The following is a 54,839-nucleotide window of genomic DNA, read 5'->3' as shown; positions in this document are numbered from 1 at the left end:
CAGCGACAAGAAGGAATTCGCACTAACTTGAACGCCGGAAGGTTATCAAAAAAACTGGTGCCGCTGGCAATTGAAGAGCGCCCTAAGCCGTTTTACCGAAAAACGGCACCTTCTAAGGAGTTGGATGCGGTTTTTTGCCTATTGATTGATGGATCCGCTTCAATGCTTGATAAACTGGATGAAACGAAGCAAGCCGTCCTGTTGTTTCATGATGTGCTGCGTGGTTTGAACGTGCCGCATGAAATCGTCCTGTTTTACGAGGATGCTTACGAGGCGAGTGATGCCGAGCAGCCAAACTATTTTGAGTGGATGCATAAGTTTGAGGATCGTGGCAAAGATCATGCACAAGAAATTGCTTCTTTGGATGCACACGAAGACAACCGGGATGGCTTTGCCATTCGCTGGATGAACAGTCGCTTGAAAAGAAGGACTGAAAAACATCGCTTTTTGCTGGTATTTTCCGACGGAGAGCCATCTGCCTATAATTACGCTGAAAACGGTGTAGTGGACACGGCAAACGCTGTTGCTGAAGCAAAAAAACAAGGCATCGAAGTACTGCATCTGTTTTTGAGCAGCGATTCGATTACAGAAGAGCAGGCCGCATTTTACCGAATGATGTACGGCAATAAATCCGTTAGTGCCGATTCTTTGGAGCAGTTTGTCGAACAAACGCTGCGCCTGCTGAAAAGAAGTTTGCATTTGGTGATTCAGGCGGGTTAATTTTTAAGTTTTTTTTTGGTAAATATTTTCTTTGGGCAATTGATTATTTCCAGTAATAGAGCTTACTTTCCAAAAGGCAAAGAATACTTTCCAATAAGGACAAAATACTTTCCAGAACTTCTAAAATACTTTCCAGCCGAGCTGAAATACTTTCCATAGAAATAAAACAGCCAAAAACCCCGGGAGCTCACGAGCTTCCGGGGTTTAAAATTTACATATTGTTCTTTTCATTGTTGTCATGAATAGTAAGAAGGCGCTGTTTCAGGTCTTCTTCCATGCGGCCGATTTCAAGCTCGGCAGCTTTGCGGTTTCTGCGGCCTTCTGCTTGGATTTTCAGTGTTTCTTCGATGGTTTCAAGCAGGTTTTCCTGCGTTTTCTTCAAGGTATCGATCTCCACAATCCCGCGTTCGTTTTCGCGGGCAGTTTCAATCGAATTCATTTTCAGCATTTCCGAGTTTTTCAAAAGCAGGTCATTGGTCGTTGCTGTAACTTGTTTTTGTGCTTCAACGGCTTTTAACTGCTTATTCAGCGTCAGTGCGATGGCAATCTGATTTTTCCATAGTGGAATCGACGTCATGATGGACGACTGAATCTTTTCCGCCAACGTTTGGTTGGTTTGTTGGATCATGCGGATCTGCGGTGCGCTTTGTATGGTGATTTGGCGCGATAATTGCAAATCGTACAGCCGTTTTTCCAAACGATCTACGTATTGAACCATATCGTTGACTTCCTGATACACCATTTGATCTTGTGAGCTTTCCGCTTTTCTTCGAAGTGCGGGAATCGTTTCGTTCATGATTTCATCGCGTTTGATTTCTGCTGCGGCGATGTAGACATTCAATGCCTGAAAATAAGTTTTATTTTGGTCATAAAGCTGTTCGAGCATTTGCACATCATCTAACAATCCACGTTTGGAATGGTCAAGCTGGATGCTGATGCGGTCTACTTGGCTGCTGAGTTTCTGGTATTTGCTCATCATTTCCTGAACCGAATATTTAGCTTTAGAAAAAATTTTACGGATTCCCGATTTTTTTCCTTGTGTCAGCTCTTCTGGATTCAATTCTTCCAGCTTTTTCATCAAGTCATGGAGTACATCTCCAACAGGGCCGATGTCTTTTCGCTGGACATGGTCCAGCATTTTGTGCGAAAACTGGCTCAGCTGGTTTTGGGCGTTAGCCCCATAGGTCAAAATCGCTTCATTATTGCCAATCGGAATTTGTTTGGCCAATTCGCGTGCTTTGGCTTGTTCTTCTTCTGACAAGCGATCCATTAAGGAGACAGGACGGCCTTCTGCCTGCTCGGAAACTGCGTGGTTCTGCTTTTCCAATTGTACGCCAAAAGGCGATTCCAATAAATCATCCAATTCACTTCGAGTCGATGGTTTCTCTGTCATCTTTTACGTCTCCCTCATGTTCAGGTTCTGGCTGAACGAGTAATTTCTGATTATTGTGTTGGTCAACAGCCAACTGTGCATAATCCAGTTCCATACGCAATTTTTCAACGTCGCTGGAAAGAACACGCTTTAAATCCTGCTCCATCACTTTGTTTAGCGCAAGCAGCATTTCTCTTGTGTCTTGCAATGCTACGCGCATTTCTTGATCTTTAATCGGCTGTCCGACCAGTAAGGTGTATTTCTCTGTCAACTCAATGGCTGAATCCAAATGTGAATAGAAGAAAGGTTCAGCTAAATAGAATTTTCGTGGGTTTTGCTGAACGACAATAATAATTTTATTGGCGATTTTTGTCATGTCCATTAATTGTTTAAAAGAAGAAATAGAACGGACTTTGTAATAATTGCCTTGCAGCTGCTTTATTTTTTCTTTGCCTTCTTTTATCTGGGTACGCACATTTTTAAATTCACTTCGAGTCATTCCAAGGTTTTTGGAATCAGACGAGATTTGAACTTGTTTAATGGTACTATTGCTGGCAATATATGTTCCGGCAGCGACGGCTCCAGAAGCAATCAGGCCAATTTCTGCACCTAAATACAGGACAGGGAACATCACTGTCATAAGGGGCAGACTGACAGATTGTCGTTTAATGAAATTTTCAATCGGCTTTAGGGGCTTCATGCAAAGAACCTCCTTCACTGCTACTATATCTATACGTTTCGAACATTGAAAAGTTTCGTTTCAATGCTTTCTCTATCTTGTATTTTACGTGAAACAAGAAGTCAATACAAACTTTCGAATCCTAATAAAGAATTTTGCAAAATACTTTACAAGCTGAGCGAGATTTGGCAAAATGCTAACTAGGAAGAAATGAGGCAGATTAGGATGCATGACATCATCTATATTCGAGCAAATTATGAACCTTGGTGGATGTTTGATGGCTGGGAAGAAAACATCGTATCACGTGGAAGGTTTGAGTCAGCGGATAAAGCACAAAGCTATCTGAATGAGCAAGAACAAGAGTTCAGCCGCCGATTTTCACAATCTGAAAAAAGGGATCATGCTTTTACAGCGTTTTGGAATGATGAAGAAGTAGAATATTGCGAAATTTGCGAGGAAGATTTACAAATCTTTCATGGTCTTATTTGGCTCCATAATGGGAAACCAAAGATAAGTTTTTAGATTTATTTGACTTTTGTAGTCAATTTGATATAATAACTGTAACAATATGAAATCTCAACCAATTACAGCTATTCACATATTCCCAAAAGTGATCAGCACGTGATGGTACTTTAGGGAATATGTGATTTTTTTTATTTGAGAAGATTCCATATTGAAAATTTTTCTTACCACAGGAGGTAATTTACATGCAAGAAGGAACAGTAAAATGGTTTAACTCAGAAAAAGGCTTCGGATTTATCGAAGTTGAAGGCGGAGACGATGTGTTTGTACATTTCTCAGCAATCCAAGGTGAAGGCTTTAAAACGCTTGACGAAGGCCAACGTGTTGAGTTTGAAGTAGAAGAAGGCAACCGTGGACCACAAGCAACTAACGTAACTAAAGTCTAATAACCAAGAGCCACTCTTTCGGGAGTGGTTCTTTTTTGAGGTTTCTGCCAGCTTGTCTTGAATGCCAGGACAGCCGGTTATGAACTACAAAAAGTAAATTTAAAATAGATGAGTCTTTTCCGTGACGCCTGTAAAGGTTTTTATTATGAGCCCTGAGGGTATAAATAAAGGATTAGTGAAAGCAACTATAGGAGGTTTTAAAATGGAAGGCAAAGTGAAATCGTTTGATGAGGTTAAAGGCATAGGCATGATCGTAGGCGACAATGGCGAAGATTTCTTTTTCGAGGAAATCAATATCAACGTCGATGGCTTCCGTAAGCTGATGCCAGGACAACCGGTAAAATTTACAGTATATGAAGGCGTAGCCGATAAAGAACGCGTAGCAACAAATGTAACGTTGGTATTTTAATTAGGATTGAACACAGTGGTTGAGCAATTGAAAGATCAAGGGGGAAGTTAAAATGACTAACGAATATTTAAAGAAAGATATGCCAAGCAAAGAAAAGCAGGAAGATTTTTATCATAAGCTCCGAGATAAAGTACAGAATTGGGCAGATTCAAAACCAAAAGTAGTTGGAACTGTCAGCGGGTATGTGTTGTTCGCGCCAGATCTTTTCCATTTGCTGACCCGATTGATGCTGGACAGCCGCATTGATAAGAAAAGCAAGGCAGCAGTTGGAGCAGGGATTATGTATTTCATCGCACCAATCGACTTTCTGCCAGAAATATTAATGGGTCCCGGAGGATTTTTGGATGACGTGGTAGTTGCTGTCTTTGTCATTAATACACTGCTTAACAAATTCCCTAGAGAAGTCATTGCAGAGCACTGGGCTGGCGATGAAGACTTATTGGCCCTTGTGAAAAAGGTATCCAACTCTGGAAATAAATACGTTTCCAAATTGCCAGCTGGTCGTTTGGTTAAGCGTTTTACAAAATAAATCTAAAAAAGCCGCAGATCAAATTCAGATCTGCGGTTTCTTTATGTAAAAAAACAGCAGGCACGTTCCTCGAACGTGACTGCTGCAAGAATTTGATTTATTTCGCGATCCCTTGCGTATCTTTCCACTCCAAAAATTCATCGTAAGTCAACTGCTTATCAAGGATTGAACCGTCTTCACGGATTTCAATCACGCGGTTTGCAACTGTCTGGATAAACTGATGGTCATGAGAAGTGAAGACCATAGCGCCTTTAAAAGCGATCATGCCGTTGTTCAATGCTTGGATCGATTCAAGGTCCAAGTGGTTAGTAGGCTCGTCCAATAGAAGAACGTTTGCGTGCGACAGCATCATTTTTGAAAGCATGCAGCGTACTTTTTCGCCACCGGATAGTACTGAAGGTTTCTTTTTCACTTCTTCACCGGAGAATAGCATTCTGCCGAGGAAACCGCGAAGGAAGGTTTCGCTCTCGTCTTCTGGAGAATACTGGCGAAGCCAATCTACCAATGACAATTCACTGCCTTCAAAGTAAATCGTGTTGTCAATCGGCAAGTACGCGCGTGAAGTGGTTACACCCCAGCGGGCAGAACCGGATGCCGGTTGGTCTTCTTCAGCCAAGATGCGGAGAAGAGCCGATTTTGCCAATGGATCGCCAATTAAAACGATCTTGTCATCTTTGTTCAAGTTAAAGCTGACGTTGTTGAGCAATTGCTTGCCATCCACTGTCTGGCTGACGTCTTTTACTGTTAATACATCGTTGCCGATTTCGCGTCCGATGGTAAAGTTGACGAACGGGTATTTACGGGAAGAAGGACGGATATCATCGAGCTCAATTTTATCGAGCATTTTCTTCCGTGATGTGGCTTGCTTCGATTTTGAAGCATTGGCAGAAAAGCGGGCAATAAAGGCCTGTAGCTCTTTGATTTTCTCTTCTTTTTTCGAGTTCTGATCTGATGCCAAACGGGTTGCCAATTGGCTTGATTCATACCAGAAATCGTAGTTCCCAACATAAAGTTGGATTTTACCAAAGTCCAAGTCAGCAATGTGCGTGCATACTTTGTTGAGGAAGTGGCGGTCATGCGATACAACGATGACGGTGTTGTCAAAATTGATCAGGAATTCTTCCAGCCACTGGATAGCTTTCAAGTCCAGATGGTTAGTAGGCTCATCCAGTAAAAGAACATCAGGTTTGCCGAATAAAGCTTGTGCCAACAGCACTTTCACCTTATCAGATCCTGATAGTTCAGCCATTTTCTTGTCATGAAGCTCTTCAGAAATGCCAAGGCCTTGCAGCAAAATAGCCGCTTCAGACTCAGCTTCCCACCCGTTCAGTTCTGCGAATTCGCCTTCAAGTTCAGCAGCGCGCATGCCATCTTCATCAGAAAAATCTTCTTTCATGTAAATGGCATTTTTCTCAGACATGACTTCATAAAGCTTTTTATGGCCCATAATAACCGTTTCTAGAACGGGGTGCTCTTCGTATTCAAAGTGATTTTGCTTGAGTACAGCCAATCGTTCGCCAGATCCCATATAGACATTTCCAGATTGCGCATCAAGGTCACCCGAAAGGATTTTGATGAATGTCGATTTGCCAGCACCATTGGCACCAATCAATCCGTAGCAATTGCCAGGGTTAAATTGAATATTTACATCTTCGAAAAGTTTACGGTCGCCAAAGCGAAGACTTACATCATTTACAGCTATCATTTATACGTACCTCCTAAATTTCACAATAAGAAGAGTATACCACGAAATCCACGGAAATCGATAGCAATCGCCCGTGGTCTCGGATAAACTAAAAATATCCTGTTGGTTTATCTGGTTTTGCGTTTTATATAGGCATCAAGCATTCCGAGTTCCTTGTTCAGCAAATACTCCATCTGTACATAATCACGCCGTCCGGGAACATGTTCCGGTGTCAGGCCTTTCATTGAATAGATAAAATAATAACCGCCGATTTGGCGAAACAGGACCACTACGTGTGGAAACTCATCAAAAATCGCTTTTATATTATAGCGTTTCGCGTAACTCCAATTTACGAGCTTCATCGACAACCCGCCTTTCACCCTTTTAGTTTAAATGATTGGCAGGGGAGAACACAAGTTTGTACCATATGTCCAGCTGAAATATTGCTTTACGGATTCACCTTAATGAGTGGGAGGGAAAATCGTGTCTGAACAACAAAAAATATCTGCTATGGGTTTAATGGTTTTAGCTATATTATTTGTCGCCTTAAATTTGCGGCCGGCGATTTCGTCCATTGGGCCGATGCTTGAGCCGATTCGGGGCGATTTAAATTTGAGCAATAGCGAAGTTAGCTTGCTGACGGCAATACCTGTATTTTGTATGGGAATTTTTGCGCCTCTGGCTATTTTGTTTGGCCGTAAATTTGGTTTGAAGCAGTCCATTGCCCTATTGCTGATGGCTATAGGATTGTTTACTTTGGTCAGAGGGTTTATGCCGACGTATCCGGTGTTGCTCGCCAGTGCCTTTTTCATTGGTTTAGCGATTGCCATCATCAGCCCGCTATTGTCAGCAATGATCAAGCGAGATTTTCCGTTGCGGACTGCCGCATTGATTGGAGTTTTTTCGTTTGGAATGGGGTTAGGAGCCACTTTATCTGCAGGGTTGACGGGCGTCATTTATAGCATAGCCGATTGGCCGCTGGCGATCGCAAGTTGGGGTTTGCTGTCTATTTTCGCAGTGGTGATTTGGCTGCGAGTGGAACAACCAGCTGAAGTTGGGGCGGTGAGAGACGGACTTGAACAAATTGTCGCGGTATCGCCTTGGAAGAACAAACGGGCTTGGTATATGCTGCTGTTTTTTGGATGCCAATCGGCTTTGTTTTTTTCCATGCTGACTTGGCTTGCGCCGATTGCCATCGAAAAAGGGATGTCTGTTTTGGCTGCTGGAGGGGTATTAACCTTAATGTCGGCTGTGCAAATTGCAGGGAATATTACGATTCCGCTATTTTTCAATAAGTTTCCGAATCGGTTAGTATGGATCTTGGCAGTATTGTCTTTTGGAGCAGTAGGCATTTTGCTGCTGATGTTCGGCGCTGTCGGTACAATCTGGACAGCAGCTGCGTTTATTGGGGTTGCACTTGGCGGCTTGTTCCCAATTGCTTTGCTGATGCCGCTCGATGAAACTACTTCTGCAGACGAAGCCAATAGTTGGACGGCGATGACGCAATCAGGCGGGTACATCATCTCAGCATTTATGCCATTAACCATGGGAATTGTCTACGACCAAACAGGCAATCATAGCATTACGCTGACCATGTTTTTGGTTTTTATTGTCCTGATGGCAATTTTTGCGGTATTGCTAAATGAAAAAAACTGATATTATTCTTTGGGTTCTGGTAAAAAAAACTCTTTGATAGCATGAGGCTGCAAAACGAATAACCAAGACAGATACAGAGAAATTAGCGGGAAAATAATGCACCAGGAAGATACCATCGTGAAAGAAAGCTCAGAATTGGGAAAGAATGAAGTGAAATACCAATAATTATAGTTCAAGGTCAAAAACATCGTCGTTATTGGTCCGGCATAGACTCGTTTTGTAAGAATGGCGATCAGCACGCCGATTCCAATGACAATAGCTGGAACAATCCCCAATTGCATCACGATAGGATCTATGGATTCTATAAGCTTCAATCGAGTTCCTCCCTAAATCGAATATAAAATGAAGTATGGACTGAATCATGCCTAAATGATAAAAGAGTAAAAAAAGTCGACGCCTTAAGCGTCAACTTTATCCCAAGCTTCGGAAAGAAAGATATCACGACCGGATTCTGCCCGATCTTTTTGATAATGCTCTGCATTTTTCTTATAAAAATCTTGGTGATATTCTTCGGCGCGGTAAAAAGGAGCAGCATCCCGTATTTCGGTAACAACGGGTTTGTTGAATCGTCCACTGTTGTCGAGTTCTTGCTTAGATTTTTCGGCAATCGTGCGCTGGTTGTCGTTGTGCACAAATATAGATGCTCGGTAAGAAGGACCACGGTCCTGAAACTGACCTTCATCATCAGTGGGGTCAATCTGCTGCCAAAAAATATCCAGCAATTTTTCGTATGAAAAAATCTCTGGCTGGAAGGTAATTTCAACGACTTCCAAATGGCCCGTTGTCCCGGATTTTACTTGTTCGTATGTAGGGTTTTCTACATGTCCACCACTATAGCCAGAAACGACTTGTTCAATGCCATCAAACTGATCGAACGGTTTGACCATGCACCAAAAGCAGCCGCCTGCAAATGTTGCTTTTTCTGTCATGTTAATTTCTCCTCTCGGATAAGTTTACTTACTTGATCTGTCAAAAGTTGGTTTTTGACGATATCTTGCAGTAGATAAGAAAAATCTTACCACTCCAAGGTATGCTAGACAATCAAAAAGTTCTGAATAAACTTAGCAATACTGCGAGTGTAGTTGAATGGCCATCGAAACCGGGACATATAGCCTGTTTATTTAGACGAACATTACCGATCTAATGAATTTTTGAAACTTAATATATGGAAATGCGTCTTATTGACGTAAAAGTTTAGAAAGGAGTGCATTTACTATGGAAGAAGAACTACAACCCATCAAAAGAGTAAGACGCAGAAAAAAAAGATTTCGGCTGCGCGGCATCATCTTCCTGCTCCTCATCGTTTTGATCGCTATTGGCGCTTATGCATTCATACAATTCCGGAGTGGTATTAGTTTAGCAGACAATTCAGTGCAAGAACCTATTATATTTAATGGAGATACAGCAAACGGAAATTATGAAAACATTCTGGTTCTTGGCGTGGATTCACGCGGAGAAGAGCAGTCTCGTACAGACACAATGATGCTTGCAACACATGACAAAGTGAATGGCGAAATCAAGCTAACGTCTTTTATGCGAGACATTTATGCCGATATTCCGGGGTATCAGTCGTATAAACTAAATACAGCCTATTATTTGGGAGGAGCGGACCTGCTAGCTGAAACTCTTCGAAATATGTTTGGCGTAGAAATTCATCACTATGCAGTAATTGATTTTTCGAGTTTTGAAAGCTTAGTGGATGTAGCCGCACCAAACGGCGTCGAAATTGATGTTGAAAAAGCCATGTCTGAAAAAATCGGAGTTTCTTTAACTCCGGGCGTACAAAACCTGAACGGCAAAGAGCTTCTCGGCTATGCCCGTTTCCGAGCGGATAGTGAAGGCGATTTTGGACGGGTCCGCCGTCAGCAGCAAGTCATCGCAGCCATGAAAGACGAATTGATTAGCGTAACGGCGATTCCCAAATACCCGAAATTAGCAGGTGCTCTGCAAGGGTATGTCCAAACCGATATGCCATTGACTGATCAAGTGAAATTAGCTACACAATTGGCCACCGGTGGAGGTGGAGAAGTACAGCGTTTGACTTTGCCTGTGGAAAACAGTTATAGCTATGGGAATTATTCTCATGCTGGCTCAGTTCTTGATATTAACCTTGAACTCAACAGACAAGCTTTAAGTGAATATTTGTCTCAACCCCTAGACTAAATCATCAGAGATTATGATAATATAAAGGTATAAAGTCTATTCAGAAAAGGGGAAGTTTATGCAGCCAGAGGACAAGCTTGTTCAACCTGATGATAAACCATCATTTTTTGCAACCAGCTATATTCGATTTTTAGGCGGAAGAAATACATTATTTACGTTGATTTCTTTAGTCCTGCTTGGATTGGTGGTTTTCATTTTTAGAGAAGTTTCATTTCTTTTTCATCCGCTAAGTGTTTTTATGAAAACGGTTGTTTTGCCAATTGTCCTGGCATTGATTCTCTTTTACTTGCTTCGGCCAATATTGCGTATGCTGGAGAATTTTAAAATACCACGCATTTGGGGGATCATTATTATCTTTCTTGGTGTGGTCGGTCTAATAACGTTGTTGATCGTGCTAGTATTTCCTTTTTTGCGGTCCCAATTTCAAACATTGATTGAAGAGTTTCCTGAGTATTTTATGCAGTTGCTGACAGATGTGGATGCATTTTTAAGAACATCTTTTATTGGTGACTATTATAGCGAGTCCAACTTTACCGTGGATACCTTGCTGTCAACATTGCCAGGCGACATTGCTGACACATTGCAAAATACAGTGACTACAATCATTACGGGGGTTACAGGTTTGATTTCGACGATTACTGGTGTTATTTTGTCAGTGGTCATCGTGCCCTTTATTTTGTTTTATCTATTAAAAGATGGAGATAAGCTGCCAGAGTATTTCTTGAAGCTGCTGCCTCCCAGATTCCGTGAAGATACACGCGAAGTGTTTACGGAAGCAGACCGGCAATTGGGTGCCTACATACAAGGCCAATTGATTGTTGCGTTTTGTATTGGAGTTATGGTTTACATCGGTTTCCTTATTATCGGCATGGACTACGCGCTTCTTTTGGGTGTTTTGGCGATGGTGACAAGCGTGGTTCCTTATATCGGCCCTGCCATTGCTATTGCGCCAGCAGCGATTATTGCGTTGGTCACTTCACCTTTTATGCTCGTTAAACTTGCAATCGTCTGGACGGTTGTGCAGTTGGTAGAAGGCAACTTGATTTCTCCGCAAGTTATGGGGAAAACATTGTTTATTCATCCAGTAACGATTATATTTGTGCTGTTGACAGCAGGTTCCTTGTTTGGAATCGTGGGGGTTATATTAGGGATACCTATGTATGCCTTGCTGCGTGTTCTGGTTTCTCATTTCTATAAACTCTTTAAACGCCGCTACAATAAACATGAGATCAATTTGGAAAATCAATATGACTACACCGAATTGTAGTATTGTTTTAAAAAAGTATTATTGTGGTATATAAGTACTAACAAAAGTTGGAGGGTTCTGCGTTATGAAGTTCAAAGATTTTTTATCATCTATCGGCATAGGCTCGTTAAAAGTGAACACCGTTGTGGAAAGGCCGCATTTAGAAGAAGGCGAAACGTTAAATGGTACCATTTATCTTGATGGCGGCGATGGCGAACAGACCATTGATTTTATCGAGTTAAATGTAGTTAAGCTTGTAGAAGATACAAGAGACGACAGCGATTTTGATTTTTATGAAACTGTTGTCGCGAAACAATCGATGGAATTTGCAGGTTCAGTCAAGTCAAAGGATACAGTCATGCAGCAATTTGAAATTGTACCAGATGAACGTTGGATTTTGGAAAGTACAAACGCAAAGTTAATTTTGCGGACAATTGTTCATGTGAAAAACGGAGTCAATGCAAATGATGAAGATGATATCACATACGGAACTTTAGAGAGCTGAAATTTCAGCTCTTTTTTTTATGTGTTTTAACAGGACGACGGCTGTCGAGTGGATGCTTTTCGACCCCACTTGTAACTTTCTTTTTTACTTTAACGTTGCGGGAAAGCTTTGTACACATGTACTGAGTTTACGTATATATCGAAAGATGATATTGATAATCATTCTCATTTATGTTAAAGTAAATGATAACAGCAATTAGCAATCACAAAGAACAAGGTGGACTTTTGTTTGATTGCTGGATTTCCCTAAAATAGCCAGCCATCAGCAGAGACAGGCCGTGACCCTGAATTTGTTGGAGGACAGGTTGCTGTTATCGAGTGTTAGTGTCATTTCGTTTTGCATTTGGAATGTCTCAAGAAAATACTAGAGACATTAGAAAATCCCATATGCAAATAAAGACGATCGGGGCTGCTGTTTGAAGATGCGCTGCTCAGTATCTTCAAACAGAAAGAAAACCCGAAATAGTTGGTTTATTTAGAGAAGAATACGTCGTACATCATCCAAATGGGAGCGGAAGCAGATGAATAAAACGATGATGATACTGGTATGTACTTTATTTTTATCAATTGGAGTTGAATTCCATCCGAACAATCTAAAAGTGGAGGGTCCTGACCTTTCGACCGGTCAAGTGCCTGTTGTCATCTGGTCAACGATTAAAATACCAGATTTGTTGCTGCAAGATTCTATTTATCCGATATTTCAACTTAGGGACATTGATGCAAAAGTAGCTGGAGTGTCCACTGTGGGAGCAAAAAATGAAGTCGTCAAAGCCGGCCTGGATGCAGAAGCAGGACGTGTGAATTGGAGAACAGCTATGATTGTATTTCTTGTGGCTATTTTTGTTTATTTGATCAATAAAAGCAAAAAACAAGATATTGAGTAAGGTCATACGGACATGTTGGAGCCGTGTAAGCATACATAGTTTAGGATTCATTCAGTTCAATTCAAAAACCAATGTCGAAGCAAGCCCTCAAAGGCGCAAGTTTCAACATTGGTTTATTTGTATGCCATAACTTACGTGAAAGGTTTTTGCTTTTTCAAAAGCTTTACTTTAAAGGAATGTTGTAAATCATTTTGGCACCCAATGCCTTTATTTCGATATGGGGAGACAACGATTTTAAGGAAGTTATTTTTTCCAATGCTTCTTTCTGTGCATCTTCGAAATTGGTATGGCCTTCAATCGTTGGAATTGGCTGGATTTCAAATGGAGAAGCAGGAGAGTGTCTAATAAATAATAATATTATGTAATCCAAATGAATGGATGTCTCCATAAAAACGTCAGGTTCGATCAATAATTCATTGTCAGGAAAATAGCTGATTTTATCTTCACCAATTATGGCAATTCTTTTTAAAATCCATAAATACGGTTCTCCATTAGAAGCGATAGATGAGACTCTGGATAAAATAGTTTCCAGATGCTGTTCGAACAAGGAGAGTGACTGAGGGTGATTTGGTGCGAAGACAAAGTAAATACGATTGTCTTGTTCGTCAAGCAGCTGAAATTGATTCACAGCAATTCCTCCCATCCAATAGGATCATGTAACTGCTTTCATTATAAGCGATTAAAAGATTCTAAACAAATCTTGTATTTTACTTACTATGTAAATTACTACATAAGGAATATTTTCAAATTTCAATACAAGTAATAAACAAAAAAAGAGAAAAACCCTCAAATTAGGATTTTTCCCTTAAGTTTACCGCCAAACCCTTAATTCAACCAAATTCCTATAAGGCAACTGGAGGAGAGAATGAGTAGAAAAACACCGGTCATGAGAAAATCAATGCGACCGATTTGAACCTGGTGGTAGAAAGCGATTCTTGGTTCGCCTGTAAAGCCGCGCGCTTCCATAGCAAATGCAGACCGCTCGGCTTTGCGTACAGCTCCCGCAAGCATCGGTAATAAGATATGGCGCATGGCTATTAATCGCTGCCAGCTGTATTTTTCAATTTTAGCTCCGCGAAGTCTCTGAGCCTGCTGGATTTGAAAAAATTCCTCTTTCATAATGGGCAGGAACTGATAGCCGACCATAACCCCGTATGCAAGCTTAGGTGACAGTTTGAGCTGTTGCATCAGGCTTAAAATAAACTTAACGGGATCAGTGGTGAAGGCAAAGAGGAGAGACAAGGTAGAAAATGCCATAACGCGAAATGCTAACGACAAAGCCTGTGACCATCGCTCTTCGGTTATATCAATTCCGGCAAATGACCAAATGACGATCCCATCGTTTGACTCACCAAAGACGAGCGTTGTCCATAGGTAACCGATTGCTCCTATGGTAAATGGCAGCATGAACAATAGCCAAAGCTTCCATTTTGTACGGCTCATCGTTAGTTGGAGCAAAATGAGGCCTATCCAAAACAAAAATGGAGTCCATGGATTGAAGAAAAACGCGATAACCAGCATGGATAAAGTGACTACAATAAATTTGATGGATGGATTCATGTTATGCAAAAGATCTCGCAGCAGGTCCCACTCCTTTCGGAGGCAACAAATGGTGCATCAGCAACAGCTCGTCGTTGCACCAAACTTCATTTGCCGGAAATTTCCCAGTCATTTGGCCGTCTTTAACCAGCAGCACCGAGTCAGCTAAACTTGCTGCAAATTCCATATCATGCGTGACGATTAAAAAACTTGTGCCTTCTTTCGAACCTTGATCAATCAACTCAAAAAGCTCAAGCAAAGCAGCCGTATCCTGGCCGGAAGTCGGTTCGTCCATCAGCAGCATTGGCCGTTTGTCGGCAAGCATAGCGGCAATTGCCACACGCCGTTTTTGCCCGTGGCTGACAGCGAATGGATTCGCGTCTTTAATTTCTTCAAGGCCGAGGCGCAACATTAAGAGGTCTAAGTCAGTCTGACTAGTGGCCCCTGAAAAAGCGACTTCTTGCTGAATACTTGGCGTCATGAACAAGTATTCTGGGGATTGTGGCACATAACCAATTCCATCTGATTCGACCGTTCCTGCCGATTTTTTGTAGATTCCGCACAAGGCTTTTATAAGCGTTGATTTGCCGCTGCCGTTTGGACCAGCAACTACAACCACTTCACCTCTGCTGACAGAAAACGTGAGCGGTTCGAGCAATTGCCTGTCTTTCATGGTGACTGACAGCCCGTCGGCGCGCAAAGCAATCGCTGGTTGTTTAACAGAATGACGTATTGGAAATGACACTGGCTGGCTGGAGCTGAACTTTTGATCGCTCACTATGCGGCCATCACAGCTTAATTGAATTTCACGCTCAAAAAAAGAACCCCAACTGTCCAAACGGTGTTCGACTGCGATAATGGTCAGGTTGGATGCTTGCTGCAATTTCGCCAGCCACTGGACAAATTGCTTTGCGGTATACGGATCCAGATGAGACAAAGGCTCATCCAGCAATAAGACTTCCGGTTCCATGATCAGTGCACATGCAGTCGCTACACGCTGTTTCATTCCACCGGACAAGGATTGAATAACGGCATTCCGCATATGTGCCAGTCCCGTAGTTTCCAAAACTGCTGTGATGCGCGGCTCCATTTGGGCAAATGACGTCTGCAAGTTTTCAAGGGTAAAGGCAAGTTCGTCCTCAACCGTTGGCATACAAAATTGTGAGTCAGGATCCTGAAAAACAGTGGCAACGCGATGATTGATTTCACCAGCAGTGTAACTGGCAGCCGATTTTCCGAACAACTCCATTTCGCCATCAACTAAGCCATCGCAATTGTCCGGATACAATCGATTCAGCAAATAAAGCAATGTACTTTTGCCGCAGCCGCTTGGACCGGTTAGAACGAGCCGTTCACCAGGGGAAACTGAAAATGAGAGAGCATTCAAAGTCTTTCTCTCGTTTTCAGGAAAGCGAAAAGACAGCTTTTCCAAAGTGAAAACTTTTTCAGGCATTCACATCACCTTTTTTCGCACGTGCAATGGCGTACCCGCGAAGCGAACCAGTAGCAAGCAGTGCATCACCAATATACTTTCCGCCAATGCCTGCGATAATTGCACCGCTTAAAACACGAATCGTGAACATTAATGCAACAAACGATGGATCGAGCGCTGCGTAGCCTGAGACAAAATAGCCGTAAATAAAGCTGAAAACAGCTGATCCAATGCCGGCAAGCATCAGTATGAGAATATTGAAATGCTTGTAGCCGCTCAATGCGAACACTGCTTCAGCGCCAAGCCCTTGGATAACCCCTGACAAGATCAAACGGGGACCGACCGCATTGCCAATCAATACTTCAATTGTCGCCGCCATGGTTTCGGACAGGAAGGCAGCTCCGGGCTTACGAATGATGTACATGCAGATGATCGATACAATAAACCAAATGCCAAAAATCCATTCATAGGCGAGCGGACCAATCAATGCTGCCCAAATATTTGCAACGTGCAAAAACAGCAAGTACACGATGCCAAAAACCACTGCAAATAGCGACATCAACACGACTTCTTTTAATTTCCACGATTTCAACAAATCAAGCACCTCCATGAGAGGGGCTGTTGATGCTCATCGTTACGGTCATGACCAAATGGCGATGTTCTTCGGAGCGGGCATGTGTAAAAGATTCTTCGTAAAAGGCGAACACATCATGAATGTCTCCGTGAATGCCACTGGCATAATGCATGGAGTCATTGAAAACACCCTTTTGCTTGGCACGCTCAACTTCCCGATAAATAACGGTCATGTAATCCGGGTTGTTCATTGGGTATAAAGCAAACTGGGAAGACACGTATTGCTGAGTACTATCAGTGTTTAACAGCACATCGTCTTTTTCGAGATAGACGTCGCCTGATGAATCGCCTGGACAGCCGATTGAGAACGTACCAGACAGCGCCACATGTGCTCCAGTTTTCGCAGTATGCAGCGCCAGTGCCTTGGCAACATTGAAGACGTGGTTCTGCTTTCCGCGGATGACTGTCGACACATCATCGGTATGCATCCAGACATTTGAAGTGTCGGTCTCGTTTAACGCTCCTTTAATTACTTGAATAAAATCGCCGGTCATCGGATGTAGCGAAAAACGAAATCCGACAATTGGGCTAGTTCCGCATTGCAATGGTTCCATAACAATATTCCTCCTAAAAATTTGCACAAAAAAGACCGCATCCGTGAAGATGCAGCCATAATCTACAAATAATTACAAAAGGAATTATTTCAGAAATGCGCCGCACTTCCTCACGCAGGTATTATCCTGATCGAGTTATGAGGGATCGAAGCTTGCGCTTGCATCTCAGCCATAATGGGCACCCCTAGTGCAGAAAACGGTATGCGGTTTTTGTGTTCGGGTTGTTCCCGATGGGTTTAGTGTAGAGGAAGAGGTTGAAGATGTAAAGAAGAGATTGGAAAAAGTAAAGGTGGCAGTTTGAAAGGATGTTTGAAATCACTCCGGACGCTCTGGGTATGGCTTCTGCATAAGGAGGGAAGAACTAGTGTTTACAAATTTAAATATTTCCAATATTTCCTTTTTAAGTTTGGGGATCTTCGCTATACTAAAAACAAGATGATAAGAGGAGGCTATTCAATGAGTACGATTTCCCTTAAGAAAGAAACGGCAAGTATTGTATTGGAAAAAAAGAAGTTAACAGGGGTTGTGGCAAAGGTTGGCATTGTGCTAGATATTACAGGGTCGATGCGGAAGCTTTATCGTGATGGTGTGGTGCAAGAAGTGGTTGAACGTGTGCTTGCGGTAGCGAGCCAGTTTGATGATGACGGTGCACTTGATGTTTGGGTTTATGACCATGAGTTTTCCCGTTTGCCGGCGGCTACCGAAGCCACTTTTATGGGCTATGTGGAAAAGAATATTTTGTCCAACGACAGTGTCCACAAATTCGGTCGGAACGATGAACCGAAAGTGATGGAAGACGTTATTCAGAAGTATATTAAAGAAGAACCGAGTGAAGACCCAGTCTTTTTGGTTTTTATCAATGATGGCGGATGCAAGTCAGGCATCAAGAAATTCATCGTAGAATCCTCTGATAAGCCGATTTTCTGGCAGTTTATCGGTATCGGCGATTCCAACTTTGATGTGCTCAAAAAGCTTGATAAGATGAGCGGGCGCGTCGTCGACAACGCTAACTTTTTCCATGTTCCCGATATTAACGCAGTGACCGATGAAAAACTGTACAATCAAATGCTGAATGAGTTTCCCCAATGGCTGAAAGAGGCGAAAGAAAAAGGGATCTTCCAAAAAAAACGAAAATCGCCATTGGATTTTCTATTTAAAAACAGATAAAAGCTCTGATAGAATCAATCGATTCTATCAGAGCTTTATTTAGTAATGTAATTATTGTTCATAGCCGGTATTGAATGTCTGACTGTTTGTCTGTCCAGTAACGGGCTTTTTTGTCGGACGAGTCAAAGAAAATACAGCACAGCCAAGAGCAATCAGTACAATCGCAGCACCTACCCATGCCGTACTAGATACCGAGCCGGTTTGTGTCAAGGTGATGCCGCCGATGGCCGAACCAAGTGCGATGCCAACCTGTAGAGCGGAATTGTTAAAGCTTTGCTGGATGTCCGATGTGTCTGGGTCAGTTTCAATCAAGTAGCTTTGTTGAGGAGGAGCGAGGCTCCAGCTCAGTGCTGCCCAAATGACCATTACCGGCAGGAAGGCAACGAGAGAGAATGTCGTGAGCGGAAGCAGAAACAAAGCAACAGCAAACGTTGAAATGACAATGATGATGCTTTTTTTCGAGCCGATTGAATCGGACATGATTCCGCCGATGGCACCTCCACTAACTGCCGCAATCCCAAATACCAAGTAACAAACACTGATCCAGAATGAACTTAGCTGCAGGTTGCTTTCCAAAAACGGGGTGAAATAAGCATAGACCGTGTAATGGCCGGCAAGCATGAACATGGTGGCGAGGTGGGCTGTACCGATTTTTGCACTAGCTACCGCTTTCAGCTGCTGTTTTAACGGTACCGCTGTACCTCCAGCTATCGGCTGGATAAAGCGTGCTATCAGCGCCATGGAAACGAGGGACAAAGCAGCAATTCCAAGGAAAATGACGCGCCATCCGAAGGCATCGGAAATGAGAATGCCGAGCGGCACCCCGAGAACGAGTGAGGAACTGATCCCCATGAAAATAAGGCCGATCGCTTTCGCACGGTAAGGCGGTTCAACCATTTTGGCCGCAATGGTCAGAGACAAAACGACAATAAGTGCGGTGCTCGCTGCGGTAATGACGCGCGCTATCATCATCCAGGTAAAGTCCGGACTGAAGAACGTCATAATATTCCCAATGAAAAAGACCGCAAGCGAAATTAAATAGACTTTTTTCCGTTCAAACCTACTGGTTGCGACCAGCAAAAGGGGGCCTGCAATGGCATAAATTAAAGCAAATAAGGTAATCAGTTGGCCGGCTGAGCTCAGCGAAACGCCAAACTCTTCAGCAATTGTTGGCAGTATGCCGCCAACAATCAGTTCCACAAGTCCTACTGCGACGGTGGATAAGGCTAAAATGTAAACTTTCAAGTTCATGAGATTCTACGCTTCCTTTCAAAATGGAGATAATAAAAAATGGCCCAAAGATCCCCGTCAGAAAACACAAAAAAATCCTGATTACAAAAAACGAACGGATCGTTTTCTGTAATCAGGATTTTGCGGTTCCTGGTAGAGACCCTTAAGCCATATTCTTAAGGTTATACAGATGCTTATAGCGGGATAATTACTTTAGAAATCTTACTACAAATAAAAAAAATCTGCAAGTCGATAATCAAATGAATTCAGCACAATCAACAGTTTTGATTTTTAAAAAGTCCAATACTTGATTATTTTTTTCATTTAAAACTGAGTATAAGTTCAAAAATAAAAAGTATCAAATAATTTGAAATACTTGTTTTTATAATAGGTACTATGTGCTATTATATGTAAGATATTCCAAATTGAGAGGAAGTATATTGTGGACAAGACGTCGATTCAATCAAACAGAGAAACCGTTTATTTTTTCATTAGCCTATTTTTCAGCATTTTTATTTACGCCGCGGTCATTGTCTCCGTCATCGGCGCTGCGATTGCCCTAACGGTTGTCGTGTTTACGTTATTTGCTCATATTATCATGCTGGGTTCGATCCGTGGAAACGGCGTGCGGATCCATGAACGGCAATTTCCAGACGTCTATGAACGTGTGCAAGTTTTGGCCAAGCAAATGGAACTTAAAAAAGTACCGGATGTTTTTGTGATCCAGTCTGAAGGGGCGCTTAATGCCTTCGCCACTCGATTTTTTGGACGCGACATGGTCGTGCTCTATTCCGAAGTGTTTGAGCTGGCACGTGAACAAGGACAAGACGAGCTGGACTTTGTGATTGCCCACGAACTGGCCCATGTAAAACGGCGCCATGTGTGGAAAAACCTTTTGATTCTGCCAGCTGGGTTTATTCCATTTCTAAGTCAAGCGTATAGCCGGTCATGTGAGTATACATGCGACCGCCACGCTGCGTTTACGATTCAAAATGCGGCAGCTTCGAAACGGGCTTTAACGCTTCTTGGAATCGGCAAGAAAACCTATTTGGAAGTCAATGAGGATGCATATTGCGAACAGATTGCCACCGAATCCAATGCGGTTGTCTGGCTGAGCGAAGTGTTATCGACGCATCCGCGCTTGCCAAAACGCGTTCAGGCCATTCAGCAGTTCGATAACAGTGAAGCGAAATTCTACGAGCCGGATCATGGGAAAATTGTTCTTGGGGCTACCTTGATGGTAGGCGTAGTAGGAGCTGTTTACTTTTCAACCATCGCTCTTTTTGCAGGAGGCGCATTTGCTTTTTCTCAGTTTCTGCCGGATATGAATGAACCGGTTTTCGAAGAGGATTACGGCTATGGTATCGAAGGAGAAACGGCATTGATGTCCGCTGCTTCCATGGGCGATTTGGCAGGAGTTGAAGAAGCCCTTGCAAACGGAGAAGATGTGAATGAAAAGGATTCTGAAGGTGCAGATGCTTTGATGTATGCGGTTTATTCTGATAACGCCGACGTTATTCAAGTTTTGATTGATGCGGGAGCCGATCCCAATACAACCGATGATTATTCAACTGTTTTGGGATCGGCTGTAATGTTCGCGGAGTCTGAAATGGCTTTGGTATTGGTCGAAAATGGAGCCGATCCGGAATTGCAGGGACCCGATGGCTTGAATGCAATGGACCATGCAGGAGCAGAAAGCGAAGCTGAGTTTTTGGAGATGTTGGAAGAGGGACTGTAATAGTCAACGATTGGGAAATGCAGTTCTATAGCAATAAACGCCACCAACGAAATCATTTGATTTCATTGGTGGCGTTTTCGCTTTTATTTCACGATAATGTGGCCATTGTTGGTAACGAGGCGGATCAGCACATCCCCGTTGCCAAAACTGACTTCTTCGGAATTGCGCCCAAACACATCAATGACCCCATTATCGGTGCGTGATTCGATCCGCGCATTAGTGGGCTCGCTGTCAGAATGAATTTCAATGCGGCCATTGTCAGTTTCAAAGTCTATTGGGAAGTTAAGCAAATCGGTAGTTAATTCGATGCGGCCGTTATTGGCGTTTGCTTTCAAGTTGCCTGCTGCATCGGTAAACACAATGCGGCCATTTGACGAGTGGATGGTCATGTTGGCATCCGTATTGGCCACTTCAATTGCGCCATTGTCTGTTTCAGCTTCAACTATCTCGCTTTTTAATGCATCCAGTGCAATGCGCCCATTATCTGATTCGATTGAAACTTCATTGGCATCGATGTCTTTAGCCAGGATAGTACCATTATCGCTTTCAACAGTGAGCAATTCCAACCCATCAGAAGGGACATAGACTTGCAACGAGTGAGAGCGACTAAAGCCAAATATAAAAAACCGAAATCGATCCTCTACCTCAATGGTCAACTGATTGCCTGAAACGTCTGTCTGCAACCTCACATCATCCTCACTGCCCGTCAGCACGACACGTACAGTATTGTCAGTGCTTGGCACAATATCCACGCGAGAGTTTTCTACTTGGATGTCCATAGATTCGATTTCTTCGTTGAACGTTTTTTCTTCCAGCACGTCTTGTTGTGCCGGATCAGAACTGTAGATGGCATACAAAACCGCAATGACGACGATAAGGAATAGCACGATGACAGTAATCAAAATCCTTACTAATGTTTTCATAGCCGGATTTTCCTTTCTTTGATAAAACATGCACAGCATTGGATAGGGCAACAGGCTTTTACAACATTTTGTGGAATACTTACATCTAGAGCAACTGAAGACGCAACTGGCCAAAGGAGGGGTAGTTATGGAAACCGTGCAAAACAGGCGAGCGATTGCGGTTGAACGGCTTGTCTGGTGGTTGGTGCAAATATCTTTGTTGGTAGGCATCTATTATATGTATGCAGAAAATAATGGAACGAAAGTGTTTATGGGCTTTCTTACGATTGCAGTCATGGTGGCGATCTCTCTTGTCCAACGGCATTATCATTATCCGCTGCCTTCAATTTTTACAACCATCATCTATATCTTTATTTTCTTTTCAGTAGTCATTGGTATATTCGTCGGAGGTTACCAAATAAATCACTTTGATGATTTTCTCCACGTATTTTCAGGTATCTGGATCGGCTATGCCAGCTGGATCATCCTCCGGCATTTGCTTCGCAACGGAGGGGGGTCTGACCTTCCCAATTCGTTTATCGCACTGTATATGATTTGCTTTTCCTTGGCCGCTGCGGCGTCATGGGAGTTGTTGGAGTTTGCAGGTGACAAATTATTCAGTTTCACCGCACAAGGCCGCGATCCAGACGACACGATGATCGACATGATTATGGGATTGATCGGCGGTTCGATCACCGCATTTACCATATTGAAATTGCGGAGCCGAAACAAGAAGGAAAAGAAGGAAAGAAAGAGTAGGAAAAGATAGACGTATCTTCGTGTATTCTATAATGCTAATTTTATCATAAGTTTATCCAATTATCAGATAAATAAGTTTTTTTAGCGTGGTAGTTAATAACTTTGCTTTTCATAGGAATGTCTTACGCAGCTAAAACGCCCCCTTCGAAATCGATTGATTTCAAAGGGGGCGTTAACGTTATAAAAGGCAAAGAACTTTATCCAATGCGTTACTTAATCACTTGAATCTCAGTTTTAAGTAGCTCTGAACAGCTCCAATCGAATCCTGGAAATGTGCTTGTCCATCAACTGCCTGGCCAAATCACTATTGCCATCAGCGATTGCCAAGTAAATTTCTTCGTGTTCTTTAAGTGTGTCTGCATGACGGCTGCTATCGGTAAAGCGATGTCTGCGGGTAGCCCGAATATTTTCTTCCATCCGGCTTGCCAGTGTTTCCATTAAATCGATCAATAACTGATTTTTTGTTGCGTACGCGACCTGCAGGTGAAAATCCAAGTCTGCCTGTACGCCCAATTCCGGGTCATCTATGGCTTTGGCCATTTGCGACAGCACATGCCTGATAGCTTCAAGATTTTCAGCAGTGGCTCTTTGTGCGGCTAGAGAGGCTGCTTCTACCTCAAATGCTCTCCGCAATTCCAACATTTCATCGATCAACAGTGCTTTTGTTTCATCCATGTGCGTGCGGAGTTCATTGCCGAGCGAAGCCCTTTTGGAGGCAGCAAGAAAACTTCCTCCGCCTTGACGGATTTCTAACTTGCCTTTGCTTTCCAGACCTTTTAAGGCTTCTCGCACCGAGTTGCGGCTGACCCCAAACAAACTGGCCAGATCGCGTTCAGAAGGAAGCCTGTCGCCAGGCATCAATCCTTTTTCCAAGCACAGCATATTTATTTGTTCCACTATTAATTCATAGGTTCGTTTTTTTGGATTCAACAATGGTAATCGCTCTCCCTGTCCAGCTATTTTAGATCTTTCCTTCATCATACCGAAAGGATTGGAAAATGTCTGAAAATACACATTGTATTTTTCAGATTATTATGTATAATTGGGTTAATTGGTAGGACCAATTCTGAATAAGTTGTGAAAAATTAAGAGGGAGCGATCAAGCATGGCAGTTGGCAAACAAAAAACCATTTTGGAAAGCTTGAGAAAACACTTGAGAGAAGAACAAATTAGCATCAACGAAACCGTAAAAGAGTTGCATGGCCAGGACGAATCTTATCATCAAATGGAATTGCCGGACATTGTCGTTTTTCCCGAGACGACCGAGCAAGTATCGGCCATCATGAAATCGGCTACCACATACCAGATTCCGGTTGTGCCATTTGGACTCGGTTCCAGTTTAGAGGGGCATGTCATTCCCCAAAGAGGCGGCATTACAGTCGATTTTTCATTGATGAACAAAGTATTGGCAGTTTTTGAAGAAGATTTTCTCGTCACGGTGCAGCCGGGTGTAACTCGGACGCAGCTCAATAAAGAACTAAAAAAATACGGATTGTTTTTCACCGTAGACCCTGGAGCGGATGCGACACTTGGCGGAATGGCTGCGACTAATGCGAGTGGGACCACTTCTGTAAAATACGGCGTCATGCGGGACCAGGTGCGCGACTTGGAAGTAGTAATGGCTGATGGAACCGTCATCCATACTGGAAACAAAGCCGCTAAATCTTCATCAGGTCTGCATTTGAATGGACTGTTTGTCGGATCAGAAGGAACGCTCGGCTGTTTCACCGAAATGACGTTGCGTGTTTACGGAATCCCGGAGTTTATTACAGCTGCACGCGCTTCGTTTGCGACGGTCAAAGATGCGGTCGAAGCGGTTGTTTCCATTTTGCAGGCAGGTATCCCAATCGCTCGCGTTGAACTGGTGGATGAGCAATCGATGAAACAAGTCAACAAATACAATGATACCGCTTACAAAGAAATGCCCACCTTATTTCTGGAGTTCCATGGCAATGAAGCGGGATTGCAGCAGGACGTAGAATTTATGCAGGAAATTGTCCGGGGGCATGCGTGCGAAGAAGTCGCATTCGAAACCGATACCGCAGCGCGCAACCGATTGTGGGAAGCACGCCATACATTAGCTTACGCATACATTCACGGACATCCCGGCAAAAAAATGATGGTCACCGATGTGTGTCTGCCCATTTCTGAACTGGCGAGAGCTGTCGGACATGCACGGGAAAATTTGCGGGCACTCGATTTGCCCGGAGGCATTGTTGGACATGTTGGGGATGGCAACTTCCACGCACTCATTATGATGGACATGGAAAACCCTAAAGAAATTTCAAGAGCGCAGGAATTCAATGAACGCATTGTGATGTACGCGCTTGAGCGGGGCGGCACGTGTACGGGAGAACATGGTGTCGGCATCGGCAAGCAAAAATATCAGCAGCAGGAACACGGTGCAGCTTTAGCTGTGATGGAAAAAATCAAAGCTGCATTGGATCCAGATAATCTATTGAACCCTGGCAAAAACATCAAAGTAGAAAAAAAGGAGACGATCCAATGAAAATACTGCAGTCCGTAAGTGCCGTAGCTGGAAAATATTTTGCCGTATGGGTGATTCTCGCAGCATTACTTGCGTTTTTCTTGCCTGAAGCATTCATCGGGTTTGGTGCATATATTACGATTCTTCTCGGTGTCGTCATGTTCGGAATGGGGCTGACGCTAAAGCCGGTCGATTTCAAAATCATCTTTAAAAATCCACTGCCTGTTGTCATCGGCGTTGCGGCGCAATTTTTGATCATGCCGCTTGCCGCATTCGGCATCGCCTATTTACTGAACTTACCGCCTGAACTTGCCGCGGGACTCGTGCTCCTTGGCTGTGTTCCTGGTGGAACAGCGTCAAATGTTATGGTCTATCTCGCAAAAGGAAATCTGGCGCTGTCTGTTGCGATGACATCGCTATCGACGTTGATGGCACCTATCATGACGCCGCTGTTGTTATTGCTGCTCGCAGGCCAATGGCTTCCGGTAAACCCGCTGTCAATGTTCCTGTCGATTGTTCAAGTGATCATCATTCCGATTACACTCGGCATTCTGGTGCAGCAGTTCTTTCCGAAAGCGGTCGCCAAAAGCATTTCGATCGTACCGCTCATTTCCGTTGCAGCCATTTTGATCATTGTTTCAGCAGTGACCGCTGCCAATGCGCAAAATGTCATCAGTTCAGGATTCATCGTGTTCTTTGCCGTATTTTTGCATAACGGTTTTGGCCTGGTACTTGGCTATTTAACCGCCATGCTAATGGGACTCAATGAAACCGACCGCCGTGCCATTTCGCTTGAAGTGGGCATGCAGAATTCTGGATTGGGCGTCGCACTCGCCACCGCCCATTTCAGTCCGCTTGCGGCGTTGCCGAGCGTATGGGGCGCGATCTGGCACAATATTTCCGGACCGATTCTTGCGACGATCTGGTCGAAAAAGCCAGCGGTTCCGAATAGAGAGACTGAGTTGGAACGGGCTTCTGAAGTGAAACCATGGAAAGCTTAATCTCAATTAAATGATCCATTTTTAATTATTTGAGGCGAATCATCACTTCATACATCGCTTCGGTCGTTTTGGACATGGCTCTCGCCCGTGGACGCGCCGGCTCTGATAGATCACCTTAATAATATAATCAGCCGTCCCTCTAATGGGCGGTTTTTTTTCGGTCGATCCTGGCTAAAGACTATAAAAGATTAATGTAAGCCAAAGCTGGTCATAATTAAACTCACTTCAGTTTTAAGTAAAGTAAGCATTGAGGATAATATAGTTATGAGCGGAGCCATATTGTGATGAAAAGGAGGGGGTCAAATGGATAAAAAAAGCAAGTATGACTACTCAACAATACCTTTTACCGGTTTAGGACTAGTATTTGGCACTGCAATTGGTGCAGCTTTAAGTCTGATCATTACTGGAGATGTCATTTGGGCAGGGGTAGGGACTGGAGTTGGATTGGTTTTAGGTGCAGCGATCGACAGCATGAAGAAACGGAAATAGTCTCTATGTATAAGACCAATAGGCACTGGCTTTTCGCACGCCATGTAGAAAAGCAGAATTGAACTTGTTGGGAGGGGAAAGAGTTTTGAAAAACTTGTATCAATTGATACAGGATTACACCAAGCTGCTGCAACACGAAGAAATACAGGCTGCGTACAAAGGGATAATGGAGTTTATCGGCAAATTGAGAGCAGATTTGATCAAAAGATACCCGCATGACACTGCAAGCAGTATTTATCAAGGCTATCTGGATATGACGTATTTTTCATTAATGACCGAACCACTCAAAAACAATGGGCTAAAATTTTCATTGTCTATTTGTGTGAAAAAGGAGTATTTGAAGTGTTGCCTTCCACTCTAAAAAGAGAAATAGTACAAGAATATGAATCGCTCATAAGCAGTAATATTTCAAATGAAAGGTGTTATTACTTTTACTAGCCAAAAATGAAAGTTTGGTAGACTGAGAAGGTACAATTAGTGATTTCCCTTCTGCTGCGGGATTTGCTTTAGAATCCATGAATTCTTTTGTAGGAGCCTCGGGATACCGGTGTCATCAACGTCGGGATCTAAAAAAGTGCAGAAGCCCTGCAGACATATATCCATTAGTCTATAGGGCTTTGATGGTTAGCAGAATGGAACAAGTTGGTAAAGAATATATCACTAGGTGGTAAATAAGATAGCAGAGGTAGTGAAATTTTTGTCCGTAATCGGTTTCCGGATTTTTATGATGCAGGTAAGCGATCTGTTCTGTTAAAATTCATATGCTATCATTTAGTAGGTTATGATAATAGAGGATTATCCCTATTTGAAAAATTTAAAAGAAATAGAAGTGACTAATGGGGGAGTTGTGAACACCAAACGGATAAATCGACTGAGCCGGATTATAATCTTGAAAGAAACTCTTGAAATCTTCCATTTGAAAGAAGAAGATTCCGTCGACATTATGCATAATGAGCGACAGATTATCATCGAGTCCTAGACACATCGTTATGGTTGAGCCATTACTAGTAAGGTGAATAGCGAAGCGATCCGATTCATATTGGGGGAGGCTTAATCAGCAAAGAAGCTATGACCGAAATCATCAAATATATTAGAAGTGTATGAAAGAAAGACTGTCTGGTTTAGATGACCCGACAGTCTTTTTCTAATGAAATGATGAGCCAGCTTGATAGCTGGATGGAACAGGGGCATGGCCAATTCACTTACTTTTACGAATGTAAGGTTATTGAACTTAATTTTGTAACTAATGAAGTCTCTTGATTTTTTTCATTTATACGTATCTTATAAACAAAGTTAGTACTCATGCAAAAAAGGATTAACAAACTTCTACCAAACACGTGTGAAAGTTTGTGAAGATGAAATGATAGACAGCAAAATCCAAATAATCAAAAATATATAAAATGCAGTATCGAATGAATAAATGAAGAAATAAAACAGCTCACCATGATTCGCATTGTTAAGAGGCGTGGTGGGTTTTGTAAGCTTCACTATATAATGTTGACAGGAAGTGGCTATTTTTAGGGCTTGTTCTGTAATTCCTTCAACAGAATCTCAGCCCCCCTTAGGCTCAAATACAAGCTCTTTTGTAAGTGGATTCAACATCTTCATCTTAGGCCTTTCCGATGACGGCACAAGTAGAATCAGAATCCTTTGGCTAGATAATCAGGGTACTCTAATCCATTCTAACCAATCGTTAAGCGTAGCGTCCAATTTGTAAAAAATGGAAATTTTATCCTGCTAATAAAAAAGATGCAATCTCTTGGAAAAGAGCGCATCTTTTTTAACTATTTGTAAATATCTTTTCGATGCCCTACATCAATAATGGTAATAATGATTTTTTCGTCTTCGATTAAAGCGAGAATCCTGTAATCTCCGACGCGGTAACGCCATTTGCCCTTGTGGTTTGTAACCAATGCCTTCCCTTGTGTCCGGGGATCGCTTGAACCCTGTAGATTTTTTTCAATCCAACCAACTAAAAGTGAGGCCTGGTAAGGATCCATCTTTTTTAACTTTTTCAATGCGGAATCTGAGAAATGAACAGCATACATCGTTGGTTATAAACCCAATTCTTTTTTGACTTCATCCAAGGAATGAGTTTTTTCCATGGTGGCAAGGACACGATCAAAACTCTCCAGATCCAGTTCATCTTCAATCTTTTCAATGACGGCATTTCGCATCAAGTTAGAAACGGATGTGTTTTTCAGTTTGGCATAATCGCGGATGAGTTTACTATCGCGCTCATCCACACGCAAAGAAATTGTAGACATGAACAAAACCTCCTCTAACTCTTCGTAATACATTGTATTACATTTTTAGGTGTTTGTAAAATAATAAACTGAAATTTTCTAAATCTGTTTAGTTATCAGGATTTTTGTGCACTATACCATTCGGAATACTTGGCTACACTGAATAAGAGTAAGAAAAACAAGCAGCGCATATATGAAGGACATTATCAGCAAAGATTTTTATATCTTCATTAGAATAAGCATCGTAGTCTCAACGTACATTGTTAGTAAAAATTTAACTCTTAGTCTCAAACTACAACCTATATTTATAGAGCTCCATTTTTTAGAAAGAAAATTAAAAAAACTTTAAATATGCAAAGTTGCATATTTAGGTGTAAGAATTTTTGGTAAAGTCTAAATATACCAAATTTACATTAAAAAGGAGGGAATATATGAGAGTAAAACTGCTTAAAGGCTTATTCCAAACAGTTTTAACTATGGTTATGGTAATTTCTGTTACTACACTCGATAACAACATTACAGCTGATAGCAATTCCCATGCTCCCGAAACAGATTTACCTTTTGAATATTAAGCAAAACTTTAAGAAAGAAATCTACCTTTCTTTTCTGTCAATATTTCTCTATAGAGATGCAAGCCAAGTTCTTCAAAGAAAAAGGCAGCCTTTCTGTAATGTAGAGCAATCGATTTAAAGGGATAATCCAATTCTTCCATGATAGCTGCTTTTTGGAAGTGAAGTTGACCGATTAGAGACATGTCTTTATTGGATAAAGAAAGTTCGATTCCTGACGTAGTCACTTCATAGGCAGTTAAATATTCTTTCTTTAGAAATAGGAGCTTTCCATAATTATAATGTGTCTTAATTAACACTTTATTCGCTTGTGGTGTTTCTATTTTTTCTTTCAAAATATCCTTATATAGCGAAAGACTTTTATTATATTCTTTTGTTTCCGCTAATATATTTGCAACAGATATTTTTATATGAAAATCCAGTTCGCGGTCCATTCCAATAGTATTTTTTCTTAATAATGAAGAAAGTTCTGCTAAACAATAAGAGCCATTTATACGTTTAAGTGTGTATAGAGAAATGAATTGTTGCCACAGTAAAAACTTCTCCATCTCGGGAGAGAATAAAATTTTTTTTGAATGAATATGATCCAAGTATGTCAATAATTCTTCATATTTTTTAGTCTGAGAAAAATTCCATACGGTTTTTTGAATGAGTTTTATCTCTTCCATCTCGTCAAAGCTTAATGAGTTAAAAAACATAGTGATGGGAACATTTAATCGATTAGAAATTAAATAGAGGACATCGAGACTTGGAAAACAACCACCGGCTTCTATTCGGCTAATTTCAGACTGATTGCAAATATCTGTGGCTAGTTGAATTTGTGTCATTTTTCTAAGTTTGCGTAGCCTTTTAATTTCAAATCCTAATTTATGTTTATCCATCATTTATACGAACCACCATTCCATATTAACTTTATTCCTAATTATTGAGTTGTTCACTAATGCCGAACGACTCTTGAACAGTTAGCACTTTCTTCATGTTATATGAGTTGATTCAAAAGTAAATATAATACTTATTATCAATTATATAACAAAGTTTGGTGGTTTTGTATGGCAGTGGGGTAAATGGAAGACAATATAAAAAGAAAAAGGGGATTTATTAATGAAAAAATTGATGCTTGCAGTTCTGATTTTCAGTTTAGTACTTAGCTTTGCTAATCCAAGCTTTGCAGCCAAAAAAGAGTATGAAGTTAAGACTTTGGATCATTTTTTAGAAATAGTTAAATCTAAACAGGATTCTGAAAAGTTCAAAGAGAAGAAGGATAAACTTAAAGGCAAAAATGCTATAACTGATGAAGAAAAAACACTTTTGAAATCAACCGATCCAGCTGTCATTGAAGAGTACAATGCTCTAATGGAAGAAGAGTTGAGCAACTTCACAATTTCTGAGGAAAGCTTTGAAACAGAATACGAATTAGAGAAAAGTGGCGTTCAGATAGCTGTAGAAACAGAAACAGAAGCTACTGAAGTACAGCCTCTATTAGCTACAGATACTAAATTAATGGATAAAGAAGTAATGTCACTATCACCGATTACTACTGCTGCCTATAGAGCAAACGGTTCGTACTCTTATTCAATTAAGTACCATATTAGAGCAATCGGATGGCCAGATGCGGTTGCTGGATTAGTTACTAATTATTCTGTGCGGTCCGATGGTCTTCGGGTAAATTGGGCCTCTACTTCCGGTACAAGTGGCTTTTTCCCAACTGCAATTTCAGGAAGCTCTTCAGTTACAGATTCCAGAGCTGAACGGATCGGGTATGATATAAATGCTCAAGGCAATTACACCGTAACAATTGGAGGATATAATGGGATTGGTATCATTACGTTTGACATGACTTTGATTAGTCGTGTTCTATGGACAGGCACTAATACTGTTAGTCAATCTTATAGTGAGTCTGGTGATCGAAGCCAGTAATCAAGGTAATTAAAAATTCATTTGCCCAGTATAAATTTTAATATTTGATATTTCAATCCTAAAGTTAATATTGAAGTCCTCTAGCTAATCAGTTAGGGGACTTTAAAATCTAATCACTAGTTAGTTGTAAAGAACTTTTAAGCAGCTGAATTACAAATTACGTGAATAGCAGATATCACTTAAAGATGACAACTAAAAGGTTTATTGAAGATAATTAAGAATTTGATTACTTGTGAAGAGATATTGTTGCTTTGTTATGCAATAAAATGGAATAATAGAAAGAATAAAAACTACAATACGTATTTATAATTGAATTAGTTTATAGTAAGTTTGCTAAAAAAATAAGTTGGAGGTGTTTTAATGGAATGGATTAGTCTTTTAATGCCGATACTTTTTATTAGCTTGTTTATATACGGATTAGTGAAGCAAGTTCAAAATTCTATTTTGTTATTTAAAACTGTTTCACCTACTAATTCATATAATAAAAGATTGCTCTTAGGGAACCTTCTTTTAAGCATTTCATTTGGGGGATTTGTGTTACTGCTTATTTTAAATGTCTTTGTTTACACAGGAATGCTTTCTCAAAGTCAACAATTCGGAAACAGTGTCAGTCTATTTTCTTTCCTGTTTTTATTGTTAATGTTCATTTCGAAATTTGGAATCATACCAAAAACTCAATCTCCTTACCTTCAATCGATTTCTAGAAGAATATAATTAAGATACAACGCTTAAAAAGCTCTTCATTGATGGAGGGCTTTTTGATATTCAGTAGTAATGTTCAATGTAGGAATTATTTGGCTTTAGAAAATTTTGTATTAAATGCTATGGCTTCTTTATATAGAAGTAATCTATAAATATTGATTAGAAATAAATTATGAAACTGGTGGAAAGAAATGAATTCTATCGTCTTGGATTTACAGCGAGAAGCTTATAGCAGCCAACTAGATATCTCCACTTTATTAAGAAAAGCATATGTAGTAGCTCGAAAACTTGAAATAAAAGAGTTCGAAGAGTGGGTAAGTAATGAGTTAAATGGTTATGAAAACTTAGATGATGTTCCGAAATATAGAACTTTATACGGGGAAATTAAAGCATGGAACAAATATAATGGGTGGATCCCTGTAGATATAGAGGATTCTGAAAACCTAAACTTCTTAAATGAGAGAAAGGTTAGCCATTCAGTTGCTTCTATAGAATCGATACTTGAAGATGCTAAATCTCAAACTTTAAGATTCGAGCTCCCTGTAGGTGTAAAAAATACACTGATTCGAGGAACAGGCTATGAAGCCGATTTTGCCTTTGTTTTCCCAAAATCTAAAATGAAAAGCATATTAGACTCGGTACGAAATATTATTTTAAAATGGTCACTTGACCTCGAAGAGAAGGGGGTACTTGGCAACAATATGTCTTTTTCAGAGAAAGAAAAAACAATTGCAAATGATATTAAATATACAACAATCAATCATTTTAATGGTGAAGTATCTAATTCCCAAATTCAGCAGCATACACATTCTTCTGCTCAAATAAATCAAATTAATGAAGTAGATAAAGAAAAAGCAAATGAGGTTTTAAAACATATTATTGAAAACTTTAGAGATCTTGAAATAAATGAGCATCAGAAATTAGAAATTGAAAGTAATATTAAAGTGATTGAAGAGCAGTTAAAATCCTCAAATTTAAAGCCGGTCAAGATTCATGAATCATTTAAAGTTATACAAAGTGTTCTCGAAGGAGTAAGTGGAAGTTTTATCGCTTCAGGGTTAATACATCAAATTCAAGCGTTATTAAACTAAAGATATTTTGAGTACTCCAATGAAGTGAGAACTTTCAATTCTTTATAAGGTAATTATTTCTCTTATTTTATACTATCAAAAACGATGGTTTTTGATAGAGTCTAGAAGGAGATAAAAATCTCCTTCTTTTTTATACTCTTTTTATATCAAAACTCATATCAATAACTATGTTTCTTAAACGGATGTATTTGATATAATTAGTCTGATAATAAAAGCGAGAAGAGGGATTTTATGATTATTGGATATGCTCGAGTCAGTACGATTGATCAATCGTTGAATTTACAATTGGATGCACTAAAAGAATTTGGCTGCGAAGAGATCTTCCAAGAGAAATTATCAGGAGCAAAAGATGATCGGCCAGAACTGCTACAAGCGATTAAGATGTCACGAGCTGGCGATAAGTTTGTTGTGTATAAATTAGATAGATTAGCTAGATCTACAAAGCGATTGATTGAAATTGCAGAACTACTTCGAGAAAAGGGCGTCGAGTTTGTCAGTATTCAAGATAATATCGATACTGGTACTGCAGCTGGGAAAGCGATGTTCGGGATGCTATCAGTATTAGCTGAATTTGAACGGGATATCATTCGAGAGCGAACGATGGCTGGATTAAAGGCAGCTCGTGCGAGAGGAAGAAAAGGTGGGAGACCTAAAGTAAATCAGCAGAAATTGAATCAAGCAATGGCTCTTTATCATTCGAAACGAATGAGTGTGAAGGAGATCCAGGAGGCTACGGGGATTTCTGCTGCAACTCTATACAGAAAGTTAAATCAAGAGAAGTTAAAAAACTCGGATAGTAAATAACTTGTGAGTGAAAAAATGAGGTTAATTTCTATTATTTAAAGGGGGATAAAGAATGAATCAAAAGAAAATTGAAGAAATCGCTGTTCATTCAGTCAAAAAAGAAATTAATCGAAATGAATTATTATCAGATGAGATTCCAACTAACGATAAAACTCCAAGCTGGGACGGTGAAATATGGATTTATAACGATAAAAGACAACGTAAAAGTGATTTGCACGGGAGAATACCAGTGCAAGTGAAAGGGAAATTCAAAAAAAATTTGAGTAAGGATAATGCGGTCTTTTCCTTAACTAAAGTCGATTTAAACAATTATCTGAACAACGGTGGTATTCTTTTTTTTGTGGTGGAAATTATAGATGCGGATACTACTCAAGTTTACTTCTTATCGTTGCTGCCTTTGGATATCAAGCTAATCTTAAAAGAAATGAAAGAACACAAATCAATATCTAAGAAGTTTAATAAGCTTCCTGAAGATAAAAGAGAGCTTGAAATGATCTGTAGAAACTTTGTCTTTCATAGTAAAAAACAAGCAAAGGTGTTATTAGACGCAAATGTAGAAACATACGAAACTGTGGGAGCAGAAATAGTATCTACCAATTTAGAGCGTTTCAAAAAAGACATTCTGAATTACGGTACTTATTCATATGGACGTCTTCCTGGATCAGATATAGATATACCATTAACCAAAGTTGATGTTACAAACATATTAGAAGAGACTGATATACATATCGGGATTAACCGACATGTCTATTACAAAAATATTATTCGAAGGACATATCGAGATAAGGTCATTTTTCCTTTTGGTTCTAGCTTTGAGATGGCATGTTCAATAAGAGACTCTGACTTTGACCAACTTAAAATAAATTATAAAGAACAAGGAGAATTGCCAGATAGAATAAAAGACTGTAGATTCTTTCTAGAAATTATTAAATCCAAAAAAATTGAAATGAACAGTTCGATTTTGCAATTAAATGAAATAGCTGAGGAAAAAGATTTTCTAGAAGATCTTCCGAAACGTATAAAAGTGTTACAAGAAATCTCAGAAACCTTTACGCAGCTAAATATTGACTTTAGACTCGATTTAAATAAGTTATCCCAAAGTGACATAGTGGGGGTTGAGTTGCTTAGAGATATTATTATCCATAAGGATTATAGTCGTCTAAAGTTTAAAAAAGATGTTAATCTACATCGGATTCAAATTTCAGAAATCAAGCTGGTATTGATTTCTAAAAAGTTAAATGACGATTGGGTAGTGCATGATTTGTTTAGTTCGGAGGTACTGAAGCAACACACTAATATAGTTGCTGTTACTAAAGATGGTACGGAAATATCTTCACGACTTAGTCCTTATTTATTATTTGATAGTTCAGAACTATTTGGTGTGAGTAATTTGAATATAAAACTTATTGAGGAGTCTTTGTTGAAAATAGATTTTGAAAACGAGATGAGCCGTGAAGTCACTGTTCAGTTTTTATTGAAAGTCATACAATTTTATGATGCCAGTAAAACTAATAACGATGTTCTCCATATGACATATAACACTTTTGAAGCAATAGAAAAGTATAGTATGAGAGATACACATTCATTTTTAAACAAGATGCAGGTAATTAAGAGACTTAGAGAATTCACTCTTGAAGAAAAATCGCAGATTATTGAAAGGAAAAATGAAGGGGGGCATTCTGATCCGGTGATGTGTGGTTTTTACTTGTTGCTTGAAAGTAAAGTGGAATTTGAAATCGAATTTGAAAAGTTGCCGGAAGATATAGGAAGAGAATTTAAGAATTATCCTATTTATAATTTATTGCATATTTGAAGGGCTCTATGGACCAGGATATTGACACTCTTCAATTTAAACAAATTAAATAGAAAGCAATTAGAATTTCCTTAATTTCCATAAAGCTAAGAACTAATAAGTCGTAATAACCTTTGGTCTGATTCAGCCAATAGAAATATCTATCAGTCAAAAGTAGAAACCATATAAAAAGCCTCTAACCGAAGTTAGAGGCTTGCTAATTTAAAGGGTTATTACCCGGGCGGCGTATCCGGGATCTCTGTTAACTCGTAATGAGCGCGTGGGGAACCTTTCCCACCTTAATAACCCTTATTACTACCAGATCTGTTGATTAACCAACAATAGTAGCTAATCATCTATCATTCTTATCATAACACAAAACGTGTTTTATTCAAGTAATCAACTTATAAATAAGCCTGGATTCGGCCACTCTTTAATCGCTTATTTATCTTATGCTCAGCATTATCCAAGTCATAAAAGGAAGAAACAAACAAATAACCACTTGGATCCAATTTAATCGTCAATAGAAGGTGATCACCCACCAACTTATAAAGTTCAATACTATTTGGGACCTTTGGGTTCTTTCCAATGTAGTCTGGACTTAAAAGCAAGCCAGGTAGTTCATGCTTATGTTGATCCCAAACAAGGGGATGGTTCTTTTTTATATGTTTAACGGCACCTGGATAGATAAAAACTTCTTGTTTTTCGAAGATAATCCCAGTTAACTTATGTACCTTTACTTTATCAATTTGACCGACCAATAATGGACCGGATGAATTCTCGTCAAACTTGTCAATTCCCATAACTGAACCCCCACTGCAAAATGCTGAAATCAGTATAAGACCCACCATGGTCCGCATTGTTAAGAGGCGTGGTGGGTTCTATTACTCATAGTATAGCATAGGTCAATTCAGTTTCTTCTATATAAAAGGGCGTTCACTAAGCCTGAAATTTAAATGAACGTTCGTAAAGTCAGAAGATATGTTTACGAACGGTTTTTTCGAACTATTTCAGCCCTTTTCAAAGCGTTCGTAAAAGTGTACTTTTACGAACGCTTTCATTTCCAAAATTATGTAGATAATATTATAAGTTCTGAGTATATTTAACGTAAGAGTTTCGATTCTGATAATAAGAGAGAAAAGAGAACTAAAGAGGACCTATGGAAAAAAGTAACTTACGCATTAGAAACGACGAGGATGGCATCACCGTATTAATTGGCAAATACAATGTACAAGAATCTATCCAATACATTCAAACAAACCAGATTAAAAGTGTACAGATTACCTATTACTATGAAGAATCACAAATCGATTTCTTGAGTGAATGCCCAAGTATTGAATCTTTGTCGCTGCAAGGGCCGAATGCGAAGAATTTAAGCGGTCTCTATCACTTGAAGTCGCTTAAAGATTTGTCCATCGATGATGCTGTCCCTTCATTGACAATTGATTTTAGCCAACTGACCACTTTGGAAGAGGTTTACGGCACACTGCCGCCAAAAGCCATGGCCATCGGCAGCCTAATCAACTTGAAGAAAATGCAGATTTGGGGCTATAAATCAAAAGAGAAAAACCTGAAGGAGTTCACAGACCTGAAAGCGCTCGAAGTTTTCGAGCTCATCAGCTCCAACATCACGTCCCTGGAAGGGATCCAAGGATTGAAGAAGTTGCGGCGCCTGGGCCTGTTCAGAATGAGAAGCTTGATGGACATCAGCGCGATACAGCATCTGTCGGGAAAGTTGAAGGATCTCGAAATAGAGGCTGCGAAAAAAATAGAGGATTTTTCTCCTATAGGCAAGGTCTGGTCGCTTGAAGATTTAGCTTTGAATAACTGTGGAACGATTCCATCCATCCGTTTCATAAAACATCTCCCTCATTTAAAAAGCATGAAATTTTGGGATTCCACTGCATTAGATGGGGACGTCTCACTGTGCCTTAAGCTGGAATACGTTTATTTCACGAATAAGAAACATTATTCTCACAAGCTGCTAGAGGGGGATAGTCGCAGTGCCCGCCCTCTTTTTATAGAAAAATCATTGCCGCAAGACGCTGAATTGGTCCAGCAAAACGAAAAGCAGTTGGAGCAGCCTTCATCACCTACGCAAGTTTGGAAAATTCGGATGGACGAAGGAGACGACCTGTTTACAGAAGAAAATCTAGCCACAATAGAGAAAGTGCTCCAAGCGTATAGTGAAGGCATTTCTCATCTTCAAAACCCGAGTGACGAAGAAATCCTTTGGAAGGTAAAGGAAACGATCCTTCGTTTAAATGCATTAAATGAGAACTATGATTTTTTCATCGAGACACTTGAGCGGGAAGAACTTTGTGATTTCATCATGGAAAAAGCGCAAAACGCTGGTTTAGAGACAGAGGAAGATATTACAGAGGAATGGCGGGAATGGTAGGGGAAAGTTTACTAGATGTTTATGAGCTAAGGTGGAAAACAGATGAAAGGCGCTATCTTAGCGAAATCGAATGTAACTTAAGTGAAATTAAGTTACATTCAGATGTACAAATACTTATGAAAAGGAAGGTACTGAATGGAAATATATATTGCGGCATTTTGTAGTATCTGGATAGCTTTTATACTTTATTTGCTCATTGAAAAAAAGACGGCTAAACGAGACAAACCACTCTTTTATTTTATTATCGCAATCCTTCTTTTTGTCATAAGCATGTCAGCACCATACTAAATACCTTAAAAAGTTTTTGAATGAAACTTATTGAGAATTAAGTTACATTCAACCCATGGAACGGCAGGGTTTTAAAATCACAGTTTAAAGTGGAGGTGCAGTGGATGGAATACAGTGGCGGCTATTTTCTTTTGTCTGCAGCCAGTGCTGATCAAGCTTATTTTCTTAAACAAGTGGTAGCCGGAGGATTCCACGTCGAAAAGTTGATTTCATTGGATGATAAAGTGGGCGGCATCTTTCCCAACCTCTTCGACATTTGGGAGGGGTTAGAGCCCCAAAAGCCTACACTGGTTTTATCTGAACAGGTGTTGGACAAGGTCATGGTATCCATGGTGTTTGAGACGTTGGAGGATGCTTTGGAGGGTTATCGGGAAGCGAAACCTCAAGATCCAGACGTTCTATTGATTGGCATCAGTTTGGACGAAAAGCATCTTCCAGAATTTCACCACTGGCGGAATCATAGCAATGATGAACACGGTGAAGGGGTTGTCCTCTGCTTGGAGAAAAAGCAGCCAGCTAGCAACAGCGGAAGGTTCGCTGGCTACGACATTGCAGGCTATGAGTTGGGTGGGAAGTTCCTGTCTTTTCTGGGGAATGATCTTCTAGAGGATTATTTAGCCTTTGATCCTAACCTGTCCATCAATGAATTCGGGCTATTTCCGGAACAGCAAAAAGCTGAAGAGCTAGCCTGTTATACGAATGATGTGCTCAAAGATTTGGCAGGGGCGGAAGAAGATTTGATGTGGCTTCCGTGGAAAGTCACCGTTTATGAAGGTCTGTAAATTAAAGTTTACTAGTTATTCAGAAGCCACATATATACCTTTGTCGAATGTAACTTAATAGCAATTAAGTTACGTTCAAAATCATTGTTTAATTGACTTGGTTAAAAGATGCAAAAAGTGACTTTGCTAGAAAAAATGATACATTAAAAGTCCTTGTTTTACTGATATTTCGTTACGTTATTCCTATTCATTTTTATTTACTTAAATTCACATAATTTATTTTGAATAAATCATAATCGTAACAAGTAGACGGGGGCTGAAGATTTTGAAGAAATATGGAATTGGTCTTATTTTATCTCTGGTTGTTTTACTTCTTCTCTTGATTGTAAATGCGCAAGTTTATCATAATGTGATGCCCTTAAATGCCCCCATTATCTTTTTGACGCTTCATGTCATGGTCTACAGATATCTTATACCTGAGCAGAGATATGGAGCCTATGTCTTTTTGTCCTAATGGTGGGAGTATCTATCATCTTTTCGCTACCAGAATTCACTCATCAGCAAGCCCAAGACCAAATTTTGGCTACTTACGGGCCAGAATTGGAGCTGACCATACAAAAAAACTTACCACTCGATCGGAATGAAGTCTGGCATCCCTTCGCCCCCAATTAGGGATACGCTTTTTTAGGGACAGTTCCGTCAATCGAAGAGCATACCTCACTTCTCATTATTCCAGACACAGGCAGGATGATCGAAATTGCTCCTTGATACCGCGTTGTTAATCCATAGTATACATATATAGGAAGAAAAGGAGCAAAAGACATAGCTTCTTTTCTTCCTTTCTGTTTGTACTAATGTCTTTTTACGAAAACTTTTCTCTTTAGAATTAGTTGGCTTTCCTATCTTTTCGTTGGTATATTAAGGAAATGAAGAGAAGGAACTATTCGGTATAAAAAACGGGAGGGGTTATTTTGAGTCAGACATTTATCAAAGAGATCATTTATACAGCTCCCTCTCAGCTAGGGGAGCCAGTGGAAATCGTTGACGCTGATTGGAAAGACAAGTACGGATTGGCTGCAATTCTTCGGAGGCATCGTAAAACCGTCGTTCAGTTGAATGGTGTAGAAATAACTGTGGGCTTTACTCCATGCAAACTATCAATGATTCGTTGGATTGATGACAATCATTTTCTGGCAGCTACGGACGAAAACGACCAGGAGAATGTATTTATTGTAGACCTGTCTGGCCGGCTCCTCCATTCCTTTAAAGGAGGAGAATCGTTTGAAGAGATCGTCGTTGGAAAAGAAGGAATCTGGATCAGCTATTCTGACGAAGGGATTTTTGGAAATGGAATCTCTACCGAGGGACTCGTCCTTTTCAATCTGACTGGTAAACTCCTCCTACAGTACCATTCCGATTTATTGAATAGCAGTGAAATAGCCGACTGCTATGCTCTTTGTAAAGGGAAGGGGACGACTGTCTGGATTTTTCCTTACACCGATTTTCCTCTAGTTGAAATAAACTCAAAGGAGCGAACGGTTCGATCTTATTCGGTTCCTGAACTACTGCATGGATCCCACGCGCTATGCATCAGAGGGAGGTACGCTTACTTTTTTGATCCTTACAATTCCAATCAAAAAATTTATCAGTTGGAAATTGGCAAACAGGAACTAGTGCTTTTGGGAACGGTTCAAGGAGCAGTTAGAGGACTGGATCCATCAGAAACCAGCCACTTTATTTCCGTTTCTCCTGATCAAGAAGTCGTGCTGTATCAAGTGATTAATGAGGATGAATACCGATATATATGAAACCGCAGTTTGCTTAGAACTGAATGTAACTTATGTGCAGTTAAGTTTCATTCAACTAGCAAAATGGGAGTGAAAATATGGGGCGTTTAAAAAAGTTTTTGCACAAGTGGATCTTTGAAAAGTACGATCAATTTGCAGAGGAATTAGGTTATCCGAATTGGAATATCGCTTTTGAAAATACTTTTGGTATTTATGAAATGGAAGGAGACACTTGGTACTCTGCGACACAGCTTCCCGATAAAAAATGGGCTGTATGGAATGATGACGAGGCAGAACCACCTTATTCTTTTGAAGTATTTTCATCTTGGGATGAAGCCATTAGAAAGCTTCGAAAGTTGTTTGAGGAAAGTGGACTGCCAGAAGATCACTGGAGGCCCGAAGGATTTGATGAAGGTGAAGATGTGTTTTTGAAAGAACCTGATAGAGAGAAAATGCTTTAACTAACTAGGAACTTGAATGCAACTTATTGTGAATTAAGTTACATTCAGTTTCTGTTTTAACTTGATATTCTTATGGTTTGTCATGAAGAAAGAAATTTGGTTTCTACGTATTTGAAGTCATTCCAAAGCTTCTCCTCATCTACCACATATTTTTCTTTTTTTAACCGATTTATCGAAAGTTCGAGAGCTTTTCTTAAATTAGTGATTATATATGTTTTAATGATTTTTTCATCGATATTTTCCCATTTATCGCGTGGCATAAAGACATCAATCGAGATATATCGATTCTTTTTGCTAAGGCGTAACTTTTCAAACCCTTCAAACTCAAAATACCATATGTCTCCATCCACTCTGAACGCTACAAGAAATTGATCTACATTTTTGCAGTAGGGTTTATCGCAATGCTGATCTAAAAGCTTTGTTAATTCAGGGAAATGAGAGCCGACTGCTTTATGCGCGTTTCTATCTCCCATTTGACCGAAAATAGTTAGATAAGAGTATTCTTGATTCTCCATTTATTAAGCCCCTTTCCCTTTAAAGCCTTTCAAATGCTGTCATCTTACTTCAAAGCGTTCTATCTTGTCAGTCTTAACTGGATAGTCTATTGAATCAAACAAATACAAATAATAGTTTCTTTAATTTCTATACCAGCACCAATATTTATTATATTCTTTAAAAAATATTTCTTTGAATCTGAATGTAACTTATTAGTAATTAAATTACATTCACATCTATAAAAATGAATTGAGGAGATGAGCTTAATGAATTACAACGCTTTTCTATTTGCCGGAGTCGCAGGTATATTGACTTTGATTCTTATAGTTTCAAATACGCCTCTTAGTGCCCTTATCATCACTAATATTTTATTAGCTCTGATTGCTGGCCAATTGATCAGTAAAAATTACAAAAAATAATAAACATTGATTTTCTCTAATTACTTTTTATTTCCTTTAACTCTATCGTCAACGAATGTAACTTAAGTGCAGTTGAGTTACATTCAGTTGGAACAATAGGAAGTGACGATACGGATCATTTAGAAGGGGGTTAACAAATTGAATGAATTTTTACATGGGCAAACAAATCGATTACAGGACATGAATATTAGCTTTACAATAGTGCCAAACAAAGAGAATGAGTTAGAACAGCAATGGGAAGAAGCTTTTGCCAATGATATCAGCCAATCGCAAAAGCGGAAGATGGCTTTTAAGCAATGCATGTGGAATGTCTTCAGTTGGGAAACAATTGAGTGTTTAAAAGAGCAACAGGCGATAAAAGCATTTGATTTGCAGAAAAAAGCAGGATGTTATCTTATTTGCACATCTAGCGAAGAAGCAATATTTATCTCAAAGGCCACTCGATTCAAAGCGAAAGATATCATTCATATAGGCAGTGATCTCTATATCGTCGATGAACATTTCACCTGGACTTATGTTCTAACTCACGAAGAAGACCGTGGTCCTTATTTTTATAACCCTCAAGATTCTACCGTTCTTTAGTTAAGTTAGAGAAAAGGAATCAGGTAGTTGTAAGGGTATTTTTCAATATCTGAATGTAACTTATTAGTAATTAAGTTACATTCAATCTTCATTGTTTACAATCGATGTTTCGGGTGGAAAATAGCTGGCCAAGTTTTCAATTGTCGAGAAGTGGGGTTCGGTTGTATAGATGTTCATCCCATCCCCGTCATGCCAAATTTCGATAACGGTTGAAGCCCCGTTCATGTCAAATTTTGGCCATATCCAGTGCTTTTCACGTCCAAACCAACTCTTCCCTATACCGGGTTTATACACGATATTATCCGAGAAAGAAAAAGCGTAGAAGTGATTACAAGTTGCTACCCAATAAGTTTTTTGTAAAACAAAGGCCAGTGAAGAAGACGTTTCGATGGTGAGTTTAAAAACAGGAAAGCGTTTGTTTTTTAACCCCTCAATTCTTAATGAGTATTCAATGTTTTCACCTTGGAAAAGCTGTTCTAAATCATCTTCCATTCCGGTAACCGGTTCAAATGTAAGATAGATTGGAAACAGGGCTTTCGTACAAATGAAATCAACTAGCATTTCACATGTCGAATCAGGATCGTTCACGGATTCAGAGGGGCCTATATAAAACTTTGCAACGTTTCGAACGTCCTCATAAAAGAGCGTTTCTCCATCCGACCCAAGAGTTTCTTGAGTAATGTAGATTTTTCTCATAAGTTTTGCCCCCTTTACATTTAAGAATATCTTTGGTTCTTAGTATCACACTTTTAGCTAGGATTTGCAGCGTATATAGCGTTGATTGAATGTAAATTAATGGCAAGTAAGTTACATTCAGAACCTTGAAAACATTGACTTCACCAGAAAAATCAACATAACTGTTTTTACTTAAAAAAAGATACATTCAAAAGCTCATTTTAGCTACTTGAATTTAAAAGAATCTAAATCTAAAAATAATCAGTTTATAGGAAGGGAAGAAGTGATAGATTGGGCTTCTTTCCTTCCTTTTATTTGGATAAATGTACTTTTACGAACGGTTCTTTTGTCAAAGGAATTATCCTTTCCAGATTTTTTCGGAAGAAATCCACTTTTCCTGCTTTAGGTCCAGCGTCCGTTCTTCGTCATGGATTTGCAAGTACATGGGAATCGGATGTTGAGCCTGTTGGCCAATTTTCCACCTGGCAAGAAACCAGTTAAAAAAGACTTCCTGCCGTTTGGTGTCAATTTCCCATTCGTGTTCTTCATAAAACTCCTCGTACTCCTTGAATTCGGAGTTGGACAGGGAAAGGTAAGGGATCTCTTGTGAAGAGACACTGCTGACGAAATTTCCGCCTTCCGCGAGTCCCATGATCTCATTTGCGTGGTTATCATACGCAAAGAGAACAAAAGTGAGTTCGAACCTGGAAGGTTCGATATAGAGGGTAAACAGGAGATTCTTTACGTCCAGCGAAATTTCCAGCTCACTGACCTTGTGAAGGTACGCGAGCAAAAGATCCTCCTTCTCTGCTAAATTACTGGATACTAAAGCGATATAATCATCGACAACAAACATCTGGCACCCGCTTTCAAAGTAAGTTTTTTAGGCAATCTTTTCTTCTGTATTCATTATATAGCATCATCTGAATTGGAAAGCTCTTTTACCAAACTCCCATCCAAAGGTAGCTAGTGACTTTCCCAAGCAATGAATAGGCAGCTGAATGCCTTTTTTCACCTTTCTGATAGGTGGTAGAATAAGTTGGCAGAAGACTGTCGTTATACAAGTCATAACCGAGGGGGGGCGCACAAAGATGAAAAAAAATGATTACATGATCCAGTCCCGATTAACTAATAAAGGGGAATATGCCGTACAGGTAGAGATCAAGAGCGATGAAACAGAAGAAAAGGCTATGATACTAGCAGGCATAAAAGCGCTGATTGGTATGATTGACTACACTTCAAGAGAAGATGGAGGAGACAGCACTTCAGAAGAGGAGCGAGAAAGGTATAATCAGGCAATGAGAAAAATAATAGGCTATGTTGCGGATGATATCGGGTTAACTACGGGTTATTATATGAAGGAACTTCAGGCAAAGGTGTTTATTGATGAATCTGACGAGCACATTGTGAACCCTGATGTGCAAATGGAGCTTATCAAAAAGTATTTTGACTAAGCAGCTTTACTCTCACTGAAAACAAAACACGTTGAAATTTCCAAGGCTAAAATGAAGCGGGTAGAGAAGGAATTAAAAAATTAGTTAACATATCAGTAGATTATCGATAGCTGCGTAGATGGAGAGAAGGTGCATTTTGATTAGCATCTACTCTCCCTTTTTGTCTGTAAAAGTATACTTTTGCGAACGCTTTCTATCAGTAGCCGGTATTCAAAAGAGCAGAGTACCAGAGGATAGTAGAATGAAGGTACAAAAAGCAATTGATTGGTTTAATCTGGTATATTAATGAAAAGCAGTAAAGGGAAGTTCAAGAAAGGGAGAGAAAAATGCAAAAGCTGGGATTGTATGTGCTAACACCCCTTATTTCATTTTTTGGAGGCTTTTTCGCTTACGTTTGGGTATTGAAACAACTATGGAACCAAGATATCGGTAATGGAGCCATTGCTGTATTAGTTAATGTAGGTGTGGCCTTTGTTGCTTTGGCCATGCCACTGTACTTTATGATTATAAGCTCAATAGACAAACGGGTTGAACGATTTAAAGTTTTGTTATATCCCTTATCGTGTATGCTTCTATTCTTCCTCCCAACCGGTCTCATCATGATGGCCTGGGGTGGGGGTAACCCATTTGCAGCGGAGGCCCTATTGTTTCATAGCTTCTTTTTTGTATCGGGTTTCCTTTTCGGTTTACTGAACTGGTTCTTTAAAATGGTTCCTGTATCTGAGAACGACAAAAATCAACGCAATTCTCGAGTTCGGTAACATCCGAATGGAAATCTGGTTGAAAAGCCTAGGATTTGAATCTAACTCAAGTGCAGATAAGTTAGATTCATTTCTCTCCTTCAAATTACCGTATTTAAAATCACATACCTAATTGCTGTAACTGACTCTTATAAAAACATTTATTCAAATAGAGGAGAGGTTTGAATGAAAAAAATCGTATGTTTAATAGGGCTTCTTGCCATATTGGCAGGGTGTAGCCCAGAGCCGAATGCAGGAATGCAGGACAATGAACAAACAGTAAAAAACATAACAAAGGGAATTGCTACTGAAAAGACGGTTCCCGCTGATTTTCATGAAACAGGATTTCACCGAGAGGAACCTCCCAGCTATATCTATCTAGTTAAAGAGGCGACTGAGCAAAAGCAATACGAGGAACTATGGACATATTTCCGTCTTCAGGAGGAAGCGCCGGAAGTCGATCTGGACGTAAAAAGTGTGATGTTCTTTAGTCTTCAGGAATCGGGTACTTGTCCGTTTGAATTAAAGGGAGAAGATATACAACTAAATCCGACTACAAAAACGTTGGAATTTGAAGTTTCTCTTGCCAACAGTGAAGAGGCATGTACCACAGATGCGACACCTAGAACATTTGTCTTTGAAGTAACCAAAGAAGTAGCTCCTTTCAAACATGCGTCGATTTATGAACTGGGAACGGAAACGACTGTACCCATCAAATAAGGGAATTGAATCAACAATAATGATTTATTAAATATAATACTACCATATATTAGGGGATTATATGTGAAGGCTGAAACACTAAGAAACATGTATAGCTGGAGAAGAACAGCCGTCAATGCTTAGTTAACATATTAGGGCTTATTAAAAGTAAAATAAACAATTGGATTTTAAGAAGAGTCTATTGCGAAGCATGACTATTTTTTATCGAGTTCCATTATAGAAAGAGTCTTAAAGGATTACTACTTGATGAATGTAGATACGTTGTATATACTAAGTGTATAAATAGCACTCTGAGGAGTTGATTCACATGCCGCAAATCAAGCAGAAAGTCGGTCACCGAGAGGCTAAACTACAGAATTGGGGTAACAGCAAAGCCGTTCGGCTTACAAGAGATATCCTTGAGGAAGCCGGGTTCAATGCAACTGATGATGCTGTATTTGATGTAGAGGTTGAACCAAATCGGATTTCGTTAGTTCGAAAAAGCAAGTTAACTCCGTTTCAAAAGTTATTTGCTGATTATAATGGCGGAAAACCTGAGCCTGAAGCACTTTGGGATGAAGTAGAACCAGTCGGAAAAGAAGATTGGTAAGCAATTAATAGGCTCAAAAATCCTTTGCCTGTACTTAATCCTCAATGGAAAAGTACAGGCACTATTTAATTGGAGGAGTAGTGATGACAAGATTTTTTAAGGTTGGGGATATTATAAAAGTCGATATGTCCCCGGCAAAAGGGCACGAACAGCAAGGTTATCGTCCAGCCATCGTAGTTTCAGAAGAAAATGTACATAAAGAGACCGACTTAATTTGGGTCTTGCCAATCACCAATACGAATAAAGGTTACCCAACTCATGTACTGGTAAATGGGAGAACCAAGAATCACAAGAACAGCGTAGCAACCAATCAGACAACAGGATATGTATTGTGTGAAAAGATAAAGGCAATTGATCCATTGGCCAGAGCTGCAAGATTAACAGACGAGGCCGATCAAGAGTTGATTGAAGAATGCAAGGCTATTATCGATGCCATTACTTTCATAGGGTAAAGAAATTAAGACCAATCATTATGATTGGTCTTTTTGAGTACTGAAATTCATTTTGTTCTTAAAAGTGTACTTTTACAAACGGTTTTTATTTGTATAGCTTTGATTTTAGTTTCAGGTATTTATACTGAAGAACTATTGTTATAATTAAATTAACAAATTATTCTTTTTTTTCAATTTATATCTAATTAAAAATAATGAAATACAAGGAGGAGAACTTATGGAGACGATATTTTTATTTTCTTTAATAATGATGATCTTAGCTATAGCAATACTTAACACTTCCAAAGTTGAAAAGCTAGAAAAAAGGATAAAACAACTTGAGGAAAAGCAATAACATTCAAGGTTTGCAAACTCCTAGACGTATGGTTACTAATTTTTCGTTTTTACCACTATCTTTTAACCAGATTATCGAGTTGAGCATGAGTCATAATCAAAAAATCAACGAGCTGCAAACTGAACTAGACTATTTTGAAAAGTTTTCGACAAAATCCACGTAGATTTTTTGTTAGAAATACTAGGGTTTGACTTTATAATAAGTGCAGTTAAGTTACATTCAATTCTTGTGTTAAATAGAGAACGATAAAGAGAATTGTTAAGAAAAGGTCAATATAATACTTAATCTTTTTAGCGATAGAGGAGAGAGTACAATGAAAAGGACTATCTTAAAAGTAGCAAGCATGCCATTTCGTTTCGTTTGGCTTTTCGATTTTAGCCGCTAACACGCTGTTTTTGGAAGAGTTTTTCCAACTTTTCTGTTTGTCTACTTCTAAAAAAGGGTAGATATTGGCAGGACTCTTTCGAGAGTCGTTACCGCATGATCCAATCTTGATGAAGAGGTGAGCACAGATGAAAAACGAACTAACCATAAAAAACAAACTGGGCCTCGGCACAGCGCCGCTTGGCAATATGTTCAGAGAAGTTCCAGAAGACGAGGCGATGCAGACAATTCAGTCCGCATGGGATGAAGGCATTCGCTATTTTGACACAGCGCCATTTTACGGGGCAGGATTGGCTGAACTGAGACTTGGTGAAATTTTGCCTTCTTATAATCGTAACGAGTATTTGTTGAGCTCAAAAGTCGGCCGTATTGTGCTGGACGAACAGGAAGAAAAAGAAGGGCTGTTTGAGTTTGGACGCAAAAACAAGATTTTAACGGATTACACAGAGGACGGAACACTCCGATCGATTGAAGACAGCTTAAAGCGTCTGAAAACAGATCGTTTGGATATGGTCTATGTACACGACATCTCACCAGACTTTTTAGGTGATGAATGGGTGACAAAGTTCGATGAAGCACGCAAAGGTGCCTTTAAAGTGCTGGACCGACTCAGAGATGAGGGAGTCATCAAAGCTTGGGGACTTGGCGTCAACACGACCACGCCGATAGAAGTGGCGCTTGAGTTGGAAGAAGCACATCCGGATTTAAGCTTGTCAGCTACCCAATACACCTTATTGCAGCATGAGCGTGCCCTTGAACGCATGATGCCACTGGCACAGAAAAAAGGCGGCGGACTCGTAATTGGATCTGCATTTAACTCGGGCGCATTGTTAGGCGGAGACCATTTTGACTACAAGGAAATCACCCCGGACATCCAAAAGAGAGTCGAGCGCTTTAACGATGTGGCACGCAATCACAACGTAAGCTTAAAAGACGCAGCACTTCAGTTTTCGACAGCCCATCCTGCAGTAAAAGCAGTGGTGACCGGTTCGACAAGACCTGATCGCATCAAGGAAGACTTGCAGGCATTGCAGGCAACCATCCCAGCTGCTTTTTGGGAAGAACTGATTGACAAGAGGCTTGTTTCTTCGAAAGCTATTTTGCCTGGTATATAAAATTTCATCAAAGACAAAAGCATAAGAAAAGGTTCCAGTTTAATTACTGGAACCTTTTTTGTTGTTTATACTTCACCTCACCATTTTTTGCGGCTCACTTTCCCTGTCATAGTTGTTCGTAAAAGTTCATGTGAAACGGCGAATGTTCGTTAATTATTCTGATACGCTTACGAACGGTTATTTTCCGGTTTTAGTAATTTTTAGAGTGTCCATAAAGGTGTACTTTTAAGAACGCTTTTTTTAAAAGCGCTCCATATGAAATCCTTATTTGACAATTTCAAATGGTGCTGCCAGTCCTCGATGCACTGCGCGGTAATGGCCAGGAGTCAGATTGTTCTCTAATGTATTTACTTCGATGGTAAGAAAATGCTCTTCTCCAGGACTCAGAGACAATAAAATCTCTTCAAAATTTGTACGAGAGTAGGGGAATTCAAACCAGATCCCAATTCTATAGTCTCCACTACACTGTAAATTGATATTTATGCTTTATTCATATGTCTAATAGTAACCTAATGAAAACTAGTTTACATATCCCAAAATTATCGGCAGTTCCATAAGAAAAAGAGAAAGACGATGCTAGTAACTCAGTATCGTCTTTCTCTTTTAATGACCTCTTATAATTTATGATTTGTAAAAAAAGTTCGAATAACGAATATGGAAATTAATTTGGGTCTATGCCCTTTTCTTTATAGCTCAATCAGAAAAATCCCTGATTAAGGTATCTAGTTCTGCTTTATCATAAATTTCACCATCGCTGAGGAACTTCTCAATGTCGATTGTTCCATCATCTAAAAATTCAATTCCCCATCTTTGACCTGGCACAGCAACTTCCATCATCAAGGCTTCTTCTCTCACTTTACCCAATTTGTAATAGATATTTTTCTCTTCGAGTTTGTTTAGAAATTCATTTATCTTCATGAGATCTCTCCTAGTTTGTAGTTAGAATTACTGCTGTTTCTGATAGTCTACCTCAGAAATTTTATTCAAAATAAACTAACTGCTATTAAATAGATACTGATGAATACAAAAAGCGAACCGCTTATAATCAAAAATAACTTTAGCAACCAAAAATTTACGATTGGTGGAAGGAACAATGTATGTGTAAATCCTTTAAAATCATCTGTATCAAGAAATCTTTTTTTTCTTATAGAAACTACTCCGAGGAATAGACAACCAACTCCCATGAGTAGAATTAATATACCAGAATTTAATTGATTGAAATTCAAAAAAGATCCCCTTTTCTTAGTTTTTTAGTATCTAAACTCCGATAACTTGTGATATGTCTATTTTTCTGGTTGATTATTACTTTATACTGTTGTTTAGTTAGTGTGTTTTAGGCACTCTCCAGTCATGGTATAATTAACCAAATCAATAAAAAATTTATAAAATGATGAACTGCGAATGCACCTTCCACTAATAACTTTATTTATACTTAATCTGTTTTGTGAAAAGGTGGTTTCTTTATGAAATTAACAATACTGCTTCTGCGTTTTGTATATCTTCCTTTAGCAGGTCTTTTCATTATCCCTGTGTCTTTTTGGTTTGCAGCTGGCTTTATCTCTGAATATGGACCTGAAGCACCTATTTTTATCTTTCCACTCTGGCTTATCCCTGGCGCAGTGTTCCTTCTGGGTGTAGTCATACAATGTTGGAGGAAATATTTTTGGATAGGAATAAGCATTACTGTACTTTCGTTTATCCTTTTCTTTGCAGATATCATTCCTTATAGAGCAATCGAACTCTTATAACATGAAACAAAAAGAAGTGGTGACTGCTTGATGATGACTCTGAGTGAAGTAAGTGACAAATTAAATAGCCAACTTTCTACTTTACGATCTGGAACAAATATAACCGGAAAAGAGTGAAGGTCAAATGGAAGTATTTATAGCTGCATTTTGTAGTATTTGGATAGCGTTTATGCTTTATATACTTATTGAAAAGAAAGTAAAAAAGCGTGAAAAATTTCTTTTATATTTCTGTATTGCATCCCTTCTTTTTGTTATAAGTACATCCTTCTCTTATTAAGTAACTTTGTGAAAATTTGAATGTAACTTATTTAGTAAGTTACATTCATAACCTGCTTCCATTAGCTTCTGCGAAATTCTTGTCACAACTGAGTTTACTAGAAGAAATCATGCATTTAAAGGACAACTTGATAGGACATAAAGCTAGCTTTTTGAAAGTTATAGGTTTACATATGATTTGATTACTAGAAGGGTAGATGCCCTATTTACCTTCTTTTTTTTTGTTCGATAAATTGTACATTCATGAACATCAAATTACTTAGGAGATAACTAATTTTAGAGATGTCGCTTTGTGTTAATAAAAACAAAAAGAGATATTCGACATAACTCTTACAATAGTTATGTCGAAGGTAGACTAAAAAGAAAAAATAATTAAATGTAAGTTTGGCTTCTTATTTCATTAACGAGCTGTAAAATTTGAAAAGTAACTCCGGCTGGAAGTCTGATTTTGAAAGGTTCCTGTAATTACTAATAAGGAAGGATAGAGATAAAATGAGAAAGGTGACTGCATTACTGATTATTGGGTTAATCATGCTGCTTTTAATTGTCAGTTTCCAATTATACAGTAGCCCAGAACTGGCAAGTGAGCCTCCTGAATTAGTGTTGACGCATAACGGCGAGGCACTTAACCAGGGACTCGCCGTTATTTGTTGGGGCAACTGCCAAGAGCTGTCTAAAGAGAAAGACCGCCCGATTGATATCGGATCAAGTCAGTCTCTAAACTTTAAGGTCAATGAATTACCGCCAGAAGCTTTGGTTGAATTTAAGCTAGATGGAAGGCAGCCAGATCGATTGGGCTATCGGGCGGACACTATGTCGTCAGAAGACACTTCAGTAAGAAGAGGTCATACCGTTACACTTGAAAAAGGAGCGAATAAGTTTGTTCTTCCTTCAACACCTAATACTGAGTTCAGTAACATTGTATTTGTGGCAGAGTGGTTTGATCAAGATGAATTACAGGGAGCGATGGAGATCGCTTTTAGTGCAGATTATAGGTGAGGATAGGGGAGCAGCTTTCTGGATTCAACAAATTGAACTATCGAACTATAGGATTTAGGTTTTCTAAGCAAACTACATTAAAATAAAATCGACACGATTAGAGTGGTAATAAATTACTATATATCTGAACTAAGTTATATTTAATGGACAATATGTAAAAGAAATTGCCACAGTTAGACTGCTATCAGATGACTTCAGTATTTTGCCAAAATCATTTTTAAAATGCCATTGCTTATGCATTCTAGTGCAATGCTTTAATAGCTCTTTCAATTTTGAGGCTGGTCACCTGTTTAAATCAACTTCCCCTTTACCGAAGCAACATTCAGATCTGCCTTCAAGCTTCATTACTGAGCTATGTAGAAGGTGATCTATGCATTGTAAGTTCGCGAATTTGCTATAACGAGGTCTAAAAAAAAAAAAAAACCAAATGAAGTCACTTTTAAAAGTGACTTCATTTGGGGTTTAGCTCATTACAGAAGCAGCTTTGGTTTCATATTGCGCAGCCAAGGGATAGCCGCAAGCGATAACTGCAGTTTCTGCCAAAATCATTAAGGAATCCAAGTAGAAGTCCGGTAAGTCCATTTCTTTCTTAATAATGGAAAGCTCTGTACAGCCTAAAATAACACGGTCGCATAATTTCAGTTTCATAAATGTTTCAATTTCTGCCCAAACTGCTGTGTCTCCAGGTTTACCGGCTTTTACATTGTCATAGATTATCGACATGACTTTAGCTTGAGTTTTATCATCGGGCAAAACAGCCTGCAGTCCATGTTCTTTAGCAGCATGTTGATAGATCATTGAAATCACTGTCCCGGAAGTTGCAAGAATGCCTACATTTTCTGCCCCTTCTGCAGCCGCTCTTTTCATCGTTTCATCAACCATATGAATGATGGGTAGCAGAGGGAATTCTTTTAACAACTCTGAGTAAAAAGCATGAGCGGTATTGCATGGAACAATAATTACTTCTGCTCCTAAAGAAACAAGCTTATGTATATCTGAGATTATGAGAGGAATGGGATTTTCTTTAGAACGATCCAAAAGATAAGCAGTCCGGTCCGGAATTCCAGTATTATTTATAATTAAGGAATGAACATGCTCTTGGTCCGAAGTAGCATGTGTACGGCGGACTATCATTTCGCCTATAGACATGGTTGCAAGCGGCCCTACGCCTCCTACAATGCCAAGTTTTTTCTTATTCATAGATTAAGACAAACCTTTGTTGTTAAAATGTTTTTTATATTTACGATGGTAATTTAAATTATTTAACACTAGTTTAATCCAGCGCTTCGGGTTAAAATCCTCTTTGTAAAAAAGTGAGTTGGTCATTTTTCCCTCTTTGATTAAGCGCTGAGCTTCGTTCTTCAATCCCTTGTTTTGTGCATACTTGAAAAGGACACTCTTGGGAATGATCATCCAAAGATGTTTATCTTGTGCATAAGTCAGCTCCATTGGCTTATTGAAAACATGGTCGTCTGCGACATATTTCATCAAATTATGGCCACCCGCCGTCACATAGAAACTACTTCTGCCATTTCTTAAGTTAATTTCAAAGAATTTGTAGGAATCATCTCGTGCATCATATTTCATATCGAAGTTCGCGAAACCAGTGTAGCCAATATCTTCCAGGAAGAAACGTACTTTATCAAGCAATTTTTCATCGTAAGCATTGATTATCGCTGCATAACTACCAATGCCTTCTGGTGAGTGCTCTTCCAAGATGGGGTTGCCGAGTGCCATTAATTTAACTTTTCCATCTTTTCCGACATATGCATTCAAAACACGCATAAAGGAATCATCGCCGGGAATAAATTCTTGGATTGTAAGGTTATCTTTGTAAGGAGAACTGTATATGGCTTCAAGAATTGCATTCTTTTCCTTCTCATCATGAGCCACAAACACTTTTTTCTTACCTGGAAATGATACGTTCCAATATGCTACAGAATTGGACGGCTTGATAATAATTGGAAAGTCAAAATCAGCTTTAAATGTTTTGTAATTCGCAAAAGTACAAAGCTCTGTTTTAGGGTAGCTGAAATTATATTGGTCACAAAGTGTATAAAAGTTCTCTTTTAAGACAATTCGATCCATTAGTTGTTCATTGATATAGGGAATGGAAAAATAAGGTTCCAGATTCTCTTTATTTTTGATAATCAATTTTGCATAGTCATCGCCACATGCGAGCAGTAAAAGCTTTTTCCCTTTTTGCTTTTCAGCGACTTTTAATAAAGCAGAGAGAAACACATCATCCTCATTCAATCTGGGAATCTCTTCGAATGTTAAGATTGAGCTATTCTGTGTTGCCGTGAGATTGGCGCGTCCTAAAACAAGGGACTTAATGTCGTATGCTTCATGGAATGCGCGTGCCATACCGTATGCATTCATATCCGAACC

Annotated in this window: 63 protein-coding genes and 2 riboswitches (1 of these 65 cut by a window edge); of the genes, 38 read left to right on the top strand and 25 right to left on the bottom strand. The window is 39.7% G+C overall.

The genetic code is table 11. The features are described 5' to 3' along the window. Positions 1 to 720: the 3' portion of a vWA domain-containing protein gene (locus AC4EG4_RS00620; RefSeq protein WP_490986656.1), read on the top strand. The gene continues 1,134 nt to the left of window position 1, outside the view; 720 of the gene's 1,854 nt are visible here — the last part of the coding sequence; its start codon lies off the left edge, out of view; the stop codon is at positions 718 to 720. 211 nt (positions 721 to 931) lie between these two features. Here AC4EG4_RS00620 and AC4EG4_RS00615 read toward each other — a convergent pair whose 3' ends face one another. Further along, the gene (locus AC4EG4_RS00615) at positions 932 to 2,113 is read right to left on the bottom strand and encodes a toxic anion resistance protein (protein WP_490978214.1); all 1,182 of its coding nucleotides are present in this window, start codon (positions 2,111 to 2,113) and stop codon (positions 932 to 934) included. After that, a complete protein-coding gene (locus AC4EG4_RS00610; protein ID WP_490978215.1) occupies positions 2,085 to 2,792 on the bottom strand; it encodes a 5-bromo-4-chloroindolyl phosphate hydrolysis family protein in 708 nt (235 codons plus the stop codon). Before AC4EG4_RS00610 ends, AC4EG4_RS00615 begins: the two co-directional genes overlap by 29 nt. Before the next feature lie 204 nt (positions 2,793 to 2,996). Between AC4EG4_RS00610 and AC4EG4_RS00605 the strand changes: the two genes are divergently transcribed. The 4 genes from AC4EG4_RS00605 to AC4EG4_RS00590 all read left to right on the top strand — a co-directional run bounded on the left by AC4EG4_RS00605 (position 2,997) and on the right by AC4EG4_RS00590 (position 4,617). Beyond that, entirely contained in the window at positions 2,997 to 3,293 is a 297-nt protein-coding gene (locus AC4EG4_RS00605; protein ID WP_490978216.1) for a DUF1033 family protein, read from the top strand. 185 nt (positions 3,294 to 3,478) lie between these two features. Further along, positions 3,479 to 3,679 carry a cold-shock protein gene (locus AC4EG4_RS00600; RefSeq protein WP_008428384.1) on the top strand — a complete coding sequence of 67 codons (201 nt, stop codon included), beginning with the start codon at positions 3,479 to 3,481 and terminating at the stop codon, positions 3,677 to 3,679. Between the two features lie 202 nt (positions 3,680 to 3,881). Next, on the top strand, positions 3,882 to 4,088 hold the full coding sequence (locus AC4EG4_RS00595; protein WP_490978217.1) for a cold-shock protein: 207 nt from the start codon (positions 3,882 to 3,884) through the stop codon (positions 4,086 to 4,088). Positions 4,089 to 4,140: 52 nt separating this feature from the next. Continuing rightward, entirely contained in the window at positions 4,141 to 4,617 is a 477-nt protein-coding gene (locus AC4EG4_RS00590; protein WP_490978218.1) for a YkvA family protein, read from the top strand. A gap of 97 nt (positions 4,618 to 4,714) precedes the next feature. Here AC4EG4_RS00590 and AC4EG4_RS00585 read toward each other — a convergent pair whose 3' ends face one another. Then, complete coding sequence (locus AC4EG4_RS00585; RefSeq protein ID WP_490986655.1) at positions 4,715 to 6,322, bottom strand: ABC-F family ATP-binding cassette domain-containing protein; 1,608 nt, start codon at positions 6,320 to 6,322, stop codon at positions 4,715 to 4,717. 107 nt (positions 6,323 to 6,429) lie between these two features. Continuing rightward, entirely contained in the window at positions 6,430 to 6,663 is a 234-nt protein-coding gene (locus tag AC4EG4_RS00580; RefSeq protein WP_490978220.1) for a hypothetical protein, read from the bottom strand. A gap of 121 nt (positions 6,664 to 6,784) precedes the next feature. Between AC4EG4_RS00580 and AC4EG4_RS00575 the strand changes: the two genes are divergently transcribed. Continuing rightward, positions 6,785 to 7,957, top strand: a complete 1,173-nt coding sequence (locus AC4EG4_RS00575; RefSeq protein WP_490986654.1) for an MFS transporter — start codon at positions 6,785 to 6,787, stop codon at positions 7,955 to 7,957. A 2-nt stretch (positions 7,958 to 7,959) separates the two neighbouring features. On the opposite strand, the gene AC4EG4_RS00570 is transcribed toward AC4EG4_RS00575, so the two are convergent. Both AC4EG4_RS00570 and msrA read right to left on the bottom strand, forming a co-directional pair. After that, positions 7,960 to 8,271 carry a DUF2651 family protein gene (locus AC4EG4_RS00570; protein WP_490978222.1) on the bottom strand — a complete coding sequence of 104 codons (312 nt, stop codon included), beginning with the start codon at positions 8,269 to 8,271 and terminating at the stop codon, positions 7,960 to 7,962. Positions 8,272 to 8,355: 84 nt separating this feature from the next. Beyond that, positions 8,356 to 8,886 carry a peptide-methionine (S)-S-oxide reductase MsrA gene (msrA, locus tag AC4EG4_RS00565; RefSeq protein ID WP_490978223.1) on the bottom strand — a complete coding sequence of 177 codons (531 nt, stop codon included), beginning with the start codon at positions 8,884 to 8,886 and terminating at the stop codon, positions 8,356 to 8,358. A gap of 286 nt (positions 8,887 to 9,172) precedes the next feature. On the opposite strand from msrA, the gene AC4EG4_RS00560 reads away from it, so the two are divergent. The 4 genes from AC4EG4_RS00560 (at position 9,173) to AC4EG4_RS00545 (ending at position 12,754) form a co-directional block, all read left to right on the top strand. Next, positions 9,173 to 10,120, top strand: a complete 948-nt coding sequence (locus AC4EG4_RS00560) for an LCP family protein (RefSeq protein ID WP_490978224.1) — start codon at positions 9,173 to 9,175, stop codon at positions 10,118 to 10,120. A gap of 58 nt (positions 10,121 to 10,178) precedes the next feature. After that, positions 10,179 to 11,387: an AI-2E family transporter gene (locus tag AC4EG4_RS00555; protein ID WP_490978225.1), complete on the top strand. Its 1,209-nt coding sequence runs from the start codon at positions 10,179 to 10,181 to the stop codon at positions 11,385 to 11,387. A gap of 64 nt (positions 11,388 to 11,451) precedes the next feature. Then, positions 11,452 to 11,871 (top strand): sporulation protein, encoded by a 420-nt coding sequence (locus AC4EG4_RS00550; RefSeq protein ID WP_490986653.1) that lies wholly within the window; start codon positions 11,452 to 11,454, stop codon positions 11,869 to 11,871. A gap of 520 nt (positions 11,872 to 12,391) precedes the next feature. Continuing rightward, a complete protein-coding gene (locus AC4EG4_RS00545; protein ID WP_490986652.1) occupies positions 12,392 to 12,754 on the top strand; it encodes a hypothetical protein in 363 nt (120 codons plus the stop codon). A 163-nt stretch (positions 12,755 to 12,917) separates the two neighbouring features. On the opposite strand, the gene AC4EG4_RS00540 is transcribed toward AC4EG4_RS00545, so the two are convergent. The 5 genes from AC4EG4_RS00540 to AC4EG4_RS00520 all read right to left on the bottom strand — a co-directional run bounded on the left by AC4EG4_RS00540 (position 12,918) and on the right by AC4EG4_RS00520 (position 16,912). Beyond that, complete coding sequence (locus tag AC4EG4_RS00540; protein WP_490986651.1) at positions 12,918 to 13,382, bottom strand: hypothetical protein; 465 nt, start codon at positions 13,380 to 13,382, stop codon at positions 12,918 to 12,920. Positions 13,383 to 13,579: 197 nt separating this feature from the next. Further along, complete coding sequence (locus AC4EG4_RS00535) at positions 13,580 to 14,314, bottom strand: energy-coupling factor transporter transmembrane component T family protein (protein ID WP_490986650.1); 735 nt, start codon at positions 14,312 to 14,314, stop codon at positions 13,580 to 13,582. A 1-nt stretch (position 14,315) separates the two neighbouring features. After that, entirely contained in the window at positions 14,316 to 15,746 is a 1,431-nt protein-coding gene (locus AC4EG4_RS00530) for an ABC transporter ATP-binding protein (RefSeq protein ID WP_490986649.1), read from the bottom strand. After that, positions 15,739 to 16,320: an ECF transporter S component gene (locus AC4EG4_RS00525; RefSeq protein WP_490986648.1), complete on the bottom strand. Its 582-nt coding sequence runs from the start codon at positions 16,318 to 16,320 to the stop codon at positions 15,739 to 15,741. The genes AC4EG4_RS00530 and AC4EG4_RS00525 overlap by 8 nt, the downstream gene beginning before the upstream one ends. Before the next feature lies 1 nt (position 16,321). Beyond that, positions 16,322 to 16,912, bottom strand: coding sequence for a YkoF family thiamine/hydroxymethylpyrimidine-binding protein (locus AC4EG4_RS00520; protein ID WP_490986647.1), 591 nt, complete (start codon positions 16,910 to 16,912; stop codon positions 16,322 to 16,324). Positions 16,913 to 17,002: 90 nt separating this feature from the next. Continuing rightward, a riboswitch (TPP riboswitch) is annotated at positions 17,003 to 17,108 on the bottom strand. Between the two features lie 260 nt (positions 17,109 to 17,368). On the opposite strand from AC4EG4_RS00520, the gene AC4EG4_RS00515 reads away from it, so the two are divergent. Then, complete coding sequence (locus AC4EG4_RS00515) at positions 17,369 to 18,079, top strand: vWA domain-containing protein (RefSeq protein WP_490978233.1); 711 nt, start codon at positions 17,369 to 17,371, stop codon at positions 18,077 to 18,079. Between the two features lie 51 nt (positions 18,080 to 18,130). Here the strand turns inward: AC4EG4_RS00515 and AC4EG4_RS00510 are convergent, their stop codons facing one another. Next, positions 18,131 to 19,330: an MFS transporter gene (locus tag AC4EG4_RS00510; RefSeq protein WP_490978234.1), complete on the bottom strand. Its 1,200-nt coding sequence runs from the start codon at positions 19,328 to 19,330 to the stop codon at positions 18,131 to 18,133. Positions 19,331 to 19,419: 89 nt separating this feature from the next. Further along, a riboswitch (purine riboswitch) is annotated at positions 19,420 to 19,519 on the bottom strand. A gap of 232 nt (positions 19,520 to 19,751) precedes the next feature. Between AC4EG4_RS00510 and AC4EG4_RS00505 the strand changes: the two genes are divergently transcribed. Next, positions 19,752 to 21,047 carry a M48 family metallopeptidase gene (locus tag AC4EG4_RS00505; RefSeq protein ID WP_490986646.1) on the top strand — a complete coding sequence of 432 codons (1,296 nt, stop codon included), beginning with the start codon at positions 19,752 to 19,754 and terminating at the stop codon, positions 21,045 to 21,047. Positions 21,048 to 21,130: 83 nt separating this feature from the next. Here the strand turns inward: AC4EG4_RS00505 and AC4EG4_RS00500 are convergent, their stop codons facing one another. Then, positions 21,131 to 21,970: a DUF4097 family beta strand repeat-containing protein gene (locus AC4EG4_RS00500; protein WP_490986645.1), complete on the bottom strand. Its 840-nt coding sequence runs from the start codon at positions 21,968 to 21,970 to the stop codon at positions 21,131 to 21,133. A gap of 127 nt (positions 21,971 to 22,097) precedes the next feature. On the opposite strand from AC4EG4_RS00500, the gene AC4EG4_RS00495 reads away from it, so the two are divergent. After that, a complete protein-coding gene (locus AC4EG4_RS00495) occupies positions 22,098 to 22,718 on the top strand; it encodes a DUF2238 domain-containing protein (protein ID WP_490986644.1) in 621 nt (206 codons plus the stop codon). A gap of 224 nt (positions 22,719 to 22,942) precedes the next feature. Here AC4EG4_RS00495 and AC4EG4_RS00490 read toward each other — a convergent pair whose 3' ends face one another. Then, the gene (locus AC4EG4_RS00490; protein WP_490978238.1) at positions 22,943 to 23,641 is read right to left on the bottom strand and encodes a FadR/GntR family transcriptional regulator; all 699 of its coding nucleotides are present in this window, start codon (positions 23,639 to 23,641) and stop codon (positions 22,943 to 22,945) included. Between the two features lie 172 nt (positions 23,642 to 23,813). Between AC4EG4_RS00490 and AC4EG4_RS00485 the strand changes: the two genes are divergently transcribed. From AC4EG4_RS00485 to AC4EG4_RS00465, 5 genes are all read left to right on the top strand, one after another. Then, the gene (locus AC4EG4_RS00485) at positions 23,814 to 25,217 is read left to right on the top strand and encodes an FAD-binding oxidoreductase (RefSeq protein ID WP_490986643.1); all 1,404 of its coding nucleotides are present in this window, start codon (positions 23,814 to 23,816) and stop codon (positions 25,215 to 25,217) included. Beyond that, positions 25,214 to 26,197, top strand: a complete 984-nt coding sequence (locus AC4EG4_RS00480; RefSeq protein ID WP_490986642.1) for a bile acid:sodium symporter family protein — start codon at positions 25,214 to 25,216, stop codon at positions 26,195 to 26,197. The genes AC4EG4_RS00485 and AC4EG4_RS00480 overlap by 4 nt, the downstream gene beginning before the upstream one ends. Before the next feature lie 303 nt (positions 26,198 to 26,500). Next, on the top strand, positions 26,501 to 26,686 hold the full coding sequence (locus tag AC4EG4_RS00475) for a hypothetical protein (RefSeq protein WP_490986641.1): 186 nt from the start codon (positions 26,501 to 26,503) through the stop codon (positions 26,684 to 26,686). Between the two features lie 85 nt (positions 26,687 to 26,771). After that, the gene (locus tag AC4EG4_RS00470; protein WP_490986640.1) at positions 26,772 to 27,047 is read left to right on the top strand and encodes a DUF7000 family protein; all 276 of its coding nucleotides are present in this window, start codon (positions 26,772 to 26,774) and stop codon (positions 27,045 to 27,047) included. A gap of 444 nt (positions 27,048 to 27,491) precedes the next feature. After that, positions 27,492 to 27,665: a hypothetical protein gene (locus tag AC4EG4_RS00465; protein WP_490986639.1), complete on the top strand. Its 174-nt coding sequence runs from the start codon at positions 27,492 to 27,494 to the stop codon at positions 27,663 to 27,665. Positions 27,666 to 28,470: 805 nt separating this feature from the next. On the opposite strand, the gene AC4EG4_RS00460 is transcribed toward AC4EG4_RS00465, so the two are convergent. Further along, positions 28,471 to 28,734, bottom strand: coding sequence for a type II toxin-antitoxin system RelE family toxin (locus tag AC4EG4_RS00460; RefSeq protein WP_490986638.1), 264 nt, complete (start codon positions 28,732 to 28,734; stop codon positions 28,471 to 28,473). 6 nt (positions 28,735 to 28,740) lie between these two features. Next, positions 28,741 to 28,953: a type II toxin-antitoxin system RelB family antitoxin gene (gene relB, locus AC4EG4_RS00455; protein WP_490986637.1), complete on the bottom strand. Its 213-nt coding sequence runs from the start codon at positions 28,951 to 28,953 to the stop codon at positions 28,741 to 28,743. A 410-nt stretch (positions 28,954 to 29,363) separates the two neighbouring features. On the opposite strand from relB, the gene AC4EG4_RS00450 reads away from it, so the two are divergent. Further along, the gene (locus AC4EG4_RS00450; RefSeq protein WP_490986636.1) at positions 29,364 to 29,504 is read left to right on the top strand and encodes a hypothetical protein; all 141 of its coding nucleotides are present in this window, start codon (positions 29,364 to 29,366) and stop codon (positions 29,502 to 29,504) included. An 8-nt stretch (positions 29,505 to 29,512) separates the two neighbouring features. Here the strand turns inward: AC4EG4_RS00450 and AC4EG4_RS00445 are convergent, their stop codons facing one another. Beyond that, a complete protein-coding gene (locus AC4EG4_RS00445) occupies positions 29,513 to 30,385 on the bottom strand; it encodes a helix-turn-helix domain-containing protein (protein WP_490986635.1) in 873 nt (290 codons plus the stop codon). A 217-nt stretch (positions 30,386 to 30,602) separates the two neighbouring features. On the opposite strand from AC4EG4_RS00445, the gene AC4EG4_RS00440 reads away from it, so the two are divergent. The 5 genes from AC4EG4_RS00440 to AC4EG4_RS00420 all read left to right on the top strand — a co-directional run bounded on the left by AC4EG4_RS00440 (position 30,603) and on the right by AC4EG4_RS00420 (position 35,828). Further along, the gene (locus AC4EG4_RS00440) at positions 30,603 to 31,418 is read left to right on the top strand and encodes a hypothetical protein (RefSeq protein WP_490986634.1); all 816 of its coding nucleotides are present in this window, start codon (positions 30,603 to 30,605) and stop codon (positions 31,416 to 31,418) included. 360 nt (positions 31,419 to 31,778) lie between these two features. Then, entirely contained in the window at positions 31,779 to 32,132 is a 354-nt protein-coding gene (locus AC4EG4_RS00435) for a hypothetical protein (protein ID WP_490986633.1), read from the top strand. Positions 32,133 to 32,311: 179 nt separating this feature from the next. Then, on the top strand, positions 32,312 to 33,211 hold the full coding sequence (locus AC4EG4_RS00430) for an AbiTii domain-containing protein (RefSeq protein WP_490986632.1): 900 nt from the start codon (positions 32,312 to 32,314) through the stop codon (positions 33,209 to 33,211). 231 nt (positions 33,212 to 33,442) lie between these two features. Then, positions 33,443 to 34,015, top strand: coding sequence for a recombinase family protein (locus AC4EG4_RS00425; protein ID WP_490986631.1), 573 nt, complete (start codon positions 33,443 to 33,445; stop codon positions 34,013 to 34,015). Between the two features lie 52 nt (positions 34,016 to 34,067). Beyond that, positions 34,068 to 35,828 (top strand): hypothetical protein, encoded by a 1,761-nt coding sequence (locus tag AC4EG4_RS00420; RefSeq protein ID WP_490986630.1) that lies wholly within the window; start codon positions 34,068 to 34,070, stop codon positions 35,826 to 35,828. Positions 35,829 to 36,211: 383 nt separating this feature from the next. Here the strand turns inward: AC4EG4_RS00420 and AC4EG4_RS00415 are convergent, their stop codons facing one another. Continuing rightward, positions 36,212 to 36,610, bottom strand: coding sequence for a PBECR3 domain-containing polyvalent protein (locus AC4EG4_RS00415; RefSeq protein WP_490986629.1), 399 nt, complete (start codon positions 36,608 to 36,610; stop codon positions 36,212 to 36,214). Between the two features lie 356 nt (positions 36,611 to 36,966). Between AC4EG4_RS00415 and AC4EG4_RS00410 the strand changes: the two genes are divergently transcribed. From AC4EG4_RS00410 to AC4EG4_RS00395, 4 genes are all read left to right on the top strand, one after another. Next, positions 36,967 to 38,208, top strand: a complete 1,242-nt coding sequence (locus tag AC4EG4_RS00410; protein WP_490986628.1) for a hypothetical protein — start codon at positions 36,967 to 36,969, stop codon at positions 38,206 to 38,208. Between the two features lie 392 nt (positions 38,209 to 38,600). After that, positions 38,601 to 39,278: a hypothetical protein gene (locus AC4EG4_RS00405; protein WP_490986627.1), complete on the top strand. Its 678-nt coding sequence runs from the start codon at positions 38,601 to 38,603 to the stop codon at positions 39,276 to 39,278. Between the two features lie 911 nt (positions 39,279 to 40,189). Then, the gene (locus AC4EG4_RS00400) at positions 40,190 to 41,026 is read left to right on the top strand and encodes a TetR family transcriptional regulator (RefSeq protein WP_490986626.1); all 837 of its coding nucleotides are present in this window, start codon (positions 40,190 to 40,192) and stop codon (positions 41,024 to 41,026) included. A 77-nt stretch (positions 41,027 to 41,103) separates the two neighbouring features. Next, positions 41,104 to 41,466 carry a hypothetical protein gene (locus AC4EG4_RS00395; protein ID WP_490986625.1) on the top strand — a complete coding sequence of 121 codons (363 nt, stop codon included), beginning with the start codon at positions 41,104 to 41,106 and terminating at the stop codon, positions 41,464 to 41,466. Between the two features lie 80 nt (positions 41,467 to 41,546). Here AC4EG4_RS00395 and AC4EG4_RS00390 read toward each other — a convergent pair whose 3' ends face one another. Continuing rightward, positions 41,547 to 41,981: an Imm44 family immunity protein gene (locus AC4EG4_RS00390; protein WP_490986624.1), complete on the bottom strand. Its 435-nt coding sequence runs from the start codon at positions 41,979 to 41,981 to the stop codon at positions 41,547 to 41,549. 246 nt (positions 41,982 to 42,227) lie between these two features. Here AC4EG4_RS00390 and AC4EG4_RS00385 point away from each other — a divergent pair, with 246 nt between their 5' ends. Continuing rightward, positions 42,228 to 42,380 (top strand): hypothetical protein, encoded by a 153-nt coding sequence (locus tag AC4EG4_RS00385; protein ID WP_490986623.1) that lies wholly within the window; start codon positions 42,228 to 42,230, stop codon positions 42,378 to 42,380. 138 nt (positions 42,381 to 42,518) lie between these two features. Continuing rightward, positions 42,519 to 42,962: a DUF4275 family protein gene (locus AC4EG4_RS00380; protein ID WP_490986622.1), complete on the top strand. Its 444-nt coding sequence runs from the start codon at positions 42,519 to 42,521 to the stop codon at positions 42,960 to 42,962. A gap of 81 nt (positions 42,963 to 43,043) precedes the next feature. Here the strand turns inward: AC4EG4_RS00380 and AC4EG4_RS00375 are convergent, their stop codons facing one another. Beyond that, a complete protein-coding gene (locus AC4EG4_RS00375; RefSeq protein ID WP_490986621.1) occupies positions 43,044 to 43,658 on the bottom strand; it encodes a hypothetical protein in 615 nt (204 codons plus the stop codon). Between the two features lie 337 nt (positions 43,659 to 43,995). After that, positions 43,996 to 44,493 (bottom strand): hypothetical protein, encoded by a 498-nt coding sequence (locus tag AC4EG4_RS00370; RefSeq protein ID WP_490986620.1) that lies wholly within the window; start codon positions 44,491 to 44,493, stop codon positions 43,996 to 43,998. A gap of 235 nt (positions 44,494 to 44,728) precedes the next feature. Between AC4EG4_RS00370 and AC4EG4_RS00365 the strand changes: the two genes are divergently transcribed. From AC4EG4_RS00365 to AC4EG4_RS00340, 6 genes are all read left to right on the top strand, one after another. Next, a complete protein-coding gene (locus AC4EG4_RS00365) occupies positions 44,729 to 45,091 on the top strand; it encodes a hypothetical protein (protein WP_490986619.1) in 363 nt (120 codons plus the stop codon). Positions 45,092 to 45,417: 326 nt separating this feature from the next. Continuing rightward, positions 45,418 to 45,852: a hypothetical protein gene (locus AC4EG4_RS00360; protein ID WP_490986618.1), complete on the top strand. Its 435-nt coding sequence runs from the start codon at positions 45,418 to 45,420 to the stop codon at positions 45,850 to 45,852. Positions 45,853 to 46,017: 165 nt separating this feature from the next. After that, positions 46,018 to 46,551: a membrane lipoprotein lipid attachment site-containing protein gene (locus AC4EG4_RS00355; RefSeq protein WP_490978265.1), complete on the top strand. Its 534-nt coding sequence runs from the start codon at positions 46,018 to 46,020 to the stop codon at positions 46,549 to 46,551. A gap of 307 nt (positions 46,552 to 46,858) precedes the next feature. Next, a complete protein-coding gene (locus AC4EG4_RS00350; protein ID WP_490978270.1) occupies positions 46,859 to 47,140 on the top strand; it encodes an AbrB/MazE/SpoVT family DNA-binding domain-containing protein in 282 nt (93 codons plus the stop codon). 83 nt (positions 47,141 to 47,223) lie between these two features. Continuing rightward, positions 47,224 to 47,592 (top strand): type II toxin-antitoxin system PemK/MazF family toxin, encoded by a 369-nt coding sequence (locus AC4EG4_RS00345; RefSeq protein ID WP_490986617.1) that lies wholly within the window; start codon positions 47,224 to 47,226, stop codon positions 47,590 to 47,592. 846 nt (positions 47,593 to 48,438) lie between these two features. Further along, positions 48,439 to 49,425 (top strand): aldo/keto reductase, encoded by a 987-nt coding sequence (locus AC4EG4_RS00340; protein WP_490986616.1) that lies wholly within the window; start codon positions 48,439 to 48,441, stop codon positions 49,423 to 49,425. Between the two features lie 264 nt (positions 49,426 to 49,689). Here the strand turns inward: AC4EG4_RS00340 and AC4EG4_RS00335 are convergent, their stop codons facing one another. Beyond that, positions 49,690 to 49,866, bottom strand: coding sequence for an immunoglobulin-like domain-containing protein (locus tag AC4EG4_RS00335; RefSeq protein ID WP_490987168.1), 177 nt, complete (start codon positions 49,864 to 49,866; stop codon positions 49,690 to 49,692). Between the two features lie 252 nt (positions 49,867 to 50,118). Next, positions 50,119 to 50,343: a hypothetical protein gene (locus tag AC4EG4_RS00330; protein ID WP_490986615.1), complete on the bottom strand. Its 225-nt coding sequence runs from the start codon at positions 50,341 to 50,343 to the stop codon at positions 50,119 to 50,121. Between the two features lie 545 nt (positions 50,344 to 50,888). Between AC4EG4_RS00330 and AC4EG4_RS00325 the strand changes: the two genes are divergently transcribed. Further along, positions 50,889 to 51,173: a hypothetical protein gene (locus AC4EG4_RS00325; protein WP_490986614.1), complete on the top strand. Its 285-nt coding sequence runs from the start codon at positions 50,889 to 50,891 to the stop codon at positions 51,171 to 51,173. 768 nt (positions 51,174 to 51,941) lie between these two features. Beyond that, positions 51,942 to 52,448 (top strand): hypothetical protein, encoded by a 507-nt coding sequence (locus tag AC4EG4_RS00320; RefSeq protein ID WP_490986613.1) that lies wholly within the window; start codon positions 51,942 to 51,944, stop codon positions 52,446 to 52,448. A gap of 462 nt (positions 52,449 to 52,910) precedes the next feature. Here AC4EG4_RS00320 and cuyB read toward each other — a convergent pair whose 3' ends face one another. Together cuyB and AC4EG4_RS00310 are read right to left on the bottom strand one after the other, a co-directional pair. Continuing rightward, the gene (cuyB, locus tag AC4EG4_RS00315; RefSeq protein WP_490978276.1) at positions 52,911 to 53,648 is read right to left on the bottom strand and encodes a cysteate racemase; all 738 of its coding nucleotides are present in this window, start codon (positions 53,646 to 53,648) and stop codon (positions 52,911 to 52,913) included. 3 nt (positions 53,649 to 53,651) lie between these two features. Continuing rightward, complete coding sequence (locus AC4EG4_RS00310) at positions 53,652 to 54,830, bottom strand: carboxylate--amine ligase (protein ID WP_490987167.1); 1,179 nt, start codon at positions 54,828 to 54,830, stop codon at positions 53,652 to 53,654. Between the last annotated feature and the right edge of the window lie 9 nt (positions 54,831 to 54,839).

It is taken from the genome of Planococcus sp. TJ-201 (assembly GCF_058268495.1).
Note: the sequence above shows the minus strand (reverse complement) of the source record. Positions and strands in the feature narration are given on the sequence as shown.

What these genes read in the sequence shown, in the direction of transcription:
- AC4EG4_RS00615 (WP_490978214.1), bottom strand. Translation starts at nt 2,113, where the DNA reads ATGACAGAGAAACCATCGACTCGAAGTGAATTGGATGATTTATTGGAA.
- AC4EG4_RS00610 (WP_490978215.1), bottom strand. Translation starts at nt 2,792, where the DNA reads ATGAAGCCCCTAAAGCCGATTGAAAATTTCATTAAACGACAATCTGTC.
- AC4EG4_RS00605 (WP_490978216.1), top strand. Translation starts at nt 2,997, where the DNA reads ATGCATGACATCATCTATATTCGAGCAAATTATGAACCTTGGTGGATG.
- AC4EG4_RS00600 (WP_008428384.1), top strand. Translation starts at nt 3,479, where the DNA reads ATGCAAGAAGGAACAGTAAAATGGTTTAACTCAGAAAAAGGCTTCGGA.
- AC4EG4_RS00595 (WP_490978217.1), top strand. Translation starts at nt 3,882, where the DNA reads ATGGAAGGCAAAGTGAAATCGTTTGATGAGGTTAAAGGCATAGGCATG.
- AC4EG4_RS00590 (WP_490978218.1), top strand. Translation starts at nt 4,141, where the DNA reads ATGACTAACGAATATTTAAAGAAAGATATGCCAAGCAAAGAAAAGCAG.
- AC4EG4_RS00585 (WP_490986655.1), bottom strand. Translation starts at nt 6,322, where the DNA reads ATGATAGCTGTAAATGATGTAAGTCTTCGCTTTGGCGACCGTAAACTT.
- AC4EG4_RS00580 (WP_490978220.1), bottom strand. Translation starts at nt 6,663, where the DNA reads ATGAAGCTCGTAAATTGGAGTTACGCGAAACGCTATAATATAAAAGCG.
- msrA (WP_490978223.1), bottom strand. Translation starts at nt 8,886, where the DNA reads ATGACAGAAAAAGCAACATTTGCAGGCGGCTGCTTTTGGTGCATGGTC.
- AC4EG4_RS00560 (WP_490978224.1), top strand. Translation starts at nt 9,173, where the DNA reads ATGGAAGAAGAACTACAACCCATCAAAAGAGTAAGACGCAGAAAAAAA.
- AC4EG4_RS00555 (WP_490978225.1), top strand. Translation starts at nt 10,179, where the DNA reads ATGCAGCCAGAGGACAAGCTTGTTCAACCTGATGATAAACCATCATTT.
- AC4EG4_RS00550 (WP_490986653.1), top strand. Translation starts at nt 11,452, where the DNA reads ATGAAGTTCAAAGATTTTTTATCATCTATCGGCATAGGCTCGTTAAAA.
- AC4EG4_RS00545 (WP_490986652.1), top strand. Translation starts at nt 12,392, where the DNA reads ATGAATAAAACGATGATGATACTGGTATGTACTTTATTTTTATCAATT.
- AC4EG4_RS00535 (WP_490986650.1), bottom strand. Translation starts at nt 14,314, where the DNA reads ATGAATCCATCCATCAAATTTATTGTAGTCACTTTATCCATGCTGGTT.
- AC4EG4_RS00530 (WP_490986649.1), bottom strand. Translation starts at nt 15,746, where the DNA reads ATGCCTGAAAAAGTTTTCACTTTGGAAAAGCTGTCTTTTCGCTTTCCT.
- AC4EG4_RS00520 (WP_490986647.1), bottom strand. Translation starts at nt 16,912, where the DNA reads ATGGAACCATTGCAATGCGGAACTAGCCCAATTGTCGGATTTCGTTTT.
- AC4EG4_RS00515 (WP_490978233.1), top strand. Translation starts at nt 17,369, where the DNA reads ATGAGTACGATTTCCCTTAAGAAAGAAACGGCAAGTATTGTATTGGAA.
- AC4EG4_RS00510 (WP_490978234.1), bottom strand. Translation starts at nt 19,330, where the DNA reads ATGAACTTGAAAGTTTACATTTTAGCCTTATCCACCGTCGCAGTAGGA.
- AC4EG4_RS00500 (WP_490986645.1), bottom strand. Translation starts at nt 21,970, where the DNA reads ATGAAAACATTAGTAAGGATTTTGATTACTGTCATCGTGCTATTCCTT.
- AC4EG4_RS00495 (WP_490986644.1), top strand. Translation starts at nt 22,098, where the DNA reads ATGGAAACCGTGCAAAACAGGCGAGCGATTGCGGTTGAACGGCTTGTC.
- AC4EG4_RS00485 (WP_490986643.1), top strand. Translation starts at nt 23,814, where the DNA reads ATGGCAGTTGGCAAACAAAAAACCATTTTGGAAAGCTTGAGAAAACAC.
- AC4EG4_RS00480 (WP_490986642.1), top strand. Translation starts at nt 25,214, where the DNA reads ATGAAAATACTGCAGTCCGTAAGTGCCGTAGCTGGAAAATATTTTGCC.
- AC4EG4_RS00475 (WP_490986641.1), top strand. Translation starts at nt 26,501, where the DNA reads ATGGATAAAAAAAGCAAGTATGACTACTCAACAATACCTTTTACCGGT.
- AC4EG4_RS00460 (WP_490986638.1), bottom strand. Translation starts at nt 28,734, where the DNA reads ATGTATGCTGTTCATTTCTCAGATTCCGCATTGAAAAAGTTAAAAAAG.
- relB (WP_490986637.1), bottom strand. Translation starts at nt 28,953, where the DNA reads ATGTCTACAATTTCTTTGCGTGTGGATGAGCGCGATAGTAAACTCATC.
- AC4EG4_RS00450 (WP_490986636.1), top strand. Translation starts at nt 29,364, where the DNA reads ATGAGAGTAAAACTGCTTAAAGGCTTATTCCAAACAGTTTTAACTATG.
- AC4EG4_RS00445 (WP_490986635.1), bottom strand. Translation starts at nt 30,385, where the DNA reads ATGATGGATAAACATAAATTAGGATTTGAAATTAAAAGGCTACGCAAA.
- AC4EG4_RS00440 (WP_490986634.1), top strand. Translation starts at nt 30,603, where the DNA reads ATGAAAAAATTGATGCTTGCAGTTCTGATTTTCAGTTTAGTACTTAGC.
- AC4EG4_RS00435 (WP_490986633.1), top strand. Translation starts at nt 31,779, where the DNA reads ATGGAATGGATTAGTCTTTTAATGCCGATACTTTTTATTAGCTTGTTT.
- AC4EG4_RS00430 (WP_490986632.1), top strand. Translation starts at nt 32,312, where the DNA reads ATGAATTCTATCGTCTTGGATTTACAGCGAGAAGCTTATAGCAGCCAA.
- AC4EG4_RS00425 (WP_490986631.1), top strand. Translation starts at nt 33,443, where the DNA reads ATGATTATTGGATATGCTCGAGTCAGTACGATTGATCAATCGTTGAAT.
- AC4EG4_RS00420 (WP_490986630.1), top strand. Translation starts at nt 34,068, where the DNA reads ATGAATCAAAAGAAAATTGAAGAAATCGCTGTTCATTCAGTCAAAAAA.
- AC4EG4_RS00415 (WP_490986629.1), bottom strand. Translation starts at nt 36,610, where the DNA reads ATGGGAATTGACAAGTTTGACGAGAATTCATCCGGTCCATTATTGGTC.
- AC4EG4_RS00410 (WP_490986628.1), top strand. Translation starts at nt 36,967, where the DNA reads ATGGAAAAAAGTAACTTACGCATTAGAAACGACGAGGATGGCATCACC.
- AC4EG4_RS00405 (WP_490986627.1), top strand. Translation starts at nt 38,601, where the DNA reads ATGGAATACAGTGGCGGCTATTTTCTTTTGTCTGCAGCCAGTGCTGAT.
- AC4EG4_RS00395 (WP_490986625.1), top strand. Translation starts at nt 41,104, where the DNA reads ATGGGGCGTTTAAAAAAGTTTTTGCACAAGTGGATCTTTGAAAAGTAC.
- AC4EG4_RS00390 (WP_490986624.1), bottom strand. Translation starts at nt 41,981, where the DNA reads ATGGAGAATCAAGAATACTCTTATCTAACTATTTTCGGTCAAATGGGA.
- AC4EG4_RS00385 (WP_490986623.1), top strand. Translation starts at nt 42,228, where the DNA reads ATGAATTACAACGCTTTTCTATTTGCCGGAGTCGCAGGTATATTGACT.
- AC4EG4_RS00375 (WP_490986621.1), bottom strand. Translation starts at nt 43,658, where the DNA reads ATGAGAAAAATCTACATTACTCAAGAAACTCTTGGGTCGGATGGAGAA.
- AC4EG4_RS00370 (WP_490986620.1), bottom strand. Translation starts at nt 44,493, where the DNA reads ATGTTTGTTGTCGATGATTATATCGCTTTAGTATCCAGTAATTTAGCA.
- AC4EG4_RS00365 (WP_490986619.1), top strand. Translation starts at nt 44,729, where the DNA reads ATGAAAAAAAATGATTACATGATCCAGTCCCGATTAACTAATAAAGGG.
- AC4EG4_RS00360 (WP_490986618.1), top strand. Translation starts at nt 45,418, where the DNA reads ATGCAAAAGCTGGGATTGTATGTGCTAACACCCCTTATTTCATTTTTT.
- AC4EG4_RS00355 (WP_490978265.1), top strand. Translation starts at nt 46,018, where the DNA reads ATGAAAAAAATCGTATGTTTAATAGGGCTTCTTGCCATATTGGCAGGG.
- AC4EG4_RS00350 (WP_490978270.1), top strand. Translation starts at nt 46,859, where the DNA reads ATGCCGCAAATCAAGCAGAAAGTCGGTCACCGAGAGGCTAAACTACAG.
- AC4EG4_RS00345 (WP_490986617.1), top strand. Translation starts at nt 47,224, where the DNA reads ATGACAAGATTTTTTAAGGTTGGGGATATTATAAAAGTCGATATGTCC.
- AC4EG4_RS00340 (WP_490986616.1), top strand. Translation starts at nt 48,439, where the DNA reads ATGAAAAACGAACTAACCATAAAAAACAAACTGGGCCTCGGCACAGCG.
- AC4EG4_RS00330 (WP_490986615.1), bottom strand. Translation starts at nt 50,343, where the DNA reads ATGAAGATAAATGAATTTCTAAACAAACTCGAAGAGAAAAATATCTAT.
- AC4EG4_RS00325 (WP_490986614.1), top strand. Translation starts at nt 50,889, where the DNA reads ATGAAATTAACAATACTGCTTCTGCGTTTTGTATATCTTCCTTTAGCA.
- AC4EG4_RS00320 (WP_490986613.1), top strand. Translation starts at nt 51,942, where the DNA reads ATGAGAAAGGTGACTGCATTACTGATTATTGGGTTAATCATGCTGCTT.
- cuyB (WP_490978276.1), bottom strand. Translation starts at nt 53,648, where the DNA reads ATGAATAAGAAAAAACTTGGCATTGTAGGAGGCGTAGGGCCGCTTGCA.
- AC4EG4_RS00310 (WP_490987167.1), bottom strand. Translation starts at nt 54,830, where the DNA reads ATGAATGCATACGGTATGGCACGCGCATTCCATGAAGCATACGACATT.